Source organism: Streptomyces desertarenae, from assembly GCF_042681365.1.
Taxonomy (GTDB): Bacteria; Actinomycetota; Actinomycetes; order Streptomycetales; family Streptomycetaceae; genus Streptomyces; species Streptomyces desertarenae.
On record NZ_JBHUFU010000001.1, the window covers coordinates 171,900 to 229,570 of the forward strand.

At 76.2% G+C, this 57,671-nt stretch carries 43 protein-coding genes and 2 tRNA genes (2 of these 45 cut by a window edge); 17 read left to right on the top strand and 28 right to left on the bottom strand.

Annotated features, from left to right (window positions below; genetic code table 11):
• Together ACFSJS_RS00710 and ACFSJS_RS00715 are read left to right on the top strand one after the other, a co-directional pair.
• On the top strand, window positions 1-2,700 hold the 3' portion of the coding sequence (locus ACFSJS_RS00710; protein WP_380895497.1) for a glycosyl hydrolase. Its footprint begins 87 nt before the window's first position; 2,700 of the gene's 2,787 nt are visible here — the last part of the coding sequence; its start codon lies off the left edge, out of view; the stop codon is at window positions 2,698-2,700.
• Between the two features lie 257 nt (window positions 2,701-2,957).
• Window positions 2,958-3,449 (top strand): hypothetical protein, encoded by a 492-nt coding sequence (locus tag ACFSJS_RS00715; protein WP_380895500.1) that lies wholly within the window; start codon window positions 2,958-2,960, stop codon window positions 3,447-3,449.
• A gap of 84 nt (window positions 3,450-3,533) precedes the next feature.
• Here ACFSJS_RS00715 and ACFSJS_RS00720 read toward each other — a convergent pair whose 3' ends face one another.
• The 7 genes from ACFSJS_RS00720 to ACFSJS_RS00750 form a co-directional block, all read right to left on the bottom strand.
• Entirely contained in the window at window positions 3,534-4,691 is a 1,158-nt protein-coding gene (locus ACFSJS_RS00720) for an alkaline phosphatase PhoX (RefSeq protein WP_380895503.1), read from the bottom strand.
• 147 nt (window positions 4,692-4,838) lie between these two features.
• Entirely contained in the window at window positions 4,839-5,636 is a 798-nt protein-coding gene (locus tag ACFSJS_RS00725) for an alpha/beta fold hydrolase (protein ID WP_380895506.1), read from the bottom strand.
• 200 nt (window positions 5,637-5,836) lie between these two features.
• Window positions 5,837-8,095: a beta-xylosidase/alpha-l-arabinosidase gene (locus ACFSJS_RS00730; RefSeq protein ID WP_380895508.1), complete on the bottom strand. Its 2,259-nt coding sequence runs from the start codon at window positions 8,093-8,095 to the stop codon at window positions 5,837-5,839.
• A gap of 59 nt (window positions 8,096-8,154) precedes the next feature.
• Window positions 8,155-9,078 (bottom strand): carbohydrate ABC transporter permease, encoded by a 924-nt coding sequence (locus tag ACFSJS_RS00735; RefSeq protein ID WP_380895509.1) that lies wholly within the window; start codon window positions 9,076-9,078, stop codon window positions 8,155-8,157.
• Window positions 9,075-9,980, bottom strand: a complete 906-nt coding sequence (locus ACFSJS_RS00740) for a carbohydrate ABC transporter permease (protein ID WP_380895511.1) — start codon at window positions 9,978-9,980, stop codon at window positions 9,075-9,077. Before ACFSJS_RS00740 ends, ACFSJS_RS00735 begins: the two co-directional genes overlap by 4 nt.
• Window positions 9,977-11,320 carry an ABC transporter substrate-binding protein gene (locus ACFSJS_RS00745; protein WP_380895513.1) on the bottom strand — a complete coding sequence of 448 codons (1,344 nt, stop codon included), beginning with the start codon at window positions 11,318-11,320 and terminating at the stop codon, window positions 9,977-9,979. Before ACFSJS_RS00745 ends, ACFSJS_RS00740 begins: the two co-directional genes overlap by 4 nt.
• Window positions 11,321-11,567: 247 nt before the next feature.
• On the bottom strand, window positions 11,568-12,650 hold the full coding sequence (locus ACFSJS_RS00750) for a LacI family DNA-binding transcriptional regulator (protein ID WP_380895516.1): 1,083 nt from the start codon (window positions 12,648-12,650) through the stop codon (window positions 11,568-11,570).
• Window positions 12,651-12,876: 226 nt separating this feature from the next.
• Between ACFSJS_RS00750 and ACFSJS_RS00755 the strand changes: the two genes are divergently transcribed.
• Window positions 12,877-14,199, top strand: a complete 1,323-nt coding sequence (locus ACFSJS_RS00755) for an endo-1,4-beta-xylanase (protein ID WP_380895518.1) — start codon at window positions 12,877-12,879, stop codon at window positions 14,197-14,199.
• A 158-nt stretch (window positions 14,200-14,357) separates the two neighbouring features.
• Here the strand turns inward: ACFSJS_RS00755 and nirD are convergent, their stop codons facing one another.
• The 10 genes from nirD to ACFSJS_RS00805 form a co-directional block, all read right to left on the bottom strand.
• Entirely contained in the window at window positions 14,358-14,750 is a 393-nt protein-coding gene (gene nirD, locus ACFSJS_RS00760) for a nitrite reductase small subunit NirD (protein WP_380895520.1), read from the bottom strand.
• Window positions 14,747-17,344, bottom strand: a complete 2,598-nt coding sequence (gene nirB / locus ACFSJS_RS00765) for a nitrite reductase large subunit NirB (protein WP_380895523.1) — start codon at window positions 17,342-17,344, stop codon at window positions 14,747-14,749. Before nirB ends, nirD begins: the two co-directional genes overlap by 4 nt.
• Window positions 17,345-17,346: 2 nt before the next feature.
• On the bottom strand, window positions 17,347-18,690 hold the full coding sequence (locus ACFSJS_RS00770) for an NAD(P)/FAD-dependent oxidoreductase (protein WP_380895526.1): 1,344 nt from the start codon (window positions 18,688-18,690) through the stop codon (window positions 17,347-17,349).
• 82 nt (window positions 18,691-18,772) lie between these two features.
• Entirely contained in the window at window positions 18,773-20,029 is a 1,257-nt protein-coding gene (locus ACFSJS_RS00775; protein WP_380895527.1) for a cytochrome P450 family protein, read from the bottom strand.
• A complete protein-coding gene (locus ACFSJS_RS00780) occupies window positions 20,026-21,405 on the bottom strand; it encodes a cytochrome P450 (protein WP_380895530.1) in 1,380 nt (459 codons plus the stop codon). Before ACFSJS_RS00780 ends, ACFSJS_RS00775 begins: the two co-directional genes overlap by 4 nt.
• Window positions 21,402-21,971, bottom strand: coding sequence for a GTP-binding protein (locus ACFSJS_RS00785; RefSeq protein WP_380895533.1), 570 nt, complete (start codon window positions 21,969-21,971; stop codon window positions 21,402-21,404). Before ACFSJS_RS00785 ends, ACFSJS_RS00780 begins: the two co-directional genes overlap by 4 nt.
• Before the next feature lie 112 nt (window positions 21,972-22,083).
• Entirely contained in the window at window positions 22,084-22,440 is a 357-nt protein-coding gene (locus ACFSJS_RS00790; protein ID WP_380895535.1) for a DUF742 domain-containing protein, read from the bottom strand.
• Complete coding sequence (locus tag ACFSJS_RS00795; protein ID WP_380895537.1) at window positions 22,437-22,883, bottom strand: roadblock/LC7 domain-containing protein; 447 nt, start codon at window positions 22,881-22,883, stop codon at window positions 22,437-22,439. The genes ACFSJS_RS00790 and ACFSJS_RS00795 overlap by 4 nt, the downstream gene beginning before the upstream one ends.
• On the bottom strand, window positions 22,883-24,523 hold the full coding sequence (locus tag ACFSJS_RS00800) for an ATP-binding protein (protein ID WP_380895539.1): 1,641 nt from the start codon (window positions 24,521-24,523) through the stop codon (window positions 22,883-22,885). Before ACFSJS_RS00800 ends, ACFSJS_RS00795 begins: the two co-directional genes overlap by 1 nt.
• Before the next feature lie 83 nt (window positions 24,524-24,606).
• On the bottom strand, window positions 24,607-26,055 hold the full coding sequence (locus ACFSJS_RS00805; RefSeq protein ID WP_380895541.1) for a cytochrome P450 family protein: 1,449 nt from the start codon (window positions 26,053-26,055) through the stop codon (window positions 24,607-24,609).
• Window positions 26,056-26,289: 234 nt separating this feature from the next.
• Here ACFSJS_RS00805 and cutA point away from each other — a divergent pair, with 234 nt between their 5' ends.
• The gene (gene cutA, locus ACFSJS_RS00810; protein WP_380895543.1) at window positions 26,290-26,676 is read left to right on the top strand and encodes a divalent-cation tolerance protein CutA; all 387 of its coding nucleotides are present in this window, start codon (window positions 26,290-26,292) and stop codon (window positions 26,674-26,676) included.
• Between the two features lie 4 nt (window positions 26,677-26,680).
• Here the strand turns inward: cutA and ACFSJS_RS00815 are convergent, their stop codons facing one another.
• Entirely contained in the window at window positions 26,681-28,897 is a 2,217-nt protein-coding gene (locus ACFSJS_RS00815; protein ID WP_380895546.1) for a molybdopterin oxidoreductase family protein, read from the bottom strand.
• Window positions 28,898-29,059: 162 nt separating this feature from the next.
• Here ACFSJS_RS00815 and ACFSJS_RS00820 point away from each other — a divergent pair, with 162 nt between their 5' ends.
• Window positions 29,060-29,881, top strand: coding sequence for a sirohydrochlorin chelatase (locus tag ACFSJS_RS00820; RefSeq protein WP_380895547.1), 822 nt, complete (start codon window positions 29,060-29,062; stop codon window positions 29,879-29,881).
• Between the two features lie 103 nt (window positions 29,882-29,984).
• Entirely contained in the window at window positions 29,985-31,304 is a 1,320-nt protein-coding gene (locus tag ACFSJS_RS00825; RefSeq protein WP_380896742.1) for a deoxyguanosinetriphosphate triphosphohydrolase, read from the top strand.
• 69 nt (window positions 31,305-31,373) lie between these two features.
• Here ACFSJS_RS00825 and ACFSJS_RS00830 read toward each other — a convergent pair whose 3' ends face one another.
• Entirely contained in the window at window positions 31,374-32,123 is a 750-nt protein-coding gene (locus ACFSJS_RS00830) for a lytic polysaccharide monooxygenase (protein WP_380895550.1), read from the bottom strand.
• Window positions 32,124-32,700: 577 nt separating this feature from the next.
• Between ACFSJS_RS00830 and ACFSJS_RS00835 the strand changes: the two genes are divergently transcribed.
• Together ACFSJS_RS00835 and nhaA are read left to right on the top strand one after the other, a co-directional pair.
• Window positions 32,701-33,654: a pirin family protein gene (locus tag ACFSJS_RS00835; RefSeq protein ID WP_380895552.1), complete on the top strand. Its 954-nt coding sequence runs from the start codon at window positions 32,701-32,703 to the stop codon at window positions 33,652-33,654.
• Between the two features lie 51 nt (window positions 33,655-33,705).
• A complete protein-coding gene (nhaA, locus tag ACFSJS_RS00840) occupies window positions 33,706-35,583 on the top strand; it encodes a Na+/H+ antiporter NhaA (protein ID WP_380895555.1) in 1,878 nt (625 codons plus the stop codon).
• 27 nt (window positions 35,584-35,610) lie between these two features.
• Here the strand turns inward: nhaA and ACFSJS_RS00845 are convergent, their stop codons facing one another.
• Window positions 35,611-36,393, bottom strand: a complete 783-nt coding sequence (locus ACFSJS_RS00845; protein WP_380895557.1) for an alpha/beta fold hydrolase — start codon at window positions 36,391-36,393, stop codon at window positions 35,611-35,613.
• 183 nt (window positions 36,394-36,576) lie between these two features.
• On the opposite strand from ACFSJS_RS00845, the gene ACFSJS_RS00850 reads away from it, so the two are divergent.
• The 4 genes from ACFSJS_RS00850 to ACFSJS_RS00865 all read left to right on the top strand — a co-directional run bounded on the left by ACFSJS_RS00850 (window position 36,577) and on the right by ACFSJS_RS00865 (window position 43,179).
• Window positions 36,577-39,507, top strand: coding sequence for a helix-turn-helix transcriptional regulator (locus ACFSJS_RS00850; protein ID WP_380895560.1), 2,931 nt, complete (start codon window positions 36,577-36,579; stop codon window positions 39,505-39,507).
• Between the two features lie 256 nt (window positions 39,508-39,763).
• The gene (locus ACFSJS_RS00855) at window positions 39,764-41,086 is read left to right on the top strand and encodes a PucR family transcriptional regulator (RefSeq protein ID WP_380895563.1); all 1,323 of its coding nucleotides are present in this window, start codon (window positions 39,764-39,766) and stop codon (window positions 41,084-41,086) included.
• A 242-nt stretch (window positions 41,087-41,328) separates the two neighbouring features.
• Complete coding sequence (locus tag ACFSJS_RS00860; RefSeq protein ID WP_380895566.1) at window positions 41,329-42,591, top strand: NAD(P)/FAD-dependent oxidoreductase; 1,263 nt, start codon at window positions 41,329-41,331, stop codon at window positions 42,589-42,591.
• Between the two features lie 78 nt (window positions 42,592-42,669).
• Window positions 42,670-43,179, top strand: a complete 510-nt coding sequence (locus ACFSJS_RS00865) for a GNAT family N-acetyltransferase (protein ID WP_380895569.1) — start codon at window positions 42,670-42,672, stop codon at window positions 43,177-43,179.
• A 36-nt stretch (window positions 43,180-43,215) separates the two neighbouring features.
• Here ACFSJS_RS00865 and ACFSJS_RS00870 read toward each other — a convergent pair whose 3' ends face one another.
• Both ACFSJS_RS00870 and ACFSJS_RS00875 read right to left on the bottom strand, forming a co-directional pair.
• Window positions 43,216-44,685 carry a tetratricopeptide repeat protein gene (locus ACFSJS_RS00870; protein WP_380895572.1) on the bottom strand — a complete coding sequence of 490 codons (1,470 nt, stop codon included), beginning with the start codon at window positions 44,683-44,685 and terminating at the stop codon, window positions 43,216-43,218.
• Window positions 44,686-44,730: 45 nt separating this feature from the next.
• Window positions 44,731-47,604, bottom strand: a complete 2,874-nt coding sequence (locus tag ACFSJS_RS00875; RefSeq protein WP_380895575.1) for a CHAT domain-containing protein — start codon at window positions 47,602-47,604, stop codon at window positions 44,731-44,733.
• 86 nt (window positions 47,605-47,690) lie between these two features.
• Between ACFSJS_RS00875 and ACFSJS_RS00880 the strand changes: the two genes are divergently transcribed.
• The 4 genes from ACFSJS_RS00880 to ACFSJS_RS00895 all read left to right on the top strand — a co-directional run bounded on the left by ACFSJS_RS00880 (window position 47,691) and on the right by ACFSJS_RS00895 (window position 52,629).
• Window positions 47,691-48,131: a hypothetical protein gene (locus tag ACFSJS_RS00880; RefSeq protein WP_380895577.1), complete on the top strand. Its 441-nt coding sequence runs from the start codon at window positions 47,691-47,693 to the stop codon at window positions 48,129-48,131.
• A 3-nt stretch (window positions 48,132-48,134) separates the two neighbouring features.
• Complete coding sequence (locus ACFSJS_RS00885) at window positions 48,135-49,100, top strand: hypothetical protein (protein WP_380895580.1); 966 nt, start codon at window positions 48,135-48,137, stop codon at window positions 49,098-49,100.
• Window positions 49,101-49,188: 88 nt separating this feature from the next.
• Complete coding sequence (dnaG, locus tag ACFSJS_RS00890; protein ID WP_380895582.1) at window positions 49,189-51,117, top strand: DNA primase; 1,929 nt, start codon at window positions 49,189-49,191, stop codon at window positions 51,115-51,117.
• A gap of 300 nt (window positions 51,118-51,417) precedes the next feature.
• On the top strand, window positions 51,418-52,629 hold the full coding sequence (locus ACFSJS_RS00895) for an RNA polymerase sigma factor (protein ID WP_380895584.1): 1,212 nt from the start codon (window positions 51,418-51,420) through the stop codon (window positions 52,627-52,629).
• Between the two features lie 31 nt (window positions 52,630-52,660).
• Here the strand turns inward: ACFSJS_RS00895 and ACFSJS_RS00900 are convergent, their stop codons facing one another.
• From ACFSJS_RS00900 to ACFSJS_RS00920, 5 genes are all read right to left on the bottom strand, one after another.
• Window positions 52,661-54,133 (bottom strand): xylulokinase, encoded by a 1,473-nt coding sequence (locus ACFSJS_RS00900; RefSeq protein WP_380895586.1) that lies wholly within the window; start codon window positions 54,131-54,133, stop codon window positions 52,661-52,663.
• Between the two features lie 42 nt (window positions 54,134-54,175).
• The gene (locus ACFSJS_RS00905) at window positions 54,176-55,432 is read right to left on the bottom strand and encodes a cation:proton antiporter (protein ID WP_380895587.1); all 1,257 of its coding nucleotides are present in this window, start codon (window positions 55,430-55,432) and stop codon (window positions 54,176-54,178) included.
• A 2-nt stretch (window positions 55,433-55,434) separates the two neighbouring features.
• A complete protein-coding gene (locus tag ACFSJS_RS00910; protein WP_380895589.1) occupies window positions 55,435-55,908 on the bottom strand; it encodes a cation:proton antiporter regulatory subunit in 474 nt (157 codons plus the stop codon).
• A 259-nt stretch (window positions 55,909-56,167) separates the two neighbouring features.
• Window positions 56,168-56,241: transfer RNA gene (locus ACFSJS_RS00915), tRNA-Ile, on the bottom strand.
• Between the two features lie 220 nt (window positions 56,242-56,461).
• A tRNA-Asn gene (locus ACFSJS_RS00920) sits at window positions 56,462-56,534 on the bottom strand.
• Window positions 56,535-56,734: 200 nt separating this feature from the next.
• Between ACFSJS_RS00920 and ACFSJS_RS00925 the strand changes: the two genes are divergently transcribed.
• A complete protein-coding gene (locus ACFSJS_RS00925) occupies window positions 56,735-57,046 on the top strand; it encodes a YtxH domain-containing protein (protein ID WP_380895591.1) in 312 nt (103 codons plus the stop codon).
• A 42-nt stretch (window positions 57,047-57,088) separates the two neighbouring features.
• Here ACFSJS_RS00925 and ligD read toward each other — a convergent pair whose 3' ends face one another.
• Window positions 57,089-57,671 carry the 3' portion of a non-homologous end-joining DNA ligase gene (gene ligD / locus ACFSJS_RS00930; RefSeq protein ID WP_380895593.1) on the bottom strand. Its footprint extends 311 nt past the window's final position, so 583 of the gene's 894 nt are visible here — the last part of the coding sequence; its start codon lies beyond the right edge, outside the window — the gene reads right to left on this strand; its stop codon occupies window positions 57,089-57,091.

Here is a 57,671-nt window from a genome sequence, read left to right on the forward strand (position 1 = left end):
GGCAGCGCCGCGGCCGCCACCATCCCCGTCGGCCAGGGCAGCTACAGCGACACCCGTCCCCCCGGGGCCGCAGGGCCCGAGGACAACACGGGCGCTCCCGTCAAGCCGAAGGTCACCGCGAACGCCGCGGGCAAGCCGGTGCCCACCAACGACTGGTGGTCGTCCCTGGCGTTCAAGCGGTACCCCGGCAACCCGTACTCCGAGAACCTGTACGGCCACCCCCTCACCTACCGGGCCGTCTCCGGCGGCCTGGAGGTCGGCTACCCCACCTCGCACGCGATCGTCGGCGAGGGCCGCCAGTACGAGTTCCCGCACAAGCGGGACCTGACCATCGGCCTGGCGGGCCTGAACTCGCCCGACACCAAGGCCGACTCCTGGAGCGACTGGACCGTCACCCCCTACTGGTCCGACGGCACCCGCACCCTGCGCACCACCATCGGCCACGGCATGCCCTACGTCTACGCGCAGGGCACCGGCGGGGCGGCGCAGATATCCACCGCGGGCACCCCGAGCGTCTTCGCCGACCACGGCAACGTCCTGGGCGTCACCATCGGCGGCCGGCACTACGCGCTGTTCGCCCCCACCGGCAGCGACTGGACCGTCTCGGGCACCGACATCCGCGCCAACCTCGGCTCGAAGGACTACTTCTCGCTGGCCGTGCTGCCGAGCACCGACGCGCTCGCCACCTTCCGCAAGTACGCCTTCAGCTTCGTCACCGGCTCCCGGGTGACCTGGGACTACGACCAGGCCGCGGGCCGGGTGAAGGCCACCTACACGCTGACCACGACGGCCAAGGAGGGCAGCCAGACCGGCACCCTCCAGGCGCTCTACCGCCACCAGTGGCTGCACACCTCCGACGCGCTGACCGGCTGGACCTACGCCTCGCCGCGCGGCACGATGAAGCTCCGCGAGGGGGCCTCCTTCACCACCTCGCAGAAGGTCGCCGGCGTCCTGCCCGGCCTGCCCCGCACCTCCGCCGTGGACAAGGCCCGGCTCACCGGGTACCTGAACGAGGTCGTGAACGCCGCCGACCCGTTCCAGGGGGCCACGGACACCTACTGGACGGGCAAGCAGCTCGGCAAGCTCGCCCAGCTCGTGCCCATCGCCGACCAGATCGGCGAGACCGGCGTCCGCGACAGGCTGCTCGGGCTGATCAAGGGCCGGCTCCAGGAGTGGTTCACCGTCGGCGGCGCATCGGAGTTCTCCTACGACCGCGACTGGAAGACCCTCATCGGCTACCCCGCCTCCTACGGCAGCGACAAGGAACTCAACGACCACCACTTCCACTACTCGTACTACGTGATGGCCGCGGCGATCGTGGCCCAGTACGACCGGGCCTGGGCGGCGGACTCCGCCTGGGGCGGCATGGTCAAGACCCTCGTCAGGGACGCCGCCAACCCCAGCCGCACCGACACGATGTTCCCCTTCCTGCGCGGCTTCGACGTCTACGCCGGGCACAGCTGGGCCGCGGGCCACGCGGGTTTCGCCGCGGGCAACAACCAGGAGTCGTCCTCGGAGTCGATCAACCTCAGCGCGGGGCTGGTCCTGTGGGGTTCGGCCACCGGTGACACCTCCCTGCGGGACCTCGGCGTCTACCTGCTGACCACCGAGGCCGAGGCCATCGCCCAGTACTGGTTCGACGCCGACCAGGCCGTCTACCCCGGCGACTTCGGGCACGACGTGGTCGGCATGGTCTGGGGCAGCGGCGGCGCCTACTCCACCTGGTGGACCGCCAACCCCGAGGAGATCCACGGCATCAACGTCCTCCCCGTGACCGGCGGTTCGCTCCACCTGGCGCGCAACAAGGACGCCATCCGGCGCAGCATCGCCGAGATGGAGCGGAACAACGGCGGCCCGGCCGTCGAGTGGCGCGACATCCACTGGGAGTTCCAGGCCCTGGCCGACCCGGCGAAGGCCAAGGCCGTCTGGGACGCCCAGGGCGGGAACTACGCTCCGGAGGCGGGCGAGACCAGGGCCCACACCTACCACTGGATCGCCACCCTGGACGCGCTCGGCGCCCCCGACCCCTCGGTCACCGCCGACAGTCCCACCGCCGCGGTCTTCACCAAGAACGGCACCCGTACCTACGCCGCCCACAACCACTCCGGCTCGGCCGTGACCGTGACCTTCTCCGACGGCGGGAAGTTGACCGTCCCGGCGCGCTCCACGGCCACCGGCACCGGCACGGCGGACCCGGGCGACCCGGGCGACCCGCCCGCCACCGGCGACACCTTCCACCTGCGCTCCGGCGGGACGCTGAGCACCACCGCGGCCGCCACCCCGACCAGCGACACCATCGCCTCGGCGGGCGGCGCCAACCACGACGGCACCCCCCACCGGCCGCTCGTCTACGAGGTCCGGAACGTCAACGGCGCCCACCAGTCCGGCGGCACCACCGGCTTCCGCCTGAAGGTGGACGCGGGGACGGCCGTCGGGCTCGGCCAGCAGGCGCGGGTCTCCTACGACTTGACCGGCGACGGCACCTTCGACCGGGTGGAGACCTACCGCTACTTCGCCACCGACCCGGTCGTCGGCTGGGAGGAGTACGACGCCTCCCGCGCCGGACTGAAGTCGGCCTCGGGAAGCCTCGGCGACCTGCGGGGCGGAACGGTCCGGGTGGAGGTGTGGAGCGCGATCGGCAACGCCCCCTCGCAGCTCCAGGTGGGCTCCGGCTCGGTGCTCACCATCCCCTTCGGATGAGCCGGCCGGCCGGCCGGTACGGCCGGCGCGGCCCCGCCTGACCGGGCCGCCGTGCGCGCACCCCGTCGCCCCGGGTGCGCGCACGGCGGCCCTTCCACGCTCCGGCGGGCACCGACTCCCGCGCCCGCAAAGGGAATTGAATCCTCCGAGGAGTGCGCCGACAGCCTCCGAAGCCGTGGCGTACTGTTCGGGGAGGCCCTGGTCCGGTGCGCACCCGGGGTCGCCGAACGACCCCACCGATCGACTGGAGTCCTCACGTGCGAATCCGCCGCACTCGTACGACGGCCGTACTCGCCGTCCCCCTGGCGTTGCTCCTGGTGTCCTGCTCCGGCGGGAAGGACGGGGCCGGAAGCGACGAGGCCGCAGGCGGAAGGGCCTCCGGCTCCGCGGCGAGCGCGGCGCCGGAGGCCGGCACGCCCACCGGTCCGCGGGCGCCGGGGCCGGAGAAGGTCCGCGACGCCTTCGCCGGGCTCCAGGCGACCCTGGACGACTCGTGCGGCACCCCTGGCAACTGCGAGTACCTCCTGGGCCGCATCGCCGACGAACTCGACCGCCTGGACCGGGCGATGAAGGCCGACCCCAAGGGCCCCGGACACTTCCCGGAGCCGATCGCCTGGATCGCGGACCTGCGCGAGCAGATGGGCGAGGACCGGTCCTACGAGAACCTCAAGGAGCACCAGGACCGGCTCTTCGGCACCCGCGACAGGATCAACACCTGGATGCAGGACCACCCCGACGACTACCGCTGACACCTCCCGGCACGGGCCCCGGGGCGGGTTCCGGGACCCGTGCGGGAGGGGCCGCCGGAAGGGGGGCGGCCGGGAGCGGAGCGGTCAGGAGCGGAACGGGCCGGTCACCTCGTAGGTGATGCCGCCCGAGCTGCTGCCGCTGGTGCCGCGCTGGCTGGAGAAGTACAGCCGGCTGCCGTCCGGGGAGAAGGCCGGGCCGGTGATCTCCGAGGACGACTGGCCGGTGACCTGGAGGAAGGGCGCGACCACGCCCTCCGGAGTGATCACGCAGATGTCCATGGTGCCGCCGTCCTCGGCGACGAACAGGTCGCCGGAGGCCGAGCCGGTGACGTTGTCCACGCCGGTCAGCGGGGCGCTGCCGGAGACCAGGGAGTCGTCGTAGGCGAGCTCGATGGTGTCGTGCGCGGCGTCGAGCCGCCAGACCCGGCCGTCGCCCTTGGTGGTGAACCAGCAGCTGCCGTCGGCGTAGTGGCAGCCCTCGCCGCCGTTGAAGTGCTTGGCGGCCGAGACCTGGTGGCGGGTGGCGGTGGAGGAGGCGGACGGGTCGGGGACGCGCGCCCAGCCGATGGAGCCGGAGGTGCCCGAGCCGCCCGTCAGCACCTCCAGGGTGCCCGAGGACAGCACGCCCCAGGTGTGGGGGCGGAAGCGGTAGAGGCAGCCGTCGGAGACGTCCTCGGTCAGGTAGATCACCTTGCGGACCGGGTCGGCGGCCGCGGCCTCGTGCTTGAAGCGGCCCATGGCGTCGCGGCGGACGGCGGCGTTCAGGCCCCACGGGTCGGTCTCGTAGACGTAGCCGCGGTCCACCTCCTCGCAGGAGAGCCAGGTGTTCCACGGGGTCTTGCCGCCCGCGCAGTTCTGACGGGTGTTCGACAGCACGCGGTAGGCGTCGGTGATCCTCCCCGAGGAGTCGAAGCGGACCGCGCCCGCGCCGCCGCCGGGGGTGATCTCGGAGTTGGAGACGTAGATCCAGCCGCTGCCGTCGGCGTAGCAGGCGCCGCCGTCGGGAGCGCTGTGCCAGGTGTAGGAGGTGCCGGGGACCCTCTGCCCGGAGCGGGCGATCACCCGGCTGGTGAAGCCCCGGGGCAGTCTGACCCCGTTGGCGTCGGCCGGCAGCAGGCTCCCGTAGGGGCTGGGGCCGGGCTGGGCGGGCGAGGCGTGCGCGGCGCCCCGCCACAGGGAGCCGCCGAAGGCGGCGACCGAGCCGGTGAGTACGGCTCCGCGAAGGAAGGTACGACGTTCCATGGCCATGATCGCTCCCCGGGTCGTCTGGCTCCGCGGCCGGGCGGCCGCGGAGTCGAACGAGGGGGAAGGCTAGGGACGCTCCTTTGACGGGGCATGAACAAACGGCCGCCCCCAGCGGCCCGTTGCCCCAACACCGCCCACCGCCGGTCACTCCCCCGCGTCGAGGAAGCCGGCGACGGCGCGGGCGAACTCCTCCGGGGCGTCGTCGTGGATCCAGTGCCCGGCCGACGGGAAGGTGACCAGCCGGGTGCGGGGGCGGCGCCCGGTCATCTCCCGCGCCAGCCATGCGGGCAGCAGGGTGCTCCCGCCGCCGCGCAGCACCAGGGCGGGGCAGGTGGAGCCCAGCCAGTCGGCCCACCAGTCGCCGGTGCCGCCCTCCTGGACGGCCATCATGTCGTCCCAGTCGAACAGCAGCCGCCAGTGGCCGCCGTCCCGGACCGCGCTGTGCAGGAAGTAGGCGCTGTCGGGGACGCCGGCCTCCTCGATGCGGCGGGCGAGTTCCTCCCGGGTGCGGCCGGTGGCCGGCCAACCCCGCACGTCCAGGACCGGCCGGGCGATCTCGGGCTCGCGCATCACCGGCCCCACGTCCTCGATGACGAGCGCGCGCACCAGCTCCGGGTGGCGGGCGGCCAGCTGGTAGGCGGTGATGCCGCCCAGGGAGTGCCCGAGGACGACGGCGGGGGCCAGGCCCAGCTCGCGCAGCAGGTGGGCGGCGTCCTCGACGAAACCGTCGCGTCCGTAGTCGGCCGCCCGGTCGCTGAGCCCGTGACCGCGCTGGTCGGGCGCCACGATCCGGGCCCGGCCGGCGAGGTCGCGGGCCGCCCGGGCGAAGACCGAACCGCGGCCGAAGGTGCCGTGGAGGGCGAGGACGGGGACGCCGTCACCGCCGAAGTCCAGGCAGGACAGGGTGCGGCCGCCGACGCGCACCCGGATCGTCTCGCACATGGCACCCACTGTGGCACGCTCCCGCCGGCCGTCCCGTGCCCGTGCGGATCCTCCCCGCCCCGGCGCCCGCCCGCCTCCCGCGGCGACGGCGCGATCGGTCACCTTCGCCCGGCGCGGCGCGGGCCGGACGGGCACCGGGGCGGGGGACGGCGCGGCGCCCGCCGCGGGACGCGGGCGGGCGCCGCACGGCCGGTGCCGGATCAGGGCTGCAGGACGCGCACCTCGACTCCGCAGGTCATCCGGCGGTCGTGCCCGACGGTGCGCTCCGCCCCGGTCAGGGTCAGCGGCACGGTGTGGCGGACGTCGGCGCTGGAGGCCGCCAGGCGCAGTTCCAGGGCGCCGGGCTCGACGATCCGCCGGCCGGGCCGCTCGGTGTAGGAGGCCAGGTCGGCGTGGAAGTCGAAGACGACCTCCGCCGCCTGCCCCGGCTCCAGCGCCACCCGGGCGTAGCCCACCAGCCGGCTGACCGGCTGGACGGTGCGGGCCACGGGGTCGTGCAGGTAGAGCTGGACGACCTCGGTGCCCGCCCGCTCCCCGGTGTTGCGCACGGTCAGGCGCACCCCGGTGCCGCCGTCGGTGGGGAGGGCGTCGGTGTCGGCGCCGGCCCCCTCCCACGCGAAGGTGGTGTAGGACAGGCCGTGCCCGAAGGGGTACAGCGGCGTCGGGTCGATGTTGCTGGCCGCGCCCTTGAGGCCCAGCGGCGGCGCCAGGTACGTCCAGGGCTGGCCGCCGTTGCCGCGCGGCACGCTGACCGGGAGCCGGCCGGAGGGGTTGACCCGCCCGGTGAGCACCCCGGCGACGGCCGGACCGCCCTCCTCGCCGGGGAAGAACGCCTGCACCACGGCGGCGAGCCGGCCGTCCCAGCGGCCCAGCGCGTAGGGGCGCCCGGTGAGCAGCACCAGCACCACGGGCCTGTCGGTGCGCTCCAGCAGCTCGTCCAGGAACGCGTCCTGGCCGTCGGGGAGGGTGAGGTCCTCGGCGTCGCAGCCCTCGCCGGAGGTGCCGCGGCCGAAGAGTCCGGAGCGGTCGCCGAGGACGGCGACGACGACGTCGGCGTCCTCGGGGGAGGCGGTCAGGTCCGCCCCGGGCAGCTCGGCGCCGAGCGAGTCCAGGAGCGTGGGGATCTCCACGCCCAGGGGCAGCTCGGGGTGCTCCACGCCCACGTGCCGGGGGAAGGTGTAGCAGCCGAGCATGGCGGAGCACTCGTCGGCGTAGGGGCCGACCACGGCGATGCGGGCCGCGGGGTCCAGGGGCAGCACGCCGCGGCGGTTGTCCAGCAGGACGACCGACTCCTCGGCCACGCGCCGGGCCAGCTCCCGCATGGCGGGCGGGTCCAGGTCGACCTCCCCCTCGGGGGCGGCGGGCGCCCAGTCCGGGTCCAGCAGGCCCAGCTCGCACTTCTGCCGCAGGACCCGCAGCACGGCCCGGTCCACCAGCTCCTCGGGGACCTCGCCGGAGCGCACGGCCTTCAGCAGGGGCTCGCCGTAGCAGCGCACGCTGGGCAGCTCCACGTCGACGCCCGCCTCCAGGGCCAGGGCGCCGGCGCGGGCCGGGGAGTCGGCGACGCGGTGGTTGCGCTCCAGGAAGGAGATGCCGAAGTAGTCGGCGACGACGGTGCCGGTGAAGCCCCACTCCTCGCGCAGCAGACCGGTCAGCAGGTCGGGGCTGGCCGCGGCCGGCACGCCGTCGAGGTCGTTGTAGGCGTGCATGACCGAGCGGGCGCCGCCCTCGCGCAGCGCCATCTCGAACGGCGGCAGGATCACGTCGGCCAGCTCGCGCGGGCCGATGGAGACGGGCGCGTGGTTGCGGCCGCCGCGGGAGGCGGAGTAGCCGGCGAAGTGCTTGAGCGTGGCCACGATCCCGGCCGACTCCAGGCCCGCCACGTAGGCGGTGGCCACGGTCGCCACCAGGTAGGGGTCCTCGCCGATGGACTCCTCGGTGCGGCCCCAGCGCGGGTCGCGCACCACGTCCAGGACGGGGGAGAGGCCCTGGTGGATGCCGACCGAGCGCATCGAGGCGCCGATGGCCGCGGACATCCTCCGCACCAGCGCGGGGTCGAAGGTGGCGCCCCAGGCCAGCGGGGTGGGGAAGACGGTGGCCTGCCAGGCGGTGAACCCGGTCAGGCACTCCTCGTGGGCCAGGGCCGGGATGCCGAACCGGTTCGCGGCGGCGACCCGGGACTGGAAGCCGGCCAGGGCCCGGGCCCCCTCGGCCGGGTCCACGGGGGCCGTGCCGAAGGGGCGGGTGAGCTGGCCCAGGCCGTGGGGCAGCAGGCCGTCCAGGTCGACGGCCTCGGAGACCTCGTGCTGGAACGGAGCGACGTCCTCGCCCTCGGCCTCGGACCCGGGCCAGATGCTGGAGAGCTGCGCCAGCTTCTCCTCCAGCGTCATCCGGGACAGCAGATCGGCAGCGCGCTCCTCCGCGGAGCGGGAGGTGTCCTGCCAGGGGTGGTGATGCATGAGGCTCCTTGTTCGGCGTCAGCGTGGTCCGGCGCGTTCCCGCGCGCCCTCGGCGCGGTTCAGCGCCCGCCGGCACCCATGAGGCCGTTGATGAGCTGACGGCGCGCGAAGAGGTAGACGACGAAGATCGGCACGATCGACAGCACGACCGCGGCGAGCAGCGCGGGGATGTCCACCCGGAACTGGCCCACGTAGTCGTAGAGGCCGAGGGTGAGGACCTTGGTCTCCCGCGACTGGGTCAGGATCAGCGGGAAGAGGAAGTTGTTCCAGGCCTGGAGCGCCGCGTAGACGCCGACCGTGGCGATCCCGCCCCGGGAGAGCGGCACCACGAGCTGGAGGAGGATGCGGGTCTGGCTCGCCCCCTCCAGGGCCATCGACTCGTACATCTCCTCCTCGATGTCCCGCATGGTGCCGGCCAGGATCAGCACGCACACGGGCAGGCAGAACGCCGAGATCGGCAGGATGATCGCCAGCAGGCTGTCGTACAGCTGCATCTCGGTGATCAGCAGGTAGACGGGGAGGATCACCGCCTGGGCGGGGATGGCCAGACCCAGCAGGAAGAACTGGAAGATCCGCCGGGAGGTGTCGCTGAGGGTGCGCACGACGGTGTAGCCGACGCCCACCGAGAGCACGATGACGATCACCGCGGTGGCGGCCGTGACGATCAGGGTGTTGAACAGGTAGGTGAAGAAGTCGCCTTCCAGCACCTTGCGGTAGTTGTCCAGCGTCAGGTCGCCGGGCAGGGAGAGCGCGCCCTTGTCGTAGTAGGCCTCGTTGCTCCGCAGGGTGGCGAGGACCAGCACGTACAGCGGCAGGCCGACGACGACCAGCCAGAGGAGGGAGGCGACGCCCGCGGGGAGGTTCCACCTGCGGACGGCGCGGAGCCTGCCGCGCAGGCCCCGGTCGTTGCGGGGCTGCGGGGGCTGCGGGCTCGGCGGGGCGGTCCGGGAGGGCCGGTGGTCCGGCCTGGTGGCGGTCGTCACATCCCCTCCCGGGTGCTGCGCATGGCGGTGAAGCCGGAGATCCGGACCATCAGCAGGGAGATGGCGGTGGCGACGATCACGAGGGTGGTGGCGATGGCGCTCGCGTAGCCCATGTCGTACGCCTGGAAGCCGGTCTCGTACATCAGGTAGGGCACGATCGTGGTGTCCGTTCCCGGTCCGCCCTCGGTCAGGATGAGGACGGTGTCGAAGAAGGTCAGCGCGCCGACGACCATCAGCACCGAGGAGGTGATGACGGTGTTGCGCAGCTGCGGCAGGGTGATGGTGAAGAACTGCCGGACGGTCCCGGCCCCGTCGAGCGAGGCCGCCTCGTAGAAGGACTTGGGGATCTGCCGGGCGCCGCCCTGGTAGAGCAGGGTGTGGAACGGGATGAACTGCCAGGAGGCCACGAAGGCGATCGCCGCCATGGCGCTCTGCCCGCTGCCGAGCACGTTGCCGTCCTCCAGGCCGATCCACGGGCCGATCTCGGCGATCAGGCCGAAGTGGGGGTCCAGCAGCGACTTCCACAGCAGGGCCAGCGCCACGGAGGAGGCCAGCAGCGGCAGGAAGAAGATCGCGCTGAGGACGGCCCGGTTCTTCTGGCGGCCCGCGGACCACACTCCCAGCAGCAGGGCGATGGGGGTCTGGATGATCCAGCTGGCGGCGGTCAGGACGATGCTCAGCTTCACGGCCTGCCGCATCGTGGGGTCGTTCCACAGCCGTTCCCAGTTCCCGGTGCCGCTCACCGAGGGGAAGCTGCCCAGCCCGTCCCAGGTGGTGAAGGAGAGGTAGACGACCAGCAGCATGGGGCCGACGGCGAACAGGGTGAAGAACAACACGCCGGGGACCGCCCAGGCGATGCCCGGGCGGCCCACACGCGACGACGTGGTCGCAACTTGCTTCACTTGAGAGCCTTCATTGCGTCGACGAACTCTTCGGGGCTGAGCTGCTTGTTGAACAGCTTCTGGATGTTGGTCAGCATCGGCGAGGCCTGCTGGGCGGGGAGCGCCTGGTCCCAGGAGAGGGTGTAGGCCGGGGCGTCGAGGGCCAGGTCGTAGGTGGAGAGGGCGAAGTCCGGGGCCGGGTGGCTGGCGAGCTGCTTCTCGGCGTCGGTGGTGGCGGGCACCTCGCCGTTCTTCACCATGTCCTTGACGTAGGCGTCCTCGGCGGTGGTCTTGAGGAACTCGATGGCCGCGTCGAGCCGCTCGCCCTTCAGCTGGGAGTTGACCGACCAGTAGTTGGCGGGGTTGCCCACCACGTTCCGGGGGTCGCCCTTGCCGTCGGGCATCGCCGGGAAGGTGGTCCAGCCCAGGTCGGACTTGGCGAAGTCCGGGTTGTTGGACTGCTGGGTGGAGTACTCCCAGCTGCCCATCAGGAACATGGCGGCCTTGTCCTTGGCCAGGAGGGTGGAGGCGGCACCGGAGTCGTAGTCGACCGACTGGTACTTGTCGCCGAACGCGCCCCGGTCCACCAGGTCCTGGATGGTCTGGGCGGTCTTCAGGACGGCGGGGTCGCCCCAGGCGGAGGAGTCGCCGCCGCGGATGCGGTCGAAGACCTCGGCGCCGCCGATGCGGTCCAGCAGGTATTCCACCCACATCAGCTCGGTCCAGGGGGTGGTGCCGGCGAGCGCGAAGGGGGTGACGCCCTCCTTCTTGAAGGCGTCGACGAGCTTCAGCACGTCGTCCCAGGTCTTCGGGGGCTGGAGGTCGCCGGCCTCCTTGAAGACCTTCTTGTTGTAGAAGAGCATCACCGGCTGCATGCCGCGCATCGGGACGCCGTAGTTCTTGCCGTCGATCGCGCCCTCGGCGAGGATCGCCGGGATGAAGGAGTCCTTGAACGCGGGGTCCTTCTTCAGCTCGGGCGTCAGGTCGACCAGCATGTCCTTCTCGACGAAGTTGGCGATGCTGCCGCCGCCCCAGTTGAAGAAGACGTCGGGGGCGTTGGGGGTGCCCATGGAGCTGCGCATCTTGTCCTGGTAGTTCTGCCCGGGCACCTCGACGAGCTCGACCTTGATGTCCGACGTCTTGTTGAAGCGCTCGACGGCCGCCTTCTGCACCGTGACCGAGGCGTCCTGGTAGACCCAGACCTCCAGGGCGGCGTCCGCCGACGTCTCACCGGGACCGCCGCTGCCGCAGGCGGTGAGCACCAGCGAGGCGGCCAGCGCGGTCGCCGTCAGCGTGGCGGCGCGGCGCCGCCCGAATCCCTTGCGGCCACCTCTGGCCGAGCCCTGCACTGCTGTTCGCATCGCATACCTTCCGGAAGGACTCCGAAAATTATCGGTAGTGGTGGTGGGAAAGTACGTATGCGTTTCGGCCGTGTCAACAGGTCTGACAAAAAAGGGATCCCGTGGGCCGACAGCGTGATGCGCCCGTTATATGGAGTTGTTCAGTCCGCCTCCGGGCGGGGTCCGTGCGGGACCCGGCCGGGGGTGCGGTCTCCCTGCCCGGGCGGCTCCGGACCGTCCGCGGGAGCGCCCGCCGGGCCGCCCCGGCTCAGCCGGCCAGGGGGGCGGTGCTGGCGCGCACCACCAGCTCGGTGGCGAGCTCCACGCGCGGGGAGTCGATCTCCTCGCCGCGCGCCTGGCGCAGCACCGTGCGCGCCGCGACCTTGCCCATCTCCACCAGCGGCTGGCGGACCGTGGTCAGCGGCGGTGCCGACCAGCGCACCTCCGGAAGGTCGTCGAAGCCGACGATGCTCACGTCCTCCGGGACCCGCATCCCGCGCCGCCGCAGCGCCTCGATCGCGCCCAGCGCCATCTGGTCGCTGGCGGCGAACAGGGCGGTCGGCGGCTCGTCCAGGTCCATCAGCCGGTTGCAGCCGGTGAAGCCGGACTCGTGGTAGAAGTCCCCGGGCACCATCAGCCGCTCGTCCACGGGCACCCCCGCGGCCTCCAGGGCGGCCCGGTAGCCGTCCAGGCGGGCCCGGCTGCACAGCAGCCTGGGCGGTCCGGCGATGAACCCGATCCGGCGGTGCCCCAGCTCCAGCAGGTGCTCGGTGGCGGACATCCCGCCGGCCCAGTTGGTGGCGCCGACCGTCGGGGCGTCCAGGGCGGGCGAGCCGGAGGGGTCCACCACGACCAGCGGGACGCCGAGGCGGTGCAGCTCCTCGTGGAGGACCGGCTCCAGGACGGACGTCACCAGGATCACCCCGCCCGAGGCGCGGGCGCGCAGGTTGCGCATCCACTGCCGGGCCGAGCCCGCGCGGTCGTGGATCGCCGAGACCACCGTGCCGAAGCCGACCTCGTGCGTGGTCTCCTCCACGCCGCGGATGATCTCCACGGCCCAGGGGCTGTCGAGGTCGTTGAAGACCAGGTCGATCAGGGCGGGGCGGTCGCCGGAGGACGCGGTGCGGCGGCGGTAGCCGTACTGCCGCAGCAGCTCCTCGACCCTGGCCCGGGTCGCCGGGGCGACGTCGGAGCGGCCGTTGACCACCCGCGAGACGGTGGGCACCGAGACCCCCGCCTCCTGGGCGATCGCCGTGATGGTCACCTTCTGCTCCACTCTGGACGCCCCCCGCTGTTCGGCGACCCTGCCGCCTGTCGCCGTGACCGCGGCGTCCGCCATGCCGTCTCCCATGCCCTCTCCTCCACACACGCACACCGTTGACGGGCGTTCCCATCGGCTCTACCGTTCCCGGCGCACCCTCGAAACCTTCCAACAGTCTTCCGGAAAGTGTTCCGGGGAGTCGAGAGAGGGACACCCCAGCATGAGGTCACACCGTGAAAGAACCGTACGTCGTTTAGCCAGGGCGGCCGTAGCCGCCTCCGCCGCGATCGCGACGCTGACCTTCGGCACGGCCGCCGTGGGACAGGCGGCCGAGCCCTCGCTGCGCGAGGTCGCCGAGCCCACCGGCCGCTTCATCGGCACGGCGGTCAACGACGGCCTGCTGAGCAACGGCACCTACAGCGGCATCGTCGGCACCGAGTTCGACAGCGTCACCGCCGAGAACGCGATGAAGTGGGAGGCGGTCGAGCCCCAGCGCGGCCAGTTCAACTGGGCCGGGGGCGACCGCCTGGTCCAGTTCGCCCAGCAGAACGACCAGCTCGTCTACGGGCACACCCTGGTCTGGCACAGCCAGATGCCGGGCTGGCTGCAGAACGGCTCGTTCTCCGCCGCCGAGCTGCGCACCATCATGACCGACCACGTCACCACCCAGGTCGCCCGCTACAAGGGCAGGGTCCAGCGCTGGGACGTGGTCAACGAGGCGTTCAACGAGGACGGCTCGTTCCGGCAGAGCAAGTTCTACCAGCAGCTCGGCTCGTCCTACATCGCGGACGCCTTCCGGGCCGCCCGCGCCGCGGACCCGAACGCCAAGCTCTTCATCAACGACTACAACACCGAGCTCGACAACGCCAAGAGCGACGGCCTGTACCGGCTGGTCGGCGACCTGCTGGCGCAGGGCGTGCCCATCGACGGGGTCGGCTTCCAGAACCACCTCATCGTCGGCCAGGTGAACGGCCCGGCCATCCGGCAGAACCTCCAGCGCTTCGCCGACCTGGGCCTGGAGGTCGCGGTCACCGAGCTGGACATCCGGATGCAGATGCCGGCCGACAGCTCCAAGCTCCAGCAGCAGGCGCGCGACTACCGCGCGGTGGCCGACGCCTGCCTGGCGGTCTCCCGCTGCTCCGGCATCACCGTCTGGGGCGTCAGCGACCGCGACTCCTGGGTGCCCGACGTCTTCGAGGGCCAGGGCGCGGCCTGCCCCTGGGACGAGAACTACCGGCCCAAGCCGGCGTACGACGCGCTGCGCGACGCCTTCGTCGCGGCGGGCGGCGGCGATCCGGGCGACCCGGGCGACCCCGACCCGCCCACCGGTGACTGCTCGGCCGTCTTCACCGTCTCCAACCGCTGGGCCACCGGGTCGGTCGTCTCCGTGACCATCCGCACCGGGCAGGCCCTGAACGGCTGGAACGTCCGGTTCGGCCTGCCGGCCGGAGTGAGCCTGGCCAACGGCTGGAACGGCAGCTTCTCGCAGAGCGGCGGCACCGTCACCGTCACCAACGCCGCCTACAACGGCACGGTCCCGGCCGGCGGAACGATCTCCTTCGGCTTCCAGACCAGCGGGGGCGCAGCCCAGGACGGCACCCGCGTCAGCCTCGGCGGCCGGGAGTGCGCCGCCGGGTGACAGACCCCCGTCCGGGGCGCCGGCTGTCAGGGCAGGGCGGGCGGCGCACCGGGCGGGTCCGGACCCGGTCGCGGCCCGCCCCACACGGGCCGCGGCCGGGGTCCGCCCCGCGCGGCCCCCGGCCGTGCGCCGTGCCCGGCGCGCCGGGCCGCGCCCCGTCAGCGGGTGCGGACCTCGTAGGCCGGGACGCGGACCCGCTCGTCGTCCAGGCACTCCCCGGTGGCCAGGTCGAAGCGCTGCTTGAGCAGCGGCGACGCCACGAACGCCCGGCCGCCCGCCGTTCCCGTCAGCCCGCGCGCGAGGACGTAGGCGCCGGTGAACGGGTCGCGGTTGCCGACGGCGTACGTCCGGCCCGCCCGGTCCCGGAAGAGGGCGATCTGCCGGCCGTCGGGGAGCAGCGCCGCCACCCCCCGTCCCGGGGTCAGGTCGGACAGGCCGCACACCGCGGCCCAGCCGCCGTCGGTGCGCACCTCCACCCGCACGTCGGCGGTACCGGCGGTGCCGGCGGCCACGGCGGCGGCCGGGGTCTCCTCGGAGGCGGTGACGGTCATCGTGCGGTGGTCCCTTCGAGTGTGCGGACGGGGATGTCGGGGCCGGACAGGAGGGTCAGGTCGGGCTTGACCTGCTCGCGCTCAGCGACGAAGCGCACCGACGGATCGGGGGCGTCCGGGGCGTTGACGAAGGACACGAAGCGCCGCAGCCGCTCGGGGTCGTCCAGCGTCTCGGCCCACTCGTCGCGGTAGTTCGCCACGTGCTCGGCCATCATGGCCTCCAACTCCCCGCACAGGCCCAGCGAGTCGTGGACGACGACGTCCCGCACGTGGTCCAGTCCCCCCTCGATCCGGTCCAGCCAGGCCGCGGTGCGCTCCAGCCGGTCGGCGGTGCGGATGTAGAACATCAGGAAGCGGTCGATCAGCCGGATCAGCTCCGCGTCGGACAGGTCCTGGGCCAGCAGGTCGGCGTGGCGCGGGGTCGCGCCGCCGTTGCCGCCCACGTACAGGTTCCAGCCGCCGGCGGTGGCGATCACGCCGAAGTCCTTGGCCTGGGCCTCCGCGCACTCGCGCTGGCAGCCGGAGACCCCCGACTTCAGCTTGTGCGGCGCGCGCAGGCCCCGGTAGCGCAGCTCCAGGTCGATGGCCATGCGCACCGAGTCCTGCACCCCGTAGCGGCACCAGGTTTGCCCCACGCACGACTTCACCGTGCGCAGCGCCTTGCCGTAGGCGTGGCCCGACTCGAAGCCGGCCGCCACCAGCCGCGCCCAGATCGCCGGGAGCTGGTCCACGCGGGCGCCGAACAGGTCGATCCGCTGCCCGCCGGTGATCTTGGTGTAGAGGCCGAAGTCCCGGGCCACCTCGCCGATCACGATCAGTTTCTCGGGCGTGATCTCGCCGCCGGGGATGCGCGGCACGACCGAGTACGAGCCGTTGCGCTGCATGTTGGCCAGGAAGTGGTCGTTGGTGTCCTGCAGGGCGGCCTGCTCCCCGTCCAGGACGTAGCCGCTGGCGCCCAGCGTCGGGGCGAGCGAGGCGATGACCGAGGCGACGGTCGGCTTGCAGACCTCGCACCCCTCCCCGCCCCGCGCCTCCTCGCGTCCGTGGCCGTCCAGCAGCTCGGCGAACGAGGTCAGCCGCAGGGTGCGGACGATCTCGTACAACTCGCTGCGGGTGTAGGCGAAGCAGCCGCACAGGCCCTTGTCGACGGTGACGCCGCTCGCCTCCAGTTCGTCGTCGACCAGCGCGGTGAGCACCCTCACGCAGCTCCCGCAGCCGGTGCCGGCCTTGGTGCACTTCTTCACCTCCGGCACCGTGGTGCACCGGTGGTCGGTGACGGCCGCGCGGATGGCGCCCTTGGCGACGTTGTGGCAGCTGCACACCACCGCCTCGTCGGGCAGCGCGGACGGGCCCAGCGCCGCCGGGGCCCCCGCACCGGCGGGCAGCACCAGCCGCTCGGGCGCCACCGGGGGGACGCTGCCGGTCAGCGGGCGGAGCGTGCCGTACGCCTCGGCGTCGCCGACCAGCACACCGCCCAGCAGGGTGCCGTCGGGGGCGACCACCAGCTTCCGGTACACCCCGGCGCGCGAGTCGGAGTAGACGACGTCCAGGCAGCCCTCGGCCGTCCCGTGCGCGTCGCCGAAGGAGGCGACGTCCACGCCCAGCAGCTTGAGCCGGGTGGAGGTGTCGGCCCCGGTGAAGGACCGTCCCGTCCCCCCGGCGACGGCCTCGGCCGCCACCTGCGCCATCTCGTAGCCGGGCGCCACCAGGCCGTACACCGTGCCGTCCGCGGCCCGCGCGCACTCGCCGATGGCGTACACGGCCGGATCGGAGGTGCGGCAGCGCTCGTCGACGACGATCCCGCCGCGCTCGCCGACCTCCAGGCCGCAGTCGCGGGCGAGTCCGTCGCGGGGGCGCACGCCCGCCGAGAAGACCACCAGGTCGGTCCGGATCACCGAACCGTCCGACAGCCTCATCGCGGTGACGGCCCCGTCCTCGCCGGCGACGATCTCCTGCCCGCCCACCCCGGTGTGGACGACCAGGCCCATCCCCTCGACGGTGCGGCGCAGCGCGGCGCCGCCGCCCTCGTCGACCTGGAGGGACATCAGGCGCGGGTTGAACTCCACGACGTGGGTCTCCAGCCCCAGCCCCTTCAGCGCGCCGGCCGCCTCCAGGCCCAGCAGCCCGCCGCCGACGACCGTGCCGACCCCGCTGCTCCCGGCGTACTCCTCGATGGCGAGCAGGTCCTCCACGGTCCGGTAGACGAAGCAGCCGGTGCTGTCCCGGCCCGGCACGGGCGGCACGAACGGGTGGGAGCCGGTGGCCAGCACCAGCGTGTCGTAACCGATCTCCCGGCCGGCGCGCGAGGTCACGGTGCGCGCCTCGCGGTCGACGGCGACCGCCGGGTCGCCCACGTGGAGCTCGATGCCGTGCCGCTCCAGGAAGCCGTCCTCGACCAGGGACAGCTCCTCGGGCGAGGTGCCGGAGAAGTACGAGGTCAGGTGGACCCGGTCGTAGGCGGGCCGGGGTTCCTCGCACAGCACGACCACCCGGGCCCGCCCGGTCACCTCCCGGCTCGCGAGCTCCTCCAGGAACCGCTGTCCGACCATCCCGTGTCCGACGAGCACGATCGTGGGGCGTGGCGTCCGGGGCATCTCTACAGGCCTCCATCGTTGGCGATCAGGTGGAGCAGCGGGGCGGAGGGGAGCGGCTCGTCGCCCTCCCAGGTGCGGGCCAGGGTGCCGACGCCGTCGAGGTCGCCGAGGAGGATCCCGCCGACGAGCCGGTCGCCGCGGACGACGACCTTGCGGTAGACGCTGCGCGTGGCGTCGGCGAGGTGGACGACGTCGTCGCCCGGGCCGGGGACGGTCTCGCCGAACGCGGCGAGGTCCAGGGCGCGCCCCCGCCCCGGGGGGAGGGGGGAGAGGGTGAGCCGGGTCAGCGCCCGGGTGCCGGTGTACGGGGCGGGGGCGCCCCGGGCGGTGCCCCCCGCGGTCCGCGGTGGGCGGTCCACCGGTCCGCCGGGCTCCGCCAGCAGCACGCGGGCCAGCGCGTCGGCCTGGTCCTGGGCGGCGCCCGCCAGCCCGTAGACCACCCCGCCGTGCTCGGCGCAGTCGCCGACGGCGTGGACGGCCGGGTCGGAGGTGCGCAGCGCGTCGTCGACGACGATCCCGCGCCGCACCTCCAGGCCGGCCGCCCGCGCGAGCCCGGTGCGCGGCCGCACCCCGCAGGCGAGCACCACCAGCTCGGCCTCCAGCAGGTAGCCGTCGGCCAGCTCGACGCCGGCGGCCCTGCCGTCCCCGCCGTCCCCGCCGGCGCGCCGGGTCCGCAGGCCGCGGACCCGGCACTCGGTGTGGACCTCCACCCCCAGCGCCGCGAGGTGGTCGCGGAGCAGCTCCGAGGCGCGGGGGTCGAGCTGGCGCTCCATGAGGTGCTCGCCCTGGTGGGCCAGGACGGTGCGGACGCCGCGTCCGGCCAACGCGCGGGCGGCGGAGACCCCGAGCAGCCCGCCGCCGACGACGACGGCCCGCGCTCCGGGGCGTGCCTCCTGCGCCAGGGCCCGGCAGTCGGACAGGGTGCGGAAGGGGTGCACGCCCCGGGGCAGTCCGCGGCCGCCGCGGGCGGGGCCGGGCGGGCCGCCGGCTTCGGGGAACAGCCCGCGCAGCGGCGGCAGCACCGGGTTGGACCCGGTGGCCAGCACCAGCGTGTCGTACGGCACCGAGGAGCCGTCGTCGCACCGCACCAGGCGCTCGGCCCGGTCCAGGCGGACCGCCCGCACCCCGCGCAGCCAGCGGACGGCGGACGGCACCGGGAGGGCGACGACCTCCGGCCCGTACCGTCCGGCCAGCACCTCGGCCAGCAGCACGCGGTTGTACGGCGCGTGCGGCTCCTCGCCGACGACCGTCAGCTCCACGGCGGAGCCGGCGGCGGACAGCTGCCCGGCGAGCCGGGCCGCGGCCATCCCGCCGCCGATCACCACCACACGCTTCGTCGAGGTCATGCAGGCAGCGTGCGCGGCCGCTGTTTCCCGGCCGCATCCCCGCTGTTTCCCGCGGGCAACGCTGCCCTCAGCGCGTTCGGACCTACGGTGTGAGCCCCGGCTCCGGGCGGACGGGCAGGACGTGGACGCTGTTGCTCACGAAGCTCCTCGGCCGGGGCAGGCCGGCGTCCGGCCCGGCCGGCTCGATGTCGGGGAAGCGCTCGAAGAGCCGCTCCAGGGCGATGGCGGCCTCCATGCGGGCCAGCGGGGCGCCCAGGCAGTAGTGCGGTCCGTGGCCGAAGGACAGGTGCCGCCCGGCCGGGCGGGTGACGTCGAACCGGTCGGCGTCCGGGCCGTGCGCCCGCGGGTCGCGTCCGGCCGAGGAGTAGGAGGCCAGCACGGGCGTCCCCGCGGGGATCACCGTGCCCTCCACCTCCAGGTCGCGGACGGGGTAGCGGAACGGGAAGTGGCTGACCGGGCTGTCGTAGCGCAGGGTCTCCTCCACCACGTCCGCCCAGCCGGCGCGCCCGGAGCGGACCAGGGCGAGCTGGTCGGGGTGGGCGAACAGGGCGCGCACCGCGTTGGTGATCAGGTTGAGGGTCGTCTCGTGCCCGGCGACGATCATCAGCAGCAGGGTGCCGACCAGTTCCTGTTCGCTGAGCCGGTCGCCGTCCTCCTCGCGGGCCGCGATCAGCGCGCTGGTCAGGTCGTCGCCGGGGCGTTCGCGGCGCTCGGCCGCCACCTGCGCCAGGAGGGCGACCATCTCCCGGTTGGCGGCCACCGTCTCCTCGGGGGAGATCTCGGTGCTGACGATCCGGTTCGACAGCCGGTGGAGCCGCAGCCGGTGCTCGGGCCCCACCCCCAGCAGCTCGCAGATCACGCTCATGGGCAGCGGGAACGCCACGTGCCGGCGCAGGTCGGCGACGCCGCCGCCCTCGCGGGCCGCCTCGGCCAGGTCGTCCAGCAGCCCGGAGACCAGCTCCTCGACCCGGGGGCGCAGCGCCTCCACCCGGCGGGGGGTGAGGGCCCGGGTGACCAGGGAGCGCAGCCGGCGGTGGTCCGCCCCGTCGGCGGTGGTCATGCCCGGGACGGTCGCGAAGGTGCGCAGCGGCCAGCTCTCGGGGATCTCGCCGCGCTGGAGGGCGGCGAAGTGGCAGGCGTTCTTGGCCACCGAGGGGTTGTTGAGGAAACCTTTCAGCGCGTCATGGCGGGTCACCACGTACCCGTCGACCCCGCCGGGGAGCACCACCGGCACCGCGGCGCCCCGCTCGCGCAGCCGCTCGTTCACCGGGTGGGGATCGGCCCCGCCGGGGTCCAGCACGTGCGGCGCGGGGTCTTCGGGGGCGGCTGCGGCGGTCATCTGCGGTCTCCCTGGCCGGCTGGGGTGTGCGGGGTGGCGGTGTGCGGACCGGCGGCGGTGTGCCGGGCGGCGTGCGGTGCGGTGAACCGGACGGGCAGTGCCGCCAGGCCCTTGGTCCAGGGCGAGGACGCCCACACCAGCCGGTCCTCGGGCACGGCGAGCTCCATGTCCGGCAGGTGGTGCCGGACGGTGTCCACGGCGGTGCGGGTGATCAGCCGGGCCGGGTCCTGGGCGGGGCAGGTGTGCGGGCCCGCGCTGAACGCCATGTGCGCGCGGTTGCCGGTGACGGGGCGTCCGCCGTCGGGCAGGACCTCGGGGTCGGTGTTGGCGGCGGCCAGGCCCAGGACGAGCATGTCGCCGGCGCGGACGTCCTGGCCGCCCAAGCGCAGGTCGCGGACGGCGTAGCGGGCGGGGAAGTTCTGGGTGGGCGGGAAGCGCCACAGCACCAGGTCCAGGGCGTCGTCCACGGTCAGGTGCCCGCCGGTCAGCGACGAGCGCAGGGCGGGGTCGGTGAGCAGGATGCGCAGCGTGGTGGCGATCCAGTTCTTCGTCGTTTGGTTGCCCGCGACGATCATCACCACGATGTTGTGCAGCACCTCCTCGTCGCTCAGCCCGGCCGGGTGGGCCAGCAGCCGCGAGGTGACGTCGTCGCCCGGCCGCCGCCGCTTCTCCTGGATGAGCGCCAGCAGGATCTGCCCCATGCGGCGGCTGGCGTCGGCCGAGTCGGCGCTGGCGGCGGCCGTGCCCGCGATGGCCTCGGCCAGCTGCACGCCGGTGCGCTCGTCCACGCCCAGCAGCTGGGCGATGACCTGGATCGGCAGCTTGTGCGCGTAGTGCGGCACGAGGTCGGCCTCGCGCCGGGCGGCGAAGGAGTCGATCAGCCGCTCCGCGGTGGCGCGCACCATGCGGCGCAGCTCGTGCCCGTTGACCTCGGCCAGCGCGTCGGCGACGGCCGCCCGCATCCGCCGGTGCTGCCGGCCGTCGGCGAACATCAGCGCCGGGCGCCAGCCCACGAAGGCCATGATCGGGGAGTCGGCCGGGACCCGGCCCTCGCGCAGCAGGTTCCAGCGGCGCGGGTCGTGGCTGAAGTCCTGCTCCTCGCGCGCCACCCGCAGCAGCTCCCGGTAGCCCAGCACCAGCCAGGCGTGGACGCCGGGGGCCAGGGCGACGGGCGCGACGGGGCCGTGCTCGGCGCGCAGCCGCTCGTACAGCGCCGGCAGCGCGTCCCCGTCCAGGCCCGGCCCGTACAGCGGGGCGGGACGCGGGCCCTGGCGGGCCGGGCAGCCCGGCGGCGGGACGGCGGGCGAGTGTCCGGGCAGGGACGACTCGCGGAAGGAGGTCCCGGCCTCGGCCGGCTCGTGGAAGGGGGAGGTCATGAAGGGGTCTCCCCGGTGGTTTCGATGAGGTGGGTGACCAGGGCGATCAGGGCCCGCAGGGACGAGTCGTGGTCCCGGGCGTCGCAGACGGTCAGGGGGGTGTGCGGCAGCAGGTCCAGCGCCGCCCGCAGCTCCGCCTCGCCGTACCGGGGGCTGTCCGGGAAGGAGTTGACCGCCACGCTGAAGGGCACGTCCAGGTCCTCCAGGTGCCCCAGGGAGTCGAAGGACGCCTCCAGGTCGCGGGTGTCCACCAGGGCGAGCGCGCCCAGGCAGCCGTTGGCCAGCTCCCGCCAGGTGGGCAGGAACCGCGGCTGCCCGGGGGTGCCGAACAGGTAGAGCACCAGCTCCCCGTCGAGCGTGATGCGCCCGAAGTCCAGGGCGACCGTGGTGGTCCGCTTCGACCGCTCCCCGCCCGTGTCGACCCGGGCACCGGCCTGGGTCATCACGGCTTCCGTGGACAGCGGCCGGATCTCCGACACCGAGCCGATCAGGGTGGTCTTGCCCACCCCCAGCGGCCCGACGACCAGGATCTTGGCCGCACCCGCGACGGTCGGACGCACGTACACGCCGCGGTCGTCCCCGGCCCCGGGGGCGGGGGAGGCCCCCGCGGGAGCGGGGGAAGCGGCGGGGACGCCCGGTGAGGCACCGCCGTCGGACGGGGCGACGCCGGCGGAGGCGTCAGAGGCGGCTCTCGAGCCCATGAAGCACCTTTCTCAGCAGGGAAACATCGGTACGCTCGGCCGGCGGCACCGGCGGCCGGGTCTCGACGAGCCCCCACTCGACGAGGTCGGCCAGCAGCACCTGCACCACGGGTGGCGGCTGCCCCAGGTGGGCGGCGACCTCCGCGAGCGACAGCAGCCCCTGGCAGCACTCCAGGATCCGCAGGTACTCCGGCTGGAGCGTGGCCGGCGGCGTGACGCCGGAGGCCACCACGAGCGTCTCCCAGGGCAGCGACACCGGGGAACCGGAACGGCCCCGCGTGATCACGTAGGGGCGCACCGAGGACGTGGTGCGCCCCTCTCCGGCGCCGCTCACGCGGAGGGGTCCCCCGGGTCACGGGGCTGGGCGCTCAGATGCGCGCCGATCTTGGCGACCAGCAGCTGCATCTGCTGGGCTATCAGCCCCACGTCCGCGTCGGCGTCGGTGGCGACCCCCAGGTGGGCGCCCTCGCCGGCGGAGGTGAACAGCGCGAAGCCGTACTCGGACTCCAGCATCAGCTGGCGGACCCCGGCCTGTTCGCCGAAGAGCAGCGACACCGTGGAGCGCCCGGTCATGGTCAGCGCCGCGCAGGCGGCGGAGAGCGACTCGGCCTCGTCCACGGTCAGGCGCGGCACAGGACCCGACAGCCCTTCGGCGGAGGCGTGCCCCAGGCGGAGTCCGTCCACGGACACCACGACGGCGTGGCGCACTCCCGGGATCTCCGTCAGGGGACGCAGCATCCAGCCCACGTCGGGCAGTCTGGTGATGGCTCCGGCCACTACCGGCCTTCCTCTCGTTCGTCGGTCTGCGGGGCGTTCTCCAGCTCGGCCCGCCCGCGCCGGGTTCCGGACACGATGTCGGCCACCGAGGCGCCCGCTGCCTCCGGCGACCAGGGCCTGGTGGGAAGCGGGGCCGGACGTCCGGCCGCCCCCGCCGCCTCCCCCGTGCGCGCGTGGTACTGGCGCTCCCAGGGCTGGGGCCGGTCCGCCCCCGGCGCGCCGGGCGAGCGGCGCCGGCTGCGCCGCCGGGGCAGGCCGGCGGGCGTCCGGGGGGTCTCCTCGTCCGCCTCCGCGCCGGTGCCGGCGCCCTCCCCCGTGCCGGCCCCCGTCCCGCCGTCCGCGGCGGCCCCGGCGCCCGCACCGCCGGACGGCGGCGGTGCGGCCGGCGGCCGCGGGGCGGCGGGAGCGGCGGGCGCCTGCCCGGCGGGCGGGACCTCCGGGGCCGCCGGGACCTCCGGCGGCCGCACGCGCGCCGGCGCCGGGGCGGGGGCCGACGCCGGCTCCGCCCCGGTCGGCTCGGTCATCAGCCGGTGCGGCACGAACAGCACCGCCCGGGTGCCGCCGTACGCCGAGGCGGTCGTCAGCTCCACCCCGAAGCCCAGCTCCTGCGACCAGCGGCCCACGCAGGCCAGGCCCAGCCGGGGCACGGCGCCCAGCTCCGCCAGGTCCAGGCCGTGCCGGAGCCGGCCCAGGGCCTGCTCCAGCACGTCCGGGGGCATGCCCAGACCCGCGTCGTCGATCTCGACGACCGCGCCCGCGGCCACCTCCCGGACGGAGACGACGACCTGGGTGCGCGAGGGCGAGAACACCGTGGCGTTCTCCAGGAGTTCGGCGGTGGCGTGCATCAGGCCCTCCACCGCGGGCGGCACGACGTACAGGTTCTGGCCGCCGTGCACCTCCACCCGCCCGAACTCCACGATCCGCGACTGGGCGCCGCGCACGCAGTCGAACAGCGACACCGGGCGGGACTCGCGCCGGGCCGGCCAGATCCCGCACATCACCAGCAGCGTCTGGGCCTTGCGGGTCATCTGGGCCGCCGCGTGGTCGGCCTTCATCACCTCGGCCATCAGCACCGGGTTGTCGATGAGCCGCTCCACGTGGTCCAGGACCTGCTGCTGGACCGTCGCCATGGCGTGCATGTTCCGCGCGACGGACTCGAAGGCGGCCTGCACCGAGTCCCGCAGGGCCCGCTCCCGCCGCACCGCCTCGTCCGAGCCCAGCGCCTCCGCCACGGACGCCAGCGCCCGGGCGAAGTCCTCACCGGTCTGCTCGGGCGGCAGGACCGGTCCGGGGACGCCGTCGAGCCCGCGCCCCTCGCGGACCCGCTCGGCGATGGCCGGCGCCCGCACGGACGCCAGGTGCGCCACCTCGGCGCCCCGGGCGGCGGCCACGGCCTGCTCGCGGGAGGCGTGCTCCCGGGCGCCGGCGAGCTGCCGGCGCAGCAGGAGGATCCCGGCCAGGGACAGGGCCAGTGCCGCCGCGGCGGCGCCCGCGGCGGCGGCGAGCCACCACGTGCCCGACGACGGCAGGTCCGTCCGGAGGAGGAGTCCCGCGGCCGCCGCGGCCACCGCGCCGCACACGGCGGCCACCACCGCGGCCGGCCACCAGAACTTCCGTCCCCCCGCTTGCCGGTTCACCACTGGTGACAACGACCTCTCAGACGAAACGATCAGAATCGGTCCAGCACCGCACTCGACCGGGCGGCCCCGGGGCCGGGGAGATCCTACTCGTCAACTGGCTTGAAAAAAGGGGAAGATCCTTGAGTCTCGGTTCCGGACGATGATGCGCTGCGCGGTATGGCCGGATGGTTGCGCGGTTGTGAACTATCGGCCGAGAAACCGGTGCGGCTCCCCGTCGCCGTCCTCCCGGCCCCCGGAGCGGGACGGGCGGCGGTGCGCCGGGCGGCGTGCGGTGCGGTGAACCGGACGGGCAGTGCCGCCAGGCCCCTGGTCCAGGGCGAGGACGCCCACACCAGCCGGTCCTCGGGCACGGCGAGGCGCATGTCCGGAAGCCGCTCCCGCAGCACCGTCACGGCCGTCCGTGTGATCAGCCGGGCCTGCTCGCGGGCCGGGCAGGCGTGCGGGCCCGCACCGAACGCCATGTGCGCGCGGTTGCCGGTGACGGGGCGTCCGCCGCCGGGCAGGACCTCGGGGTCGGTGTTGGCGGCGGCCAGGCCCAGGACGAGCATGTCGCCGGCGCGGACGTCCTGGCCGCCGAAACGCAGGTCGCGGACGGCGTAGCGGGCGGGGAAGTTCTGGGTGGGCGGGAAGCGCCACAGCACCGCCTCCAGGGCGTCGTCCACGGTCGTCCGGCCGTCCTCCACGGAGGAGCGCAGCTCGGCGTCGGTGAGCAGGACGCGCAGCGTGGTGGCGATCCAGTTCCGCGTCGTCTGGGTGCCCGCCACCACCGTCACCGCCAGGTTGTGCAGCACCTCCTCGTCGCTCAGCCCGGCCGGGTGGGCCAGCAGCCGCGAGGTGACGTCGTCGCCCGGCCGCCGCCGCTTCTCCTGGATGAGCGCCAGCAGGACCCGCCCCATGCGGCGGCTGGCGTCGGCCGAGTCGGCGGTGGCGGCGGCCGTGCCCGCGACGGCGTCCGCCAGTTTCCCGCCCGCCCGGTCGTCCCCGCCCAGCAGCCGGGCCAGGACGCGGGAGGACAGCTTGTGCGCGTAGTGCGGCACGAGGTCGGCCTCGCGCCGGGCGGCGAAGGAGTCCACCAGCCGGCCGGCCACCTCCCGCACCGTGCGCCCCAGCCGCCCGCCGTCGTCCCCGCGGGGCGCGCCCCCCTCCAGCGCGTCGGCGACGGCCGCCCGCATCCGCCGGTGCTGCCGGCCGTCGGCGAACATCAGCGCCGGGCGCCAGCCCACGAACGGCAGCAGCGGGGAGTCCGGCGGCAGACGGCCCTCGTGGAGGAGGTTCCAGCGGCGCGGGTCGTGGCTGAAGTCCTGCTCCTCGCGCGCCACCCGCAGCAGCTCCCGGTAGCCCAGCACCAGCCAGGCGTGGACGCCGGGGGCCAGGGCGACGGGCGCGACGGGGCCGTGCTCGGCGCGCAGCCGCTCGTACAGCGCCGGCAGCGCGTCCCCGTCCAGGCCCGGCCCGTACAGCGGGGCGGGACGCGGGCGGCGGCCGGGGCGGCCCGGGGGACCGTGCTGGGGACGACGGGGGGCGATGGTCATGTCGGCTCCGTGGGAGGGGAGGGGAGCGGCCCGGGTGCGGCCCGTACCCTCCGGAGGCAACGCCCACCCCGCGGGGACGGTCAACCGACGTTGCAGAAAAGAGTCGTGAAATACCTCCCAGGAGTGAGCGGGGCCGCCCGGCTAGGGTGGATCCGCCGGGAGGCGGCGGCCGCGGCGGCGCGGCGGCCGCGGGCGGCGTGCAGGACGAGGACGGTGCGGAGGAGGAGCGGCGGCATGGCGGACGCGGCGGGGACGGAGCGGACCGGGACGGCCGACGGGGCGGCGGCCGGGTTCCTGACCGTGCTGACCACCACCGACAGCCGGGAGAAGGCCGAGGCGCTGGCCCGCGGCGCGGTCGGGGCCCGCCTGGCGGCGTGCGCCCAGGTCGGCGGCCCGGTGACGTCGGTGTACCGCTGGGAGGGGGAGGTGCGGGCCGAGCCCGAGTGGCAGGTGCTGCTGAAGACGACCGCCGCGCGCTACGACGCCCTGGAGGCGCACCTGCGCGCGGCGCACGACTACGACACCCCGGAGATCATCGCCACCCCCGTCGTCCGCGGCGGCGCCGACTACCTGTCCTGGGTGGCCCGGGAGACGGCCGGCGGCCCGGACGGCGGGGCCTGAGGGATCACCGCCCCGCACCGCCGGGCCCGTCCCCGGCGGCCTCCACCCGGACGGCGCAGACCTTGAACTCCGGCATCCGCGAGGCGGGGTCCAGAGCCGGGTTGGTCAGGGTGTTGGCGCGCCCGGCGCCCGGCCAGTGGAACGGCATGAACACCGTGTCCGGGCGGATGTCCGGGGTGATCCGGGCCGGCGCCACCGCGCGCCCGCGCCGCGAGACCACCGCGACGGGCTCGCCCTCGGCCACCCCCACCCGCTCGGCCAGCCGCGGGTGGAGCTGGACGAACGGCCCGGGTGCGGCGCCGTTGAGCTCCGCCACGCGGCGGGTCTGGGCGCCCGACTGGTAGTGGGCCAGCACCCGGCCCGTGGTCAGCAGCACCGGGTAGTCGGCGTCCGGCTCCTCCGCCGGGGGCCGGTGGGCGACGGGCACGAAGCGGGCCCGGCCGTCGTCGGTGGCGAAACGGTCCAGGAACAGGCGCGGGGTGCCGGGGTGCGGGGCGGGGGAGGGGCCGCCCGCGGGGCCGGCGACCCCGTTCTGCGCCGGCTCCTGCGGACACGGCCAGAAGACGCCGTCCTCCTCGGCGATGCGCCGGTAGGTGATCCCCGAGTAGTCCGCCGGGCCTCCGGCCGAGGCCCGCCGCAGTTCCTCGAAGACCTCCTCCGGGTCGGCGGGGAAGCCCTTCTCCCAGCCCAGCCGGGCGGCGAGCGCACCGAGCACCTCCAGGTCGGTGCGGACCCCGGGCGGGGGGTCCGCGGCCCGGCGGCGCAGCAGCACCCGGCCCTCCAGGTTGGTCATCGTGCCCGTCTCCTCCGCCCACTGCGCCACCGGCAGCACCACGTCGGCCAGCTCGGCCGTCTCCGACAGCACCACGTCGCACACGGCCAGGAAGTCCAGCGAGGCGATCCGCTCCTCCACGTGGGCGGCGCGCGGCGCGGAGACCACCGGGTTGGAGCCCGTCAGCAGCAGGGCGCGCACGTCGGTGCCGAGCGCGTCCAGCAGCTCGTACGCGCTGCGTCCCGGTTTCGGGAGCATCCCGGGGTCCACGCCCCACACCCGCGCGACGTGCTCGCGCGCGGCCGGGTCGTCCAGCCTGCGGTAGCCGGGGAGCTGGTCGGCCTTCTGGCCGTGCTCGCGCCCGCCCTGGCCGTTGCCCTGGCCGGTCAGGCACCCGTAGCCGGACAGCGGACGGCCGGCCCGGCCGGTGGCCAGGCACAGGTTGATCCAGGCGCCGACGGTGTCGGTGCCCTTGGAGTGCTGCTCGGGGCCGCGCGCGGTGAGCACCATCGACGACTCCGCGTCGCAGAACATCGCCACCGCCTCGCGCAGGTGCGGCACCGGCACCCCGGTGATCCGCTCCACCAGCTCCGGCCAGTGCGCCATCGCCGCCGCCCGCGCCTCGGGCCAGCCGCTGGTGCGCTCGGCCACGAACCCGGCGTCCACCCGGCCCTCGGCGACCACCAGGTGCAGCATCCCCAGGGCCAGCGCCAGGTCGGTGCCCGGCCGCGGGGCCAGGTGGAGGTCGGCCTGCTCGGCGGTGCGGGTGCGCCGGGGGTCGACGACGATCAGCCTCCCCCCGTTCTCGCGCAGCTCGGTGATGTAGCGCAGGGCCGGCGGCATCGTCTCGGCGAGGTTGGAGCCCACCAGGACCAGGCAGCCGGTGCGCGCCACGTCCGCCAGCGGGAACGGCATGCCCCGGTCCAGGCCGAACGCCCGGAGGTGGGCGGCGGCGGCCGAGGCCATGCAGAACCGGCCGTTGTAGTCGATCTGGGAGGTGCCCAGCACCAGGCGGGCGAACTTGCCCAGCGCGTACGCCTTCTCGTTCGTCAGCCCGCCGCCGCCGAACACCCCCACGGCGTCCGGGCCGTGGGCGGCCCGCACCCCCGCCAGCTCCCCGGCGACGCGGTCCAGCGCCTCCTCCCAGCCGGCCGGCTCCAGCGGCCCGCCCCGGCGGCGGCGGACCAGCGGCCCGGTCAGGCGCACCCGGGAGGAGAGCAGGGCGGGGGCGGTACGGCCCTTGCCGCACAGGGCGCCGCGGTTGACGTCGAACGCGGCGCGCTCCACCACCTCCAGGCCCGGCGCCGGGTCCGCGCCGGTGCCCGCGGAGGCGGGGACGGGCCGCAGCCCCATCCCGCACTGCAGGGCGCAGTACGGGCAATGGGTGTCCACGGCGGCGGAGGGGCCGCCGGGGGCCGTTCCGGCGGAGGGGGCAGTCGTCGCGCTCATGCGGCCCAGCGTGCGTCGCGCGTGTTACGCCGCACGCCCTCGCGGGTTACGGCGCGGGGACGCCGGCCTCAGCCCGCGCGGGAGCGCGCGGTGAGTCCCCGTGCAACACGGCGACACACCGGCGCAACGGCGCGGCAACGGGCGGTACCCACACTCGGCCCCATGGCACCTCCCTCCCCGCGTCCCGTCCGCCGCCCCGCCGAAGGCCGCCCCGGACACCGCCCGGAACCGGCCCTGGTGGCCGTCGCCCACGGCTCCCGCCACCCCGGGGCACTGCCCGCCGTCACCGCGCTGCTGGAGCTGGTGCGGTCGCTGCGCCCCGGACTGCGGGTGGTGCCGGCCCACATCGAGCTGGACGAACCCCTGCTGGCGGACGCCCTGGCGGCGCTTCCGGCCGGTGACGCGGTCCTCGTCCCGCTGCTGTTCGGCCGCGGCCACCACGTCAAGCACGACCTGCCGCGGGCCGCCGCCGGCGCCGCGCACCTGTCGGTGCGGACCGCCGCCCCCCTGGGTCCGCACCCGCTGCTCGCCGACGCCCTCGCCGGCCGGCTGGCCGAGACCGGCTGGACGGGGGCGGGGCGGCCGGACGGCGGTGTGGTGCTGGCCGCCGCGGGCTCGCGCGACCCGGAGTCGGCCCAGGACGCCTCCCGCACCGCCGAGCTGCTCTCCGCCCGCCTCGGCGGCGTGCCGGTCGTCCCCGCCTACGCCTCCGCCGCCGCACCGACCGTCCCGGAGGCGGTGGCCGCCCTGCGGGCCGCCGGACGCGGGCGCACCGCCCTGGCCTCGTGCTTCACCGCCCCCGGTCTCTTCGCGGCCCGGTGCGCGCGGGCGGTGCCCGGCCTGCCGGCCGCCCGCCCGCTGGGCGCCCACCCGTCCCTGGCCCGCCTCGTCCTGCACCGCTACGACGAGGCCCGCGCACGGCGGGACGCCCCGGCGGACCGCCCCGCCCGCCGGGGCGGCCGCCGCCTGGCCCGCGCCTCCTGACACCGGGCCCGCGCCTTCCGGTCCGGGGCCCGGGCGTCCGGCGGCTGTCACCCGGTGCGGATACCGTCGGTGTGTGGACGGCGGATGGGGCGATGTGTACGGCATGGACGGCAGCAACGAGACCCTGTGCGACGCCGCGCCCTACGACGAGGCGGCACTCGAACGGTGGGTCCCCGAACCCGACAAACGCCCCGGCCGGACGGCTTTCCAGCGCGACCGGGCCCGCGTACTGCACTCCGCGTCCCTGCGGCGCCTGGCGGGCAAGACGCAGGTCGTCACGCCCGGGACCACCGCGCAGGCGTGGGACGCCACGCCGCGCACCCGGCTGACGCACTCGCTGGAGTGCGCCCAGGTCGGCCGCGAGCTGGGCGCGGCCCTGGGCTGCGACCCGGACCTGGTGGAGGCCGCCTGCCTGGCCCACGACCTGGGCCACCCGCCCTTCGGCCACAACGGCGAGCGGGCGCTGGACGACATCGCGGCCCCCTGCGGCGGTTTCGAGGGCAACGCCCAGTCGCTGCGGCTGCTCTCCCGGCTGGAGCCGAAACGGTTCGCCGAGGAGGGCGGGAGCGGCGGGGACGGCGGTTCCCGGCCGGTCAGCGTCGGCCTCAACCTCACCCGTGCCGCGCTGGACGCCGCCACCAAGTACCCCTGGCCGCGCGGCGGCCGGCCGGGCGACCCCGCCTCGCGGAAGTTCGGGGTCTACGAGGACGACCTGCCGGTCTTCGCGTGGTTCCGGCACGGTGCCCCCGGTCACCGGCGGTGCTTCGAGGCGCAGGTCATGGACTGGTCCGACGACGTCGCCTACTCCGTCCACGACGTCGAGGACGGCCTCCACGCCGGGCACCTCGACCCCAACCTGCTGCTGGCCGAGCCCGAGCGCCGGGAGGTCTTCGCCGTCGCCGCCCGCCGCTACGCACCGCCCGGCACCGGGGAGGAGGAGCTCGCCGAGGCCCTGGACCGGCTGCTGGAGCAGGAGTGGTGGCCGCACGGCTACGACGGGACGGCCGTCGCCCAGGCCCGCCTGAAGGACGCCACCAGCCAGCTCATCGGCCGCTTCTGCCTGGCGGCCGAGGCCGCCACCCGGGCGGCGTACGGCTCGGGCCGGCTCACCCGGTACGCCGCCGACCTGGTGGTGCCGCGCGAGACGCGGCTGGAGTGCGACGTCCTCAAGGCCGTCGCCGACCGGTACGTGATGCAGCGCCCCGACCAGGAGCGCCTGCGCGGCGAGCAGCAGGCGGTGCTCACCGAACTGGCCGGGGCGCTGACCGCCCGTGCCCCGGAGGGTCTGGACCCCCAGTTCCGCGCGCTGTTCGCGGACGCCGCCGACGACGCGGCGCGGCTGCGGGTGGTCGTCGACCAGATCGCCTCCCTCACCGACGCCTCGGCCCGCCGCCTCCACGCCCGCCTCACCGGCGCGGGGTGACCGCCGGCGCGGGACGGCCGCCGGGCTTCCCGGCCCGGCACGGGCGCCTCCGTGCCGGGCCGGGGGCGCTCAGCAGGCGCCCAGGTCGCGCCAGACCCCGGATCCGGTGACGCCCGGCTCCTCACCGCGCGTCCACCAGGCGGCCCGCCAGGCGTGGCCGCGGTGGGTGGCGGACTGGCCGCCGGTGTAGACGGTGGAGGCGTTCCAGGCGGCCGCGGAGCACTCGGCCGGCCGGGTCGGGGGCTCCTGCGGCGTCTCGCCGCCGCCCCCGCCGCCGCTGCCGACCTGCACGTCGACGCAGTTGTAGAAGGCGTTGACGGTGTCGGCGACGTTCCACACCGCGAGGATCTTGTGCTTGCCGGAGGGCAGGCCGGACAGGGTGTGCGAGATGTTCGACGGGGGCTGGGTGTTGCCCTGGTCGAACTGCTTGAACAGCACGCCGTCGACGTAGTAGTCCCAGGTGCTGGTGCGGTGGGCGGCCGTCAGCCGCCACTGGAAGGTGACGGTGCCGGACACCTGGGTGACCGGCCAGTTCCTGCTCTCGTCGTCCAGGACGGTCCAGCCGCTGCCGCCGCTGCACAGGCGCGAGCCCTTGGGGGCCTCGACGCTCTGCGGCTCGTACTGCAGGCCGCCGCAGCCGGTGACCCGCCCGGTGGCGCAGTGGTCCTGGCGGCTGGGCGGGGAAGTGATCCAGCCGTGGGCACCGGCCGGACTTGCTGAGGTCATGACAATCGTGAGGGGCAGTGCCAGTGCGAAGGTGAAGAGGGAGGCCAGCAGCTTCCCGAGGGTGTTCCGTCTCGCCTGCCTGGTCCGGCTCATGTGGGGACTCCTTGCTCCGCCGGTGCGCCCGGGGGCCGGGCCGGCCGGGCGCGTGGGGTGGGTGGGGAGGGCGCCGCGGCGGGCCGTTCGGGAGCCGCGGCACACTGCTGACGACGGTAGGGCGGCGCCGGGAAACCGTTAAGACTGTTTTCGGTTCGGCTCCCGGTCCGCCGGACGGCGGTGCGGCGCACGGCCGGAGTCGGGCGGGCCGCGCCGGGGCGCGGTATCCGTGCAGGTGGGAGGGGGTCAGGGTGCCCCGGAGGGCGCCTGGGGCCTGGGGCGGGGTGATCCCTATGAGGCGGAATGCGGAAGATGTACCGATGTCTGAAATTGGTACAGACCAATAGGTCCGATCGTTCCGTTCCGCACGGACCGCCGGGCGGGGGCACGGCGTGCCGCGGGCCGCGCGCGGGCCGCGCCACCCGGCCGGGTGCGGCCGCCCGTTACGGAGCGCGGATCCGGGTACCACCTCCCCTGACCGCCGCCCGCCCCGGCCCCGACGGAGGAGAACGATGACCGACCCCTGCCCGGACCCCACCGCCCCGCCCCCGCAGGCGCACCGGAGCGGAGCGCGGCGGTGAGCGGCCCCGTCGGCACGGTCGACGCCCCCGCCTCCCGGGCCGACACCGGCCACCCCACGGCGCCGTGCGTGGAGGTGAGCGACAGCCGCGAGGCGCGGGTGGGACGGATCCGCGTGCGCCGCGCGCTGCCCCGCCGCGGACGGCGCACGGTCGGCGCCTGGTGCTTCGCCGACCACATGGGGCCCGCCGACGTCACCGAGGACAGCGGCCTGGACATCGGCCCGCACCCGCACATCGGCCTGCAGACCCTCACCTGGGTCACCGACGGGCAGGTGCTGCACCGCGACAGCCTCGGCTCCGAGCAGGTGATCAGGCCCGGCCGGCTCAACCTGATGACCGCCGGAAGCGGCGTCTCGCACGCCGAGGAGGCCACCGGGCACTACCGGGGCACCCTGGAGGGCATCCAGCTGTGGATCGCGATGCCGGAGGCCACCCGGCACGGGCCCGCCGCCTTCGAGCACCACGCCGACCTGCCCCGGACCGACCTGGACGGCGGCGCGGGCGCGGCGACCGTCCTGGTCGGCGACTTCACCGGAACCACCGGCCCGGCCCGCCACGACACCCCGCTGGTCGGCGTCGACCTCGACCTGCGCGCCTCTGCCACCGTGCCCCTGCGGCCCGACTTCGAGCACGCCGTCGTGGTCCTGAAAGGGGCGGTCGCCGTCCACGGAAAGCCGCTGCCCCCGGGCAGGCTCGGCTACCTCGGCCAGGGGCGCGGCGAACTCCGCCTGGAGGTGCGCGAACCCACCCGCGCCCTCCTGCTCGGCGGCGAGCCGTTCCCCGAGCCGATCCTGATGTGGTGGAACTTCGTCGGCCGCACCCGCGCCGAGATCGACGCCGCCCACGCCGCCTGGACGGCGCAGGACGACCGGTTCGGCCGGGTGCGCTCCTCCCTGCCGCGGATCCCCGTCGGCCCCCCGCACTGGCAGCGGGCCGAGGGGGAGCGGTGAGCGCCACCGCCCGCGGCGCCCCCCGCCCGGACCCCCGGGCGGCGCACTGACATGGCGGCGCGGCGGCGCGGAGCCTTCCAGACCCGGGCCGGCCGGACCGCCCTCCTGGCCCAGCTCTCCCGCCCCGTGCGGTCCTTCCTGGCCACGGAGGCAGGCAGCGCGGGCCTCCTGCTGGGCGCCGTGGCGGCGGCCCTGCTGTGGGCCAACTCCCCGTGGTCCGGCTCGTACGAGGCCCTCTGGGCGACGGAGGCGTCGCTCTCCCTCGGGGACCTCGCCCTGTCGATGGACCTGGCGCACTGGGTGAGCGACGGGCTGATGGCCCTGTTCTTCTTCGTCGTCGGCCTGGAGGTCAGGCACGAGCTGTCGGTCGGCGAGCTCACCGACCGGCGCCGCCTCGCCGTCCCCGCCGCGGCCGCGCTCGGCGGCATGGCCGTCCCCGTGCTGCTCTACCTGGCGGTCGCACCCGCGGGGGAGGCGTGGCGGGGGTGGGGCGTCGTCATCGGCACCGACACGGCGTTCATGCTGGGCGCGCTCGCCGTGGTGGGGCCCCGCTTCGCCACGCAACTGCGCGTCTTCCTGCTGACCCTCACCGTCATCGACGACATCGTGGCCGTGAGCGTGATCGGCCTGGTGTACTCGGGGAGGACCGACCTGCCGGCGCTGCTGGCGGTCCTCGCCCTGTGCGGGGTGCCGGCGCTGCTGAGCCGCCTGGGCATCTGGCGCGCCACGCCGTACGTGGCCGCCGTCGCGGCCCTGTGGCTGGCCACCGTCCTGGCGGGCCTGCACGCCTCCATCGCGGGCATGCTCGGCGGCCTCCTGATCGCCTCCCGCGCGCCCGGCCGCGAGGAGGTCGAGCGGGCGGCCCTGCACCTGCGCGCCTTCCAGCAGGCCCCGCTGGTGGACGTGGGCATGCTGGCGCGCGCCGGGCTGGACCGCGCCGTCTCGGTCAACGAGCGGCTGCAGGCGGTCCTCCACCCCTGGACCGGTTACGTCGTCGTCCCGCTGTTCGCGCTGGCCAACGCCGGCGTCGACCTGCGGGGTGGCGTCCTGGCCGACGCCCTGTCCTCCCCGGTCACCTGGGCCGTGGCGGCCGGCCTGGTGGCGGGGAAGCCGCTGGGGGTGGGGCTGTGCGCCCTCGCGGGCGTCCGGCTGGGGCTGGGCAGGCTGCCCCGCGGCGTGGGCGCCGGGCACGTGTTCGGCGGCGCCGCCCTGTCCGGGATCGGGTTCACGGTCTCCCTGCTGATCGCCGGGCTCGCCTTCGACGGCGAGGAGCTGCGGGACCGGGCCACCGTCGGGGTGCTGCTGGCGGCGGTGCTCGCGACCGGCCTGGGATGGCTGCTGTTCCGGGCCGCCGCCCTGCGCGGCGAGACGGACGCGGACCTGCCGCGCGTCCTGGCGCGCCCGGTGGATCCGGCCCGGGACCACATCAGGGGCCTGGCCGACGCGCCCCTGACCCTGGTGGAGTACGGCGACTTCGAGTGCCCCTTCTGCGCCCGCGCCACGGGCGTGGCGCAGGAGCTGCGGGAGCACTTCGGCGACCGCCTGCGGTACGTCTTCCGGCACCTGCCGCTCCCCGACGTCCACCCGCACGCCGAACTCGCCGCCCGGGCGGCGGTCGCCGCCGACGCCCAGGGGCGCTTCTGGGAGATGCACGACCTGCTCTTCGAGCACCACGACCGGCTGGAGTTCGAGGACCTGGTGAGCTACGCCGTCGACGTCGGCCTCGACGTCGAGCGCTTCCTGCGCCACCTGGACGACGAGCGCACGGCGGCCCGGGTGCGGGCCGACGTCGCCGGCGCCGAGGCCGGCGGCGCGCGCGGCACGCCGACCTTCTTCGTCGGCACGCGGCGGCACACCGGGCCGTACGACGCGCGGACCCTCGCCCGCGAGCTGGAGGAGCACGGCGGCGCCGCACCGCCCGGGACGTGACCCGGCCGGGGAGCGGCGGCCGGGCGCTCACCCCGCCGCCTCCAGGAAGTCCGCTATCGCCGGGGCGAAGGAGGGGTGGCGCACGGCGGTGAGGTGGTCCCCGTAGAACGTGCGCAGCGAGGCGTCGGGCAGCGCGTCGGCGAGGACCTGCGGCCGCGCGGCCAGCGGATCGTCCGTGCCCGCGAGCACCAGGGTCGGCACGGTGACCTCCGACAGCGGCATCGGGCCGCGGCGCAGGGCGCGGCTGTGGGCGGCCAGCGCCAGCCGGTCCCCGCCCACCTCGTCCGCCCAGATCCGCAGCCCCGCCATCCGCAGCGGCACGTCGGCCGGGTCCTCCGCCAGCAGGGCCGCGGCCACCAGCGCGGGCGGCAGCTCCCGGGTGTCCACGCCGCCCAGCTCCACGACCCCGGCGCCCACCCCGCCGACGACCAGCCGCGCCACGCGCCCGTCCCGCGCGGCGGACAGCAGCGCGGTGACCGCCCCCATCGAGTAGCCCACCAGGTGCACCCGGTCCTCGCCCAGCACGTCCAGCAGCCCCGACAGGTCGCGCGCCATGGCCTCCTCGCCGTAGCGGCCGGCGTCGTGCGGCTTGTCGGAGCGGCCGTGGCCGCGCGCGTCGATGCCGACCACCCGCCGCCCCCGCCGCACCAGCGTCTCCACGACGCCGGTGCGGACCCAGTTGGTGTGGGTGTCGGCGATGAACCCGTGGTGCAGCACCACGGCCGGCAGCCCGCGGTCGCCGCCGGGGGCCGGATCCCAGCGGTGGTAGCGGATGGTGATGCCGTCGAAGGAGGTGAAGTGGTGTGTCATGGCCCGACGGTAGGACCGCCGGCCGCGGCCGCGGCCGTGCCTTGTGCGGACGCACACGCGGCCGCCGCGACCGCTGGGCCGTGGTCGCGGCGCCCGCCGCCGTCATGGACACTGGGCGGGTTCGGTGCTGTCGTGGGAAGGACCCGGGCTGCCTGGAAGTCCCTTCCGAGGAGGGGTGCGCGGATGCACGGTGCTGACAGGGCGCGGAGAGCCGTGGCGGAACTGGTCGGCGGCGCCCGCGCGGGACGCGGCGGGGCGCTGCTGGTGCGGGGCGAGCCGGGCCTGGGCACCAGCGCCCTGCTGGAGCACGCCGCCGGCGTCTTCGCGGCGGGGGGCGGGAGCGGCACCGTGCTGCGGGTGCGGGGGGTGGCCGCCGAGAGCGCCGTCCCCTACAGCGGACTGCACGCCCTGCTGCACCCGGTCGCCGGCCGGCTCCGGGCCGGCGGGCGGCGGACCGCGGCCCTGGCCGAGGTCCTGGCGCTGGGCACACCGGCGCCCGACGGCGACGGCCCGGTGCTGGCCGCCCTGGCGGCGCTGCTGGGCGACCTGGCCGCCGGGGGGCCACTGCTGGTCTGCGCCGACGACGTCCACCTCCTGGACGGGGCCTCCCGCCGCGCCCTGGGCTTCGCCGCCCGGCGGACGGGCGCGCCGCTGCCCGCCGCGATGCTGCTCGGCACCCACCCCGAGGGCGCCGACGACCCGCTGCTGGCGGGCCTGCCCGTGCTCGACCTGAGACCCCTGGACGACACGGCCGCCGCCGCGCTGCTGGACGACCTGCTGCCCGCCGGCGCCGACCCGGCCGTACGGGAGGAGCTGCTGCACGCCGGCGAGGGCAACCCCGGACTCCTCACCGACCTGGTCGCCTCCCTCACCCCCGCCCAGCTCGCCGGCGCCGAACCGCTCCCCCACCCCCTGCCGGCCACCGGGCCCCGGCTGCGCGCGGCCGCCGCCGTCCTGGCGGGGCTGCCCGAGGCGACCCGCACCCTGCTCCTGCTGACGGCCGCCGCGCACGAACTCGGCGGCCCGGCCGACTGCTCCACCCTGCTGCGCGCCGCCGCGTCCGCCGGGGCCGGGCCGCACGACGCGGGCCCGGCCGAGGAGCGCGGACTGCTGCGGCGCGAGGGGGACGCCCTGCGCTTCGCCCACTCCCTGCTGCGCCGCGCCGCCTACTGGGGCGAACCGCCCGAGCGGCGCCGCGCCGCGCACCGGCTCCTGGCACGGGCCCTGGAGACCGCCGGCGCCGCACGGCCGGACGGCACGCCCGCCACCGGGGCGGAGCCGGCGGCGGGGGCGCCGCACCGGCTCCTGGCCCTGCGCCACCGCGCCGCGGCGGCCGACCCCGCGCTCGGCCCCGACCCCCGGCTCGCCGACGCCCTGGCCACCGCCGCCTGCGCGCGGCCCACGGCCGGCGAGTGGACCCACGCCGAGCTGTCCGACGCCCTGTGGCGCGCCGCCGAGCTCACCGGCGGGGGCGACGGCGCCGACGACGCCGAGGAGGCCGGCGGGGTGCGCGCCGCCCGGCTGACCGCGGCCGCCGAGCACGCCTGGTCGGCCGGGCGCCCCCAGCGGGCCCTGAGCCTGCTGGACCGGGCCCGCGCCCTGCCCGTCCACGACGTCGTGCGCGGCCGCACCGAACTCGTGCGCGGCGCCCTGGAGCTGCGCAACGGCGTGGTCACCGACGCCCACGAGGTCCTCGGGCACGCCGCCCGGCTGCTGGGCCCCCACGACCCCCGTGCCGCCCGCCGAGCGCTGCTCCACGCGAGCGACGCCTCCTGGGCGGTCGGCGACATCGCCGGGCTGCGCGCCGACCTCGCCCGCGTCGTCGAGCTGCGGTGCCCCGGCGACGACCCGCTGCCGGACGACTACTGCGCCGGGATGGACGCGGTGATGTCCGGCGACTTCGCCCGGGGCGTCCCCGCGCTGCGCCGCGCCGTGGAGCGGGCCGCCGGGGAGCGGCGGCCGTGGCTGCTGCTCCGCGCCGGGGTCGCCGCCCTGGTCCTCGGCGACGTCGCCGCGGCCCACGCCCTCGACACCCGCGCCCTGGCCGCCGCGCGGGCCCGCGGCCCGGCCGCCCTCGTCCCCCTGGCGCTGGAGCACCTGGCCTACAGCGAGCTGCGGGCCGGGCGGCACAGCCGCGCCCGCGCACACGCCGAGGCCGGGCTGCGCCTGGCTTCGCGCACCGGCCAGCGCAACTGCGCGGCCCACCACCACGCCGTGCTGGCGATGGCCGCGGCGGTGGAGGGGGACGCGGCCGCCTGCGCGGAGCACGCCCGCGCGGCCGGCCAGGAGGCGGGCCCGCACGGCCTGGGGGTCGCCGCCACCCTGGCCCAGTGGGCGCTGGCCCGCTGCGACATGGGGTACGGCCGCCCGCACGAGGCGGCCGCCCGGCTGGAGCCGCTGGTGGGCTCCGGGCCGGGGGAGGGGCCCGGGGCCGGGCGCGGGCACTTCGCGCTCCAGGCGCTCGCCGCGCCCTGCCTGGTCGAGGCGGCGGTGGCGGCGGGGGAGCGGACGGCGGCCCGCGCCGCGCTGGAGTGCTTCGAGAAGTGGACGGCCGTCACCGCCGATCCGATGGCGTCCGTCCAGCTCGCCCGCTGCCGCGCCCTGACGGCCGCCCCGGACCGGGCGCCCGCGCTGTTCGAGCGGGCGCTGGAGGAGCACGCGCGGATCGACAGCGACTTCGAGCTCGGCCGCACCCGGCTGCTGCACGGCAAGGCGCTGCGGCGCGGGCGGCGGCCGGGCGCGGCGCGCGGGGTGCTGCGCGACGCGCTGCTGGCCTTCGAGCGGTGCGGCGCCCGCAGCTGGGCCGACCAGGCCCGCGCCGAGTTGCGGGCCACCGGCGAGGCGGCGGGGACGGCGGGGGCCGCCGCGGCGCGGGCGGCGGGGGGAGGGGGGCGGCGGACCCGGGAGCGGCCGCGGCCGCTGGACGGGCTGACGCCCCAGCAGCTGCGCATCGCCCGGTGCGTGGCGGAGGGCGCCACCAACCGGGAGGTGGCGCTGCGGCTCTCGGTCAGTCCCCGCACGGTCGACCACCACCTGCGGAACGTCTTCGCGGTCCTGGGCGTCCGCTCCCGGGTGGAGCTCACCCGCGTCCTGGCGGCGGCGGGCGACGGCTGACGCCGGTCCGGAACCGGATCCGGTCCCGCCGGTCCCGCCGGGGCCCGGACCGGTGTGCCGGGCCCCGGCGCGCGGCCGTCGCCGCAGGCCGGACCGGTTCACCCGGCAGAGCCCTCCGGCTTCCGGGGAAGTCCGGGCGGACCTGGGAGACTGAGCGGTCGCTAAGGAATCTCCGCACGCCTCTGGATATCCCGCGGCGGACCCGCCGACAATGCTGCACCAGCCGCCCCCCACACCCGCCAGGTGGAGGACCGTGATGCACCCCGTCGTACGCGCTCCCGTGAACGCCGAGGCCGTGGCCGTGCTGCACCGGGCGGCCCGCCCCCTGATGGACGAACTGCCCCAGCTCACCGACCGCGTGGTCGCGCTGCTGCGCGAGGAGGAGCCCGCCTACCGCGCCGCCTCCGTGGATCCCGAGGGGCTGTGGCAGGAGGTGCACCGCTCGCTGCGGCACAACGTCGGATCCCTGCTCCGCCCCGGGGAGCTGCGCGAGGCCGCCCGCCGGTGCTCGTGGCGGATCGGGGCCGAGCGCGCCGAGCAGGGCCTGCCGCTGGACGCCCTGATGCGCGCCTTCCGCCTCGGCGGCGGCGTGGTCTGGCAGGCCCTGGTGGACCGGGTCACCCGGCACGACCCCGACGGCGCCCGGCTCCTGGTCCACGTGGCCGCGGTGGTCTGGGACTTCGTCGACGAGCACTGCGCGGTGGTGGCCGAGGCGTACCGGCGGACCGAGCGCCGCCTCACCTGGCGCGGCGAGAACCGCCGGCGGCTGGTGGCCGAGGCCCTGCTGGAGGGCACCGTGCGGGTGGCCGACCTGCCGGAGGTCTCCGAGGTGCTGGGGCTGCCCGAGCGCGGCCGGTACGCGGTGGTGGTCGTCGCCGGTCCCGGCCGGGAGGCGCTCCGGGCCGCCCACCGCTCCCGGACCCCGGCGGGGGCGAGGGTGCTGTGGCACTCCCGGCCCGACACCGACCTGGGCATCGCCCTGCTCGGCGGCGGGGGCGGGGAGAGCGGAAGGGGCGCAAGAGGCGGAGGGGACGGAAGGGACGGGGCCTCCCTGGAGGACCTGGCCGCCTCCCTGCCCGCCCTGCCCTGCGTGCGCACCGGCGTCGGCCCCGCGGTCGAGGGGCTGGCCGCCGTGGGGGACGCCCGCCGCCTGGCCGAGACCGCGCTGCGCTCCGCCACCGCCGGCGGACCGCCGGCCCTGCTGCACGAGCACCTCCCGGCGGCCCTGCTGGTCTCCTCGCCCGACCTGGCCGCCGCGCTGGCGGAGCGGGTGCTGGGGCCGGTGCTGCGGCTGGAGGGCGCCGACCGCGACCTGCTGCTGGACACGCTGGCGGCGTGGCTGGAGTGCGACGGGTCGGCGCGGCGGGCCGGCGACCGCCTCTTCTGCCACCGCAACACCGTCCTCAACCGGCTGCGCCGCTTCGAGCAGCTCACCGGGCGGTCCCTGGCCCGCCCCCACGAGGTGGCCGAGCTCTCCCTGGCCCTGACGGCCCGCCGGGTGCTCCGCGGGACGGCGTACGGGACCGGGGGGCACGGCGGCGCGGCGCACGAGGGGCTCAGGACGCGCGCCGCGGTGTGAGCGCGGCGCACAGCGGAGCGCGCACACCCGTTCCTGCGCCCTGGCTCCCGCGGAACCGCGCGGCCGGCCGGGTGCACGGGGGCGGCCGGCGGGGAAGACAACGGGGAGGGAGCGCGGACCGGGCCGCGGAGCACACCCGCGGCGTCCGCCGGCCGCCCCGCCCACCGGCGCGGCCGGCACGGCACGGCGCGTCCACACACACCGACGGCAAGAGGGGGGCACCGCAACCGAGGAGGAACCACGTGGTCGACGCACATCGCACGTTCGTCATCGTCGGCGGAGGACTGGCCGGGGCGAAGGCGGCCGAGACCCTCCGGGCCGAGGGCTTCCGGGGCCGGGTCATCCTGATCGGCGACGAGCGCGACCACCCCTACGAGCGCCCTCCCCTCTCCAAGGGCTACCTCTCCGGCACCGCCGGGCGCGACAGCGTCTTCGTCCACGACCCGGGCTGGTACACCGCGGCCGGCGTCGAGCTCCACCTCGGCCAGCCCGCCGTCCGCCTCGACCGGGAGGCGAAGGCGGTGGAGCTCGGCGACGGCACCCCGATCCACTACGACGCCCTGCTGCTGGCCACCGGCGCCGAACCGCGCCGCCTGGACGTCCCCGGCACCGGCCTGGCCGGCGTCCACCACCTGCGCCGCCTCGCCCACGCCGACCGGCTGCGCGGCACCCTGGCCGGGCTGGGCCGCGACAACGGGCACCTGGTGATCGCGGGCGGCGGCCGGATCGGCCTGGAGGTGGCGGCGGCCGCCCGCACCTACGGCGCCGAGGTCACCGTCATCGAGCCGCACCCCACCCCGCTCCACCCCGTTCTGGGCCCCGAGCTGGGCGCCGTCCTCACCGACCTGCACGGCGAGCACGGGGTGCGCTTCCGGTTCGGCGCGGGGATCGCCGAGATCGTCGGCCAGGACAGCCAGGTGCTGGCCGTGCGGACCGACGACGGCGACGAGCACCCGGCGCACGCCGTGCTCGCCGCCGTGGGCGCCGCACCCCGGGTCGCCCTGGCCCGGTCCGCCGGCCTGGAGCTGGCCGAGGAGCCCGTCGGGGGCATCGCCGTGGACGCCTCCCTGCGCACCGGCGACCCGTACGTCTACGCCGCGGGCGACGTCGCCGCCGTCCACCACCCCCTGTTCGGCGCCCGGCTGCGCGTCGAGCACTGGGCCAACGCGCTGAACGGCGGCCCGGCGGCCGCCCGCGCCATGCTCGGCCGGGAGGTCGTCTACGACCGGGTGCCGTACTTCTTCTCCGACCAGTACGGCGTGAGCATGGAGTACTCCGGCTGGGCGCCGCCCGGCTCCTACGACGAGGTGGTGGTCCGCGGCGACCCCGGCAGGCGGGAGTTCCTGGCGTTCTGGCTGAACGGGGGACGGGTGCTGGCCGGGCTGAACATGAACGTCCGGGACGTCACCGGGCCGGTCCAGGAGCTGATCCGCTCCGGGCGCGAGGTGGACCGGGAGCGGCTGGCCGACCCCTCGGTGCCCCTGGCGTCCGTGGCGGCCGGCTGACGGGTCCCGCCCCGCGTGCCGCCCGCGCCCCCCGCCCCGGCCTGCGGCCCGCGCCGGAGGAGCCGTAGCGTGGCGGGCATGAGCCGACCCGCGATCCGCACCGCCGTGGTGCCCGCCTCCGAGATCCTCGGACTGCGGTGGGAGGTGCTGCGCCCGGGGCTGCCGCGCGAGGCGGCGGTCTTCCCCGAGGACGCCGACCCCGCCGCCTTCCACGTCGCCGCCTACGAGGCGGACGCCGGCGAGGGCGCGCCCGTCCTGGGCTGCGCCACGTTCTTCCCCGACCCCTTCCCCGGGGCGGCCGCGACCGCGTACCGCTTCCGGGGCATGGCCAGCGCCCCGGCCGCCCGCGGCCGGGGCTTCGGGGCGGCCGTGCTGCGGGCGGGCACGGCCGAGGCGGCCGCGCGCGGCGCCGGACTGCTGTGGTGCAACGGCCGCACCGAGGCCCGCGGCTTCTACGAGCGCCACGGCTTCGCGGTCCACGGCGGGGAGTTCGTCATCGAGGGCGTCGGCCCGCACCTCGTCTTCGTCAAGGAGATCGGGCGCGGCGGGGGGAGCGCGGGGCGCGGCGACGCACCGGACCGCGCCTGACGCCCGCCGCTCCTCGCCGCCCCGCGGCGGCGGGCGTCAGGCGCGGTCCGGTGGGGTCCCGGTGTCCTGTGCGCCGTCCCCCGCCGCCCGCCGCAGCATGTCCAGGGCGGCCCGCGCGTCCTCGTCGCCCCGGGCAGCGGGGCCGCCGAGCCAGTCGGCGATCCGGTCCAGGTCGTCCGACGGCCCGGGGCCGGACGGGGGCCGACCCGGCCGCGGTGGTGTGCGCCCCGGACCTGCCGGGCCGGCCTTCTGCGCCGCGCGCAGCCACCGTTCCGCCTCGTGCCCCAGGCCCCGCCGGGCCAGTGCCTGCGCGAGGTTGATCATCCCGGCGGCGCACCCGTTCTCCGCCGACCGCCGGAACCACTCCTCGGCCCGCCCCCACTCGCCCCGCCCGGCGTGGACGGCCCCGTAGCTGGCCTGGGCGTCGGCGTTGCCGGCCTCGGCCGCGCGCCGGTACCACTCCTCGGCGCCCGCCAGGTCGCCCCGGTCCTCCCGCAGCAGGTTGCCCAGGTTGTTCATGGCGTCGGCGTCGCCCAGGGCCACGGCCCGCCGGTAGCAGTCCTCGGCCCCGTCGAGGTCGCCGCGCCGCCGCAGCAGCACGCCCAGGTTGACCAGCGAGTCGTGGTGGCCGCCGGCGGCGGCGAGCCGGTAGTGCCGCTCCGCCTCGGCCGTCTCGCCGCGCGCGTGCAGGAGGGCGCCCACGGCGTGCCGGGCGGCCGGGTGCCCGGCCTCGGCGGCGCGGCGGTAGTGGACCTCGGCGCTCTCCTCGCCGTGGCGCCGGGCGTGGGCGTAGGCCCGGTGCGCCAGGGCCTCCGGATCGCCGCTCTCCCCCGCGAGGGCGAAGCAGTCCTCCGCCTCCGCCAGGTCGCCGCGGCGGGCGAGCAGCAGTCCCAGGCAGAAGAGGGCGCCCGGATCGCCGCGCCCGGCGGAACGGCGCAGCAGCTCCTCCAGCTCCTCCAGGTCGTCCGGGCCGTCCGGGCCGTCCGGGCCGTCCGGACCGGCGGGCCCGGCCGCCTGCCCCCGGGGGTCCGGCAGGAGGCCGAGCAGCCGCGCCGACCTGCCGTCCCCGGCCGCGGCGGCGGCGTTCAGCCAGGTGCGGGCGCCGCCGGTGTCGCCCCGCTGCAGGTACAGGAGGCCCAGTACGCCGAACACGTCGGTGCGGCCCGCGTCCGCCGCCGTCCGCAGGTGCGGCTCCGCCTCCTCCGGCCGGTCGCGCGCCAGCAGCAGCAGGCCCAGGCCCGCCGCGGCGTCCGCCTCGCCGGCGCCGGCCGCCGCGCGGAGCCAGCGCTCGGCGCCCGCCGGGTCGCCGCCGGCGGCCAGTGCCATGCCGTGGAACGTCATGGCCTGCGGATCGCCGGCCTCGGCGGCGAGCCGGGTCAGCTCCCCGAGGACCTCCTCGGCCCCTCCGGCCCCGCCTTCCCCTCCGGCGCGCCGGGGTCCGCCGGCGTCCCCCGCACGCCCGCGGCGCCTGCGCCACCACCGCCCGCGGCCCGTCCCGTCGCCCATGCCGACCCCCTCCGCCGTACCGGACCACCGCAACGATTGTGGGCCTCATGCGCCCACATGGACATGCCCCGCCCACAGCGACGGGGTGGCCGGGTAGCGCTCGCGGGCCGCGCGGACGGCCGTGTGCACCGCCCGGGCGGCCCGGTCGGCGTCCGGGTCCGGGGCGCCCAGCTCCCGGTAGGTCCGCCGGGCGATCCGCGCCGCGACCGTGTCGTCCACCCACCACAGCGTGGCCACCACGTGCCGGAAACCGGCCAGTTGCAGGCCGCCGGCCAGGTGCAGCGCCTCGTCGGCGAGCGCGGGACCGGTGCGCGCCGTGGTGCAGGCGGACAGGTAGGCCAGTTCGGCGTGGTGCAGCTCCAGCCCGGCCAGCCGCGCCACGGTCAGCGGGTGGTCGGCGTGGTCGTGGACGAGCAGGGCCGAGCGCGACGGGCTGACCGGGTCGGCCTCGCCGTGCCCGGCGAAGTGCAGCCAGGTGTGCCGGGGGAGTTCGGCCACCACGCGCCCGCAGGTCGCCTCGGGACCGGTCAGCAGCCGGGCGCCGGGCAGCAGCCCGGCGAGCGCGGCGGCCTCCTGCGCGGCACCGGGCAGCGGCCTCGCGCCGGGGGTCCGGGGCAGGGCGACCACCAGCGGGCGCACCGGCCGCCGGGCGGCGGAGCGGCCGGCGCGGGCCCGGGCCAGGGCGCGCACGGTGGGGGCGTAGGAGGAGACCACCCGGTCCAGCACCGCGCGTCCGGCCCCGCGGTCGCGGTGGTGCCCGGCGGCGTGCAGGGGCAGGAAGGCCAGCGGACCGGTCGGCACCCACCACACCCGGGGCCACCGCGCGCCGGGAGCGGGCGGCTCCCGGAAGCCCAGCGCGTCGAGCACCGGCCCGGCCACGCCGTCCCACAGCCAGGCCAGGCAGCGGGAGACCGCGTCCTCGTGGGCGGGCAGCTCGGCCAGGTCGCCGCCCTCGTCGGAGGAGAGCCGCGCCAGGGCGGTGAGGAGCGCGCCCGCCTCCCGGACGGCGTCCTCCAGCGTCAGGGCGGGCAGCGGCACCACCTCCACCCCGCCCGGGGTCAGGACGAGGGCGTCGCAGCGCAGGCGGCCGGCGTTGACCACGACGACGGGCCCCTCCGCCGCCTGCGCCGTCAGCTCCCGCACGGGCGGGGGCCGCAGGAAGTGCTCCAGGCCCGGCAGCGCGCGGGCCCGGGCCAGCAGCCGGTCCCACTCGGCCGCGAGCACGTGCCGCCGGTCCGCCGCCGTCAGCGGCGCCGCCTCCGCCCCCGCCGGGACCGCCCCCGCCTCCGCCCCGGCGTCCCCGGCGCCGAGCGCGGAGCGCAGCTCCTCCAGCCGCCCGGCCAGCTCCGCATCGCGCTCCCGCAGCGGATCCAGCCCGTCGCGGCCCTCCACCACGCGGCCCAGCAGGACGCCCCGGCCGAGTTCGAGCAGCTCCACCGCGCGCTCCGGGCGTCCCGCCGCCACCGCGCAGGCGGCGGCGTCGCAGGCCGGCCCGGGGAAGCGGGACAGGACGTGCTCGGCGTCCTCGCCCGCCAGCTGCCGCGGGGCGAGGGCGGGCAGCAGTCCGACGGCCAGCTCGTACGCCTGCGACGCCTGCTCCACGTCGCCCGCGTCCGCCGCCAGCCGCCCCCAGGCCACCGCCGACGCCAGCCGCCGGTGCGGCGGGGCGGCCGGGTGCCGGGCGGCGGTCCGCGACGACTCCAGCGCCTCCGCCAGCACGTGCGGCTCGCCGGTCCGCCGCAGGCGGCTCCACAGCACCAGGGCCAGCTCGTGGTGGACGCCCGCCGCGTAGGCGCCGCCCGGGGCCGTGCCGCGGGCCGCCTCCCGCAGCAGCGCCTCGGCCCGCTCCGCGTCCGCGGCGCGACCGGTCAGGTCGTGGCGCGTCTGGAGGGCCGAGGCGAGGTTGGCCAGCAGCGCGGGACGGTGGGCCCCGCCCGGCCCGGCCGCGGCCAGGGCCCGTTCGTGCGCCGCCAGCCGGCCGTCCAGGTCGGCCGGGTCGCCGCCGGCCTCGAAGCGGGCCCGCAGGGCGTTGCCCAGGCCGGTGTGGAACATGCCGTACCCGGGGTGGGCGGGCGGTGTGACGGCGATCGCCTCCCGGTGCGCCCGCACCGCCTCGTCCAGGTCGGCCGGGTCGCCGGTGCGCTCGTGGCGCAGCCGGAGCGCGATCCCGAGGTTGGCCAGGTCCCCGCCCCGGTTGACGTCCCCGGCCGGGCGCCGGGCCACCACCTCCCGGGACAGGCGCAGCGCCTCCTCCAGGTCCGGGAGGGAGCCGGTGCGCTCGTGGCGTTCGCGGAGCACGAGCGCCAGCGTGGCCAGCAGGCTCACCCGGTGGGGGTGGGCCTCGCCCGCCGCCGCCCCCGCCGCGCGCAGCACCTCCACCGCCTCGTGCAGGTCCTCCAGGGCGCCGGTGCGGGCGAAGCGCAGCCGCAGCGCCTGGCCCAGCACCAGCAGTGCGGACGCCCGAAGGGGCGGCAGCCGCGGCGGTGTGGCGCCGACCGCCTCCCGCGCCGCGTCGACCGCCCGGTCCCACACGCCGGGATCGCCGCTGTGGACGGCGGCGTCGAGGAGCACCGCCGCGCGGCGGTGCGAGGCGTCGATCCGGCCGCCGTCGATCCGGTCGCCGGGCCCGCCGCCGGAACCGTCCGCGGCCCCGGCGGGCAGGAGGCGTTCCAGGGCGTCGGCGACGGCGCCGTCCCGTTCGCCGGAGCCGTCCGGTCGCGCCAGCGAGCGGAACCGGTACAGGTCCGCCACCGCCCGTACGGCACCGGGGTCGCGGACCGGGTCGGGGACGCACGCCATCAGCGCGCGCGCCTCCTCCAGCGCTTCGGGGGCGAGCACCGCGTCCCGGTCGTACGATGCCGCGAACAGCATCACCCGGGCGGTCAGCGAGTGGACTAACTCGTCACGTGCGGAAGCCACTTCGCCACGGTAAGGCCCCGCGGCGCCGCTTCGGAGGGCTACGGTGGGACGGACCGGGGACGGGACGGACCGGAGGGGGAGGACCGGTGGAGACCGAGGAGGGCGGCCGAGGCGGTGCGGAGGCGCTGGCCCGGCTGTGCGGGAACACCGCCGCGGTGCGCGCGCTCGCCGGGGCGCGGGGCGAGGGACCGGAGTTCGAGCGGATCCTGGCCGGACTGCGCGCGGACGGCGACACGGCGGTGCTGCTGGCGGAGGCCGGTGAGCTGCTGCGGCGCTGCGGCGCGGCCCGCGGCCTGGGAGAGCTGCGGGGGACGCCGGTGCCGCCGCCGTCCCCCGCGCCCTGGACGGGACCGCCGCACGGGCTGCCCCGCCTGGGCGGGCACGCGGTGGAGGAGGCGTACGTCTGCCCGGCCGGCCGCTGCACGCGCGTGGTGCTCGCCGACGAGGTGGGGGACGGCGCGCCGCGGGACGGTGACGGACCGGTGTGCGGGATCCTCGACCGCCCCCTGCGGCCGGTGAGGCTCTGAGCGGTGACCGGCTTCCTGACCACCCTGGGCAGCAGACTCGCGGAGACCTGGCTGTCGCTGCTGGTCCTGCCCGGCCTGCTGTACGTGACCACGTCGGCCGCCGCGGGCGTCCTCGGCCACCGGCGGCCCTTCGCCCTGGACCACCTCGCCCACCGGATCGACGCGCTGGCCGCCGAACCGGCCGCCCACGCCACCGGGACCGTCGTCCTGGCCGCGGCGGGCGTCCTGGCCTGCTCGGCCGGGGCGAGCCTGCTGGCCGCCGCGCTCGGCGGCGCGGTCGAACGGCTCTGGCTCGGCGACTGGCCCCGCCCCGCGGCGCGCGCCGCCCGCGCCCTGACCGGGCGCCGGGCGCGCCGCTGGGAGGCCGCGCACCAGCGCTACCGCCGGGCCCTGGCCGACAAGGCCCGGCTGCGGGCGGCCGCCGCGCCGGAGGAGGCGGCCGCGCCCGCGCTCACACCCGGTCCCGCCACCGCACCCGGCCCCGTCGCCCCGGTGCCCGACACCGCCGCCCTGAACGAGGCCCGCAACCGCATCGCCCTCGCCCCGCCGAGCCGCCCCACCTGGATGGGCGACCGGATCGCCGCCGCCGACCTGCGCGTCCACCGGGTCTACGACCTGGACCTCGCCTCCGCCTGGCCCCGGCTGTGGCTGCTCCTGCCCGAGACCGGGCGCGCCGAGGTGCAGCACGCGCGCACCGCTCTCACCGCGGCCGCCCGCCGCGCGGGCTGGGCCGTGCTGTACGCGGTGCCGGCCCTGTGGTGGTGGCCCGCCGCCCTGATCGCCGCGACCGTCCTGGCCGCGGCCTGGTACCGGGGGCGCCAGGCCGTCTCCGCCTTCGCCGAGCTGGTCGAGGCCGCCGTCGACCTCCACGGGAGGGAGCTGGCCGGGGCGCTGGGCCTCGGCGGGGAGGGCCGCCTCACCCGGGAGACCGGTCTGGAGATCACCCGCGTCCTGCGCAAGGGCACGTGACCCCCGGACCGTCCCGCCGCACCCGGGCGCGGCCCCGTCCCGCCGCGGGCCGCGTCCGGGTGTCACGGGACGGCCGTAGACTTCTGCCGTGGCGGGAAGGATCAACGACGACGACGTGAAGGCCGTGCGGGACGCGGTCCCGATCGACGCCGTCGTCTCCGAGTACCTCCAGCTCCGCCCGGCGGGCGGCGGCAACCTCAAGGGGCTGTGCCCCTTCCACGACGAGAAGTCCCCCTCCTTCCACGTCAGCCCCAGCAAGGGGCTCTACCACTGCTTCGGCTGCCAGGCCGGCGGCGACACCCTCGACTTCGTGATGAAGGTGGACCACCTCTCCTTCTCCGAGGCCGTCGAGCGGCTCGCCTCCCAGGCCGGGATCACCCTGCGCTACGAGGAGGGCGGTTACGCGCCCGGCCGCCAGCAGGGCGAGCGCATCCGGCTGGTCCAGGCCCACAAGGCCGCCGCCGCGTTCTACACCGAGCAGCTCGACTCGCCCGAGGCCGAGATCGGCCGCCGCTTTCTCGCCGAGCGCGGCTTCGACTCCGGCGCCGCGGCGCACTTCGGCGTCGGCTACGCCCCGGCCGGCTGGGACCACCTCACCCGCTTCCTGCGCGGTCGGGGCTTCAGTGACAAGGAGCTGATCCTGGCCGGGCTCGCCCAGGAGAGCCGCAACGGCCGGCCCATCGACCGCTTCCGCGGCCGCCTGGTGTGGCCCATCCGCGACATCACCGGCGAGGTCGTCGGCTTCGGCGCCCGCAAGCTCCGCGAGGACGACAACGGACCCAAGTACCTCAACACCCCCGAGACGGCGATCTACCGCAAGTCCCAGGTGCTGTACGGCATCGACCTGGCCAAGAAGGAGATCGCCAGGAGCGGCCGGGCCGTGGTCGTCGAGGGCTACACGGACGTGATGGCCTGCCACCTGGCCGGGGTGACGGGGGCGATCGCCACCTGCGGCACCGCCTTCGGCGGCGAGCACATCAAGATCCTGCGGCGGCTGCTGATGGACAACTCCCGCTCGGAGGTCGTCTTCACCTTCGACGGGGACGCCGCCGGGCAGAAGGCCGCCCTGCGCGCCTTCGAGGACGACCAGAAGTTCGCCGCCCGCACCTCCATCGCCATCACCCCCGGCGGCATGGACCCGTGCGAACTGCGCCTGGCCCAGGGCGACGAGGCGGTGGCCGCCCTGGTGGAGGGCCGCTCGCCGCTGTTCGAGTTCGCCCTCCGCTCGGCCACCGGGCGGTACAACCTGGACACCGCCGAGGGCCGCGCGGCCGCTCTGGAGGAGGCCGCGCCGATCGTCGCCCGGATCAAGGACGGCTCCATCCAGCACCAGTACGCGGTCCGCCTCGCCGGCCTGCTGGGCATCCTCGACACCGAGTTCGTGGTGCGGCGCGTGGGGCAGCTCGCCCGCTGGGAGCGCGAGCGCCGCGCCGCCGGTCCCGCCGGCCCCGGCGGTTCCGCCGCCCGGCAGCACCGCCCGCCCGCCGGTCCTCCCGTGCCGCAGCCCGCCCCCGGTCCGTCCCCGCGCGGTCCCCGGCTGGACCTGCGCACCCCCCAGCGGCTGGCCGAGCGCGAACTGCTGAAGCTGGCGCTGCAGTTCCCCCAGCTCGTCTCCCCCCTCTTCGACGCCTACGGCGCGGACGAGTTCACCGCCGCCCCCTACGCGGCGGTGCGCGAGGCCGTCGAGAAGGCCGGGGGGGTGGAGCGGGCCGACGCCGGGTACCTGACCCGGGTGCGCGACGCCGCGCCGGACGACACCGTGCGGTCGCTGGTCACCGAGCTGAGCGTCGAACCGCTGCGGACCCCGCGCGAGCCCGACCCGGCGTACGCCGGGGAGTTCCTGGTGAAGGTGCGCCTGGAGGCGGTCAACCGCCGGATCGCGGAGCTGCGCAGCACCTTCGAGCGGATGGTGAGCAGCGGCGACGAGGGCCAGGGCGCCGTCGCCGAGCAGCTGTGGACGCTGGAGCGGTACGGCCGGGCGCTGCGCGACCGCGGCGCCGCCGCCCTCTGGGGCTGACGGGCGCGCCCTCGGGCCCCGTACCGGCCCGCCCCGCACCGACCCGACCGGGCGGCCGGTCCGGCCGCTTCTGCTGCGTTCCGTACCCGGTCGGTCACCGAGGAGTTCCAAAAAGCGGGCGCACGACCCTCGTGGCCGGAGTGTGTCGTACCCCACACTGGAGCCGGTGCCTGAGTTACCGGAGCGCGACTGCCCCGTGACACCGCTCGTCCGCCCCGGCGCGGACGCCGGTGCGTCCGCGCCCGTCCTCGTCTCGCGTGTCGTCCCGAACCGGCAGCGAACAGCTTGGAGGCCGCCCCCGTGCAGACCCGGACCCTGACCGGCGAGGCTCCCGCCGCCCCTACCGCGACCCTGGCCGTACCGCCGCCGGCCCGTACCGCCGCCGTGTCCCTGGAGGCCCCGCCGGTCCCGGTGTCCCACGCCGGGCCGCCGGCCGCCCCGTCCGACCGCCCCGAGCAGGTGCCGTCCGCGAGGGGCGGCCCCGCGGTCCCCGGGGTGCCGGGCACGGCGGCGGACGGGGAGGTGCCGGGCGGGGAGGTGCCGGGCGGGGAGGCGGACGAGTCGCCCCTCGCCCTCCGGGCGGTGCGCTCCGACGGCGGCGGCCCCTCGGCGGACCTCTTCCGCCAGTACCTGCGCGAGATCGGCCGCATCCCGCTGCTCACCGCGGCCGAGGAGGTCGAGCTGGCCCGGCGCGTGGAGGCGGGGCTGTTCGCCGAGGAGAGGCTCGGCAGCACCCCCGTCCCCGACGAGCGGCTCGCCCTCGACCTCGACCGCCTGGTGGTCATGGGCCGGTTGGCCAAGCGCCGGCTGATAGAGGCCAACCTCCGCCTGGTGGTCTCGGTGGCGAAACGATACGTCGGGCGCGGGCTGACCATGCTCGACCTGGTCCAGGAGGGCAACCTGGGCCTGATCCGGGCGGTGGAGAAGTTCGACTACACCCGGGGCTTCAAGTTCTCCACCTACGCCACCTGGTGGATACGCCAGGCGATGTCCCGGGCGCTGGCCGACCAGGCCCGCACCATCCGGGTCCCCGTCCACGTCGTGGAGCTGATCAACCGCGTCGTCCGCGTCCAGCGGCGCATCCTCCAGGAGCGCGGCTACGAGCCGACGCCCGAGGAGGTGGCGGTCCACCTCGGCCTGACGGGGGAACGGGTCGGCGAGGTGCTGCGGCTGGCGCGGGAGCCGGTGTCGCTGCACGCGCCGGTGGGCGAGGAGGACGACGTCAGCCTCGGCGACCTCATCGAGGACGGCGACGCCCCCTCACCGGTGGAGTCCGCGGCGTTCATGCTGCTGCGCGAGCACCTGGAGGCGGTGCTGTCCACGCTGGGCGAGCGCGAGCGCAGGGTGGTGCAGCTCCGCTACGGGCTGGTGGACGGCCGCCCCCGCACGCTGGAGGAGATCGGCCGCCTCTTCGGCGTCACCCGCGAACGCATCCGCCAGATCGAGTCCAAGACGCTCGGCAAGCTCCGCGACCACGCCTACGCCGACCAGCTCAGGGGCTACCTCGACTGATCGGGCCCGCCCGGCGCCCCGCCGGGCCCGCTCAGCCGAACGCTCCCGGGTGGGTCTGCTCCCGCACGGCCACGTACTGCTGCCGCACGGCCTGGCCCACCGCCAACTCCTCGCCCGGCTCGAAGACCTGGCCGGCGGGCGCGGGCCACAGCGGGGGCTGCTGCGGCGAGAGCGTGCCCTGGTACACCCCCAGCGCCCAGGCGGCCTGGCGGGCCGCTCCCAGCGCCGTGTAGTCGGCGGGCTGCGGGACGACCACCTGCGCGCCCAGCAGCGCCGGGGCGATCGCCTGGACGGCCGGCAGCTCGGCGGCGGGCCCCAGCAGGAAGACCCGGTGGACCGCCACGCCCCGGCCGCGCAGCACGTCCAGGGCGTCGGCGAGCCCGCACAGCATGCCCTCGAACGCGGCCCGCGCCAGGTGCTCCGGCTTCATGCTCTCGCGCCGCAGCCCGGCCAGCGTGCCGGCGGTGTGCGGCAGGTCCGGGGTGCGCTCGCCCTCCAGGTAGGGCAGCAGCACCAGTCCGTACGAACCGGGCGTCGACGCCAGCGCCAGCTCCGACAGCTCCTCCAGGGAGGTGCCCAGCAGTTCGGCGGTGCCGCGCAGCGCCCGTACGGCGTTGAGGGTGTACACCACCGGCAGGTGCATGCCGGTCGCGTCGGCGAACGAGGTGATCATTCCGGTGGGCTCCACCAGCGCCTGGGGGTGCACGGAGAAGACCGACCCGGACGCCCCCAGCGAGACCACCGCGTCGCCCACTCCGACGCCCAGCCCGAAGGCGGCGGCCATCGTCTCGCCCGTGCCGGCGGAGATCAGCAGGCCCTCCGGGGTCTGCCCGGCGGCCTCGGCCGGGCCGATCACCTCCGGCAGCCTCACCGGCCGGCCCAGCGCGAGTTCCGCCAGGTCCGGTCGCCAGGACTCGGCCGCGGCCGACCAGTAGCCCGTCCCCGAGGCGCCGCCGCGGTCGGTGGTGCGCCGCACCGGGCGCCCCAGCAGCTGCCACACCAGCCAGTCGTGCGGCTGGAGCACCTCGGCCGTGCGCTGCGCCGCCTCCGGTTCCTGCCGGGCCAGCCAGCGCAGCTTCGCCACCGGCTGGGAGGGCCGCGGCACGCAGCCGACCGCCTGGACCCACGCCTCGCGGCCGCCGAGCGCGTCGACGAGGTCGGCGGCCGCCGTCTGGGCCCGCCGGTCGTTGCCGACCAGCGCGGGCCGCACCGGGGCGCCCGCCTCGTCCAGCGGCACCAGCCCGCTCTGCTGCGCCGAGACGCCGATCGCCTGGACGCCCTCCAGCAGCCCGCCGGCCGCCGCCTCGCCGAGCGAGAGCAGCCAGGCCTGCGGGTCGATCTCGGCGTGCCTCCCCGCGGCCGGCGCCCCGTCCTCCCCGGCGTCCGCGCCCCCGGGCACGGGGTGCGGGGCGTATCCCTGTCTGACGACGGCACCGGTGTCGGTGTCGCAGACGACGATGCGGGTGTACTCGGACGAACTGTCCAGACCGGCGACTATCCCCATGCAGAGATGATGCCTCACCGGCCGCGGGGGAGTTCCCCGGCCCTACGGCTGGGTGGGGGAGTCCGCGCGGAGCGTGGTGCCGGAGGGGATCCCGGGCTCCTCCCGGGCCGGGGGCGACTGCCCGGCCGTGCCGGAGGGGACCCGCACCAGCCGCGGCATCAGCGCCCTGACCGCGGGTTCGGTCCAGCGGGCGGCCAGCGGGCCGATGATCACCATCAGCAGCACGTACGCGGTGGCCAGCGGCCGGATCTCGGCGGCGACCCCGGCGGCCAGGCCGGCGATGACGATGGAGAACTCGCCGCGCGCCACCAGCGCGCCGCCCGCCCGCAGCCGGCCCTTGGGGCTGATGCCCGCGCGCTGGGCCGCGTACCAGCCGGTGACCACCTTGGTGACGACGGTCACCACGGCCAGGATCAGGGCCGGGACCAGCACCGGCGGGATGTTGCCCGGGTCGGTGGACAGGCCGAAGAAGACGAAGAAGACCGCCGCGAACAGGTCGCGCAGCGGGGCGAACAGCCGATGGGTGTTCTCGGCGACCTCGCCGGAGAGCGCGATGCCGACGAGGAACGCGCCGACGGCCGCCGAGACGTGCAGGTGCTGGGCGATGCCGGCGATCAGGACGGTCAGGCCGAGCACCACCAGCAGCAGCAGTTCGGGGTTGTCGGAGGAGACGGCCTTGCTGATCAGCCGCCCGTGGCGCAGCGCCACGTACAGCACCAGGCCCACCGTGCCCAGGGCGATGATCAGGCTGAGGCTGCCCCCCGCCAGTCCGACGCCCGCCAGCAGGGTGGTCAGGATCGGCAGGTAGACGGCCATCGCCAGGTCCTCCATGACGAGGACGCCGAGGACGACGGGGGTCTCGCGGTTGCCGAGCCGGCCCAGGTCGGTGAGGACCTTGGCGATGACGCCGGAGGAGGAGATCCAGGTGACGCCCGCCAGCGCCACCGCGGCCACCGGCCCCCAGCCCATGACGAGGGCGGCGACGGCACCGGGCGTGGCGTTGAGGACGAAGTCCACCGCCCCCGAGGGGTACTGGGTCTTGAGGTTGTCGACCAGTTCGGAGGCGCTGTACTCCAGGCCCAGCAGGAGCAGCAGCAGGATCACGCCGATCTCGGCGCCGATCGCGACGAACTCCTCGCTGGCGCTGAGCTCGAAGATGCCGCCGTGCCCGAAGGCGAGGCCGGCCAGCAGGTAGAGGGGGATGGCGGACAGGCCGATCCGTCCGGCGAACCGCCCGATGACGCCCAGTCCGAGGATGATGGCGCCCAGTTCGATGAGCAGCATGGTGGTGTTGTGCATACTCAGCCCCCCGCGATGATCTGGGCGAGCTCCTCGACCCCCTCGCGGGTGCCCACGACCACGAGGAGATCACCTGCCTCAAGCCTGAAGTCCGGCCCCGGGGCCGGGTGGGGAGCGGTGCGCCGCAGCACGGCGACGATGGACGCTCCGGTGCGGGTGCGGGCGCGGGTGTCGCCCAACGGCCGCCCCCGGTAGGGCGACTTGGCGGTCACCGGGATCCGCTCGGTGGCCAGGTCCAGCTCCCCCATCGCCAGATCGGGAGGGCCCGCGTCGGGGGCGATCAGGGCGGCGAGCGAGGCGGCCTCGTCCGCGTCCAGCTTGAACGACGCCTGGCAGGTGTCGGGGTCGTCGGCCGCGTAGAACCCGAGGAAGCGCCGCCCGTCCTGGTGGACGACGACGGACAGGTGCCGCCCGGAGCGCGTGGTGACGTCGTACTGGACTCCGACGCCCGGAAGCGGGGTGCGTTTCATGGACAAGGCTCTCTCCGAGGAACGGATCGGGCGGGCCCTGGAGCCGGCGGGACGGACGAGCCCGTACGGGTGAAGCGCCGGTCAGTTTCTCACAGAGTGCCTGGACAGGGCCCGCGCAGAGGTGCGCGGGGCGCGGGCCGCCGGCCGCTCCGCGGCGTGTGCGGCGCCTCGTCCGGGCCGGGCGGCCGGGGGAGTCCCGAGGGGGCGTGAAGGGGTCGCCCCGGCTCCCGGAGGCCGGGCCGGAACGTTCCCCCGGTCCGGTGAGTGGGGCGGGTGGGACTCGAACCCACGGCCGACGGATTATGAGTCCGCTGCTCTAACCGGCTGAGCTACCGCCCCGGGACGGCGTGCCGCGCACATCTGTGCGCGCCGTCTGCCGCAGCATAGCCGCTCATACGATCTCCCGCCCGTGCCGGGGGGTGCCGGGGCAGGCATGTACCGATGAGCCCGTGATCACCGGGTTGTCGGCTTCCGCCGCGGCGGGACGCTTACCCGGGGCGCCGCACGGTACGCGGACCATACGCCGAGAGGGGCCCTTCCGGGCCCCTCTCGGCAGGTGCTCCCCCGACTGGACTCGAACCAGTAACCTGCCGGTTAACAGCCGGCTGCTCTGCCAATTGAGCTACAGGGGAATGCTTCCCGGAGATCGCCTGCCCGGTTTCCCGGGGGCTTTCCCCGCTGGCGAGGAATACAGTAGCGCATCCCCCGGCCGGCTCCGAAATCGGTATTCGCCGAGCCTGCCGGGGGTACCCGTCGGATGTCCGCCGCAGACCGGCAGGGCGCGCGCCGCGGAGCCGGCGCGCGCCGGGAGAGACCTTCAGGAAGGGGAGCCATGCGCTACCGGCTCACGTTCGTCGCAGGAGTGGCCGTCGGGTACGTGTTCGGCACGAGGGCCGGGCGGGAGAAGTACGAGGAGCTGCGCGCCAGGGCCCGGCGGCTCGCGGAGAACCCGGCGGTGCGCAACGCCTACGAGTCCGCCACGCAGAACGGGCGGGAAATGGCCGGCAAGGCACTGGGGGCGGTCTCCGAGCGGATGGGCGACCGCGTGCCCGCCACCGTCTCCGACAGGGTGCGCACGCTGCGCGTCCGCCGCGTGGAGGAGCGCACGCCGTTCGACGACGGCTGGGGCACCAGCGGCTCCTGAGGGGGCGGCCGGCGCCGGCCGGGCGGTGGCGCCGCGCGCCGGTCAGCCGCCGTCCGGCAGCCGCCCGGCCCGCGAGGAGTCGAGCAGCGGGCCGAGCAGGTCGCCGTGCCTCTCCAGCCGGGCGGCCAGGTCGCCGGCGGTGAAGACGAGGTCGTCGGGGTGTTCGCAGCCGGCGACCTCGTCCCACGTCACGGGCGTGGAGACGGTGGGGCGGGCCTTGGCGCGCAGCGTGTAGGGAGCGGCGGTGGTGCGCGTCCAGGCGTTCTGGCTGTGGTCGACGAAGACCCGCCCCTTCCGCAGCTTCCTGGGCACCTGGTGCACCACCAGCTCCGGCAGCTCCTCGGCCGCCTCGCGGGCCAGCCGTTCGGCGTAGTCGGCCACCGCCGAGGAGTCGGTGGGCCGCAGCGGGGCGAGCACGTGCAGGCCCTTGGAGCCGGAGGTCTTGACCCACGCCTCCAGGCCGTCGCGCGCCAGCCGGTCGCGCAGCCACCCGGCGACGGCGCAGCACTCGACGACCGTGGCGGGGGCGCCGGGGTCGAGGTCGAACACCAGCCTGTCGGCCCGCCCCTCCCGGGGCAGCCGCCACTGCGGGACGTGCAGCTCCAGGGCGGCGAGGTTGGCGGCC

What these genes read in the sequence shown, in the direction of transcription:
- ACFSJS_RS00720 (WP_380895503.1), bottom strand. Translation starts at nt 4,691, where the DNA reads ATGGAACGTCGTACCTTCCTTCGCGGAGCCGTACTCACCGGCTCGGTC.
- ACFSJS_RS00725 (WP_380895506.1), bottom strand. Translation starts at nt 5,636, where the DNA reads ATGTGCGAGACGATCCGGGTGCGCGTCGGCGGCCGCACCCTGTCCTGC.
- ACFSJS_RS00730 (WP_380895508.1), bottom strand. Translation starts at nt 8,095, where the DNA reads ATGCATCACCACCCCTGGCAGGACACCTCCCGCTCCGCGGAGGAGCGC.
- ACFSJS_RS00745 (WP_380895513.1), bottom strand. Translation starts at nt 11,320, where the DNA reads ATGCGAACAGCAGTGCAGGGCTCGGCCAGAGGTGGCCGCAAGGGATTC.
- ACFSJS_RS00750 (WP_380895516.1), bottom strand. Translation starts at nt 12,650, where the DNA reads ATGGGAGACGGCATGGCGGACGCCGCGGTCACGGCGACAGGCGGCAGG.
- nirD (WP_380895520.1), bottom strand. Translation starts at nt 14,750, where the DNA reads ATGACCGTCACCGCCTCCGAGGAGACCCCGGCCGCCGCCGTGGCCGCC.
- nirB (WP_380895523.1), bottom strand. Translation starts at nt 17,344, where the DNA reads ATGCCCCGGACGCCACGCCCCACGATCGTGCTCGTCGGACACGGGATG.
- ACFSJS_RS00770 (WP_380895526.1), bottom strand. Translation starts at nt 18,690, where the DNA reads ATGACCTCGACGAAGCGTGTGGTGGTGATCGGCGGCGGGATGGCCGCG.
- ACFSJS_RS00775 (WP_380895527.1), bottom strand. Translation starts at nt 20,029, where the DNA reads ATGACCGCCGCAGCCGCCCCCGAAGACCCCGCGCCGCACGTGCTGGAC.
- ACFSJS_RS00780 (WP_380895530.1), bottom strand. Translation starts at nt 21,405, where the DNA reads ATGACCTCCCCCTTCCACGAGCCGGCCGAGGCCGGGACCTCCTTCCGC.
- ACFSJS_RS00805 (WP_380895541.1), bottom strand. Translation starts at nt 26,055, where the DNA reads ATGACCATCGCCCCCCGTCGTCCCCAGCACGGTCCCCCGGGCCGCCCC.
- cutA (WP_380895543.1), top strand. Translation starts at nt 26,290, where the DNA reads ATGGCGGACGCGGCGGGGACGGAGCGGACCGGGACGGCCGACGGGGCG.
- ACFSJS_RS00815 (WP_380895546.1), bottom strand. Translation starts at nt 28,897, where the DNA reads ATGAGCGCGACGACTGCCCCCTCCGCCGGAACGGCCCCCGGCGGCCCC.
- ACFSJS_RS00820 (WP_380895547.1), top strand. Translation starts at nt 29,060, where the DNA reads ATGGCACCTCCCTCCCCGCGTCCCGTCCGCCGCCCCGCCGAAGGCCGC.
- ACFSJS_RS00825 (WP_380896742.1), top strand. Translation starts at nt 29,985, where the DNA reads ATGGACGGCAGCAACGAGACCCTGTGCGACGCCGCGCCCTACGACGAG.
- ACFSJS_RS00830 (WP_380895550.1), bottom strand. Translation starts at nt 32,123, where the DNA reads ATGAGCCGGACCAGGCAGGCGAGACGGAACACCCTCGGGAAGCTGCTG.
- nhaA (WP_380895555.1), top strand. Translation starts at nt 33,706, where the DNA reads ATGGCGGCGCGGCGGCGCGGAGCCTTCCAGACCCGGGCCGGCCGGACC.
- ACFSJS_RS00845 (WP_380895557.1), bottom strand. Translation starts at nt 36,393, where the DNA reads ATGACACACCACTTCACCTCCTTCGACGGCATCACCATCCGCTACCAC.
- ACFSJS_RS00850 (WP_380895560.1), top strand. Translation starts at nt 36,577, where the DNA reads ATGCACGGTGCTGACAGGGCGCGGAGAGCCGTGGCGGAACTGGTCGGC.
- ACFSJS_RS00855 (WP_380895563.1), top strand. Translation starts at nt 39,764, where the DNA reads ATGCACCCCGTCGTACGCGCTCCCGTGAACGCCGAGGCCGTGGCCGTG.
- ACFSJS_RS00865 (WP_380895569.1), top strand. Translation starts at nt 42,670, where the DNA reads ATGAGCCGACCCGCGATCCGCACCGCCGTGGTGCCCGCCTCCGAGATC.
- ACFSJS_RS00870 (WP_380895572.1), bottom strand. Translation starts at nt 44,685, where the DNA reads ATGGGCGACGGGACGGGCCGCGGGCGGTGGTGGCGCAGGCGCCGCGGG.
- ACFSJS_RS00900 (WP_380895586.1), bottom strand. Translation starts at nt 54,133, where the DNA reads ATGGGGATAGTCGCCGGTCTGGACAGTTCGTCCGAGTACACCCGCATC.
- ACFSJS_RS00905 (WP_380895587.1), bottom strand. Translation starts at nt 55,432, where the DNA reads ATGCACAACACCACCATGCTGCTCATCGAACTGGGCGCCATCATCCTC.
- ACFSJS_RS00925 (WP_380895591.1), top strand. Translation starts at nt 56,735, where the DNA reads ATGCGCTACCGGCTCACGTTCGTCGCAGGAGTGGCCGTCGGGTACGTG.